General features: G+C 60.7%; 54 protein-coding genes, 1 tRNA gene and 3 pseudogenes (2 of these 58 cut by a window edge). 15 read left to right on the plus strand and 43 right to left on the minus strand.

The window, feature by feature from the left end; translation table 11 throughout:
• Together KPG66_RS09295 and KPG66_RS09300 are read left to right on the plus strand one after the other, a co-directional pair.
• Positions 1–775, plus strand: the 3' portion of a protein-coding gene (locus KPG66_RS09295; RefSeq protein WP_237070736.1) for an oxepin-CoA hydrolase, alternative type. Its footprint begins 5 nt before the window's first position; the window shows 775 of its 780 coding nt (coding positions 6–780); its start codon lies off the left edge, out of view; its stop codon occupies positions 773–775.
• 405 nt (positions 776–1,180) lie between these two features.
• Positions 1,181–1,873 carry a glutathione binding-like protein gene (locus KPG66_RS09300; RefSeq protein WP_041754390.1) on the plus strand — a complete coding sequence of 231 codons (693 nt, stop codon included), beginning with the start codon at positions 1,181–1,183 and terminating at the stop codon, positions 1,871–1,873.
• 198 nt (positions 1,874–2,071) lie between these two features.
• Here KPG66_RS09300 and KPG66_RS09305 read toward each other — a convergent pair whose 3' ends face one another.
• Together KPG66_RS09305 and KPG66_RS09310 are read right to left on the minus strand one after the other, a co-directional pair.
• Positions 2,072–2,527, minus strand: a complete 456-nt coding sequence (locus KPG66_RS09305; protein ID WP_041754391.1) for a DUF1178 family protein — start codon at positions 2,525–2,527, stop codon at positions 2,072–2,074.
• 120 nt (positions 2,528–2,647) lie between these two features.
• Positions 2,648–2,809: a hypothetical protein gene (locus tag KPG66_RS09310; protein WP_237070737.1), complete on the minus strand. Its 162-nt coding sequence runs from the start codon at positions 2,807–2,809 to the stop codon at positions 2,648–2,650.
• Between the two features lie 563 nt (positions 2,810–3,372).
• On the opposite strand from KPG66_RS09310, the gene ribA reads away from it, so the two are divergent.
• Positions 3,373–4,023, plus strand: a complete 651-nt coding sequence (ribA, locus tag KPG66_RS09315; RefSeq protein ID WP_237070775.1) for a GTP cyclohydrolase II — start codon at positions 3,373–3,375, stop codon at positions 4,021–4,023.
• A 102-nt stretch (positions 4,024–4,125) separates the two neighbouring features.
• On the opposite strand, the gene KPG66_RS09320 is transcribed toward ribA, so the two are convergent.
• The 4 genes from KPG66_RS09320 to cofC form a co-directional block, all read right to left on the minus strand.
• Complete coding sequence (locus tag KPG66_RS09320; protein ID WP_237070776.1) at positions 4,126–5,949, minus strand: ABCB family ABC transporter ATP-binding protein/permease; 1,824 nt, start codon at positions 5,947–5,949, stop codon at positions 4,126–4,128.
• A gap of 125 nt (positions 5,950–6,074) precedes the next feature.
• Positions 6,075–7,061: a 2-phospho-L-lactate transferase gene (gene cofD / locus KPG66_RS09325; protein WP_237070738.1), complete on the minus strand. Its 987-nt coding sequence runs from the start codon at positions 7,059–7,061 to the stop codon at positions 6,075–6,077.
• Positions 7,062–7,282: 221 nt separating this feature from the next.
• On the minus strand, positions 7,283–9,775 hold the full coding sequence (gene cofH / locus KPG66_RS09330) for a 5-amino-6-(D-ribitylamino)uracil--L-tyrosine 4-hydroxyphenyl transferase CofH (protein ID WP_237070739.1): 2,493 nt from the start codon (positions 9,773–9,775) through the stop codon (positions 7,283–7,285).
• Positions 9,763–10,413: a 2-phospho-L-lactate guanylyltransferase gene (cofC, locus tag KPG66_RS09335; protein WP_237070740.1), complete on the minus strand. Its 651-nt coding sequence runs from the start codon at positions 10,411–10,413 to the stop codon at positions 9,763–9,765. The genes cofH and cofC overlap by 13 nt, the downstream gene beginning before the upstream one ends.
• A 282-nt stretch (positions 10,414–10,695) precedes the next feature.
• Between cofC and cofE the strand changes: the two genes are divergently transcribed.
• From cofE to KPG66_RS09350, 3 genes and pseudogenes are all read left to right on the plus strand, one after another.
• The gene (gene cofE, locus KPG66_RS09340) at positions 10,696–11,508 is read left to right on the plus strand and encodes a coenzyme F420-0:L-glutamate ligase (protein ID WP_237070741.1); all 813 of its coding nucleotides are present in this window, start codon (positions 10,696–10,698) and stop codon (positions 11,506–11,508) included.
• 26 nt (positions 11,509–11,534) lie between these two features.
• Positions 11,535–11,693, plus strand: a pseudogene (locus tag KPG66_RS09345) (IS3 family transposase); the annotation flags it as partial.
• 32 nt (positions 11,694–11,725) lie between these two features.
• A complete protein-coding gene (locus KPG66_RS09350) occupies positions 11,726–12,853 on the plus strand; it encodes a hypothetical protein (protein WP_237070742.1) in 1,128 nt (375 codons plus the stop codon).
• Between the two features lie 33 nt (positions 12,854–12,886).
• On the opposite strand, the gene KPG66_RS17985 is transcribed toward KPG66_RS09350, so the two are convergent.
• The 4 genes from KPG66_RS17985 to KPG66_RS09365 form a co-directional block, all read right to left on the minus strand.
• On the minus strand, positions 12,887–12,976 hold the full coding sequence (locus KPG66_RS17985) for an AAA family ATPase (protein ID WP_157864413.1): 90 nt from the start codon (positions 12,974–12,976) through the stop codon (positions 12,887–12,889).
• A 7-nt stretch (positions 12,977–12,983) separates the two neighbouring features.
• Entirely contained in the window at positions 12,984–13,340 is a 357-nt protein-coding gene (locus tag KPG66_RS09355) for a hypothetical protein (protein ID WP_013435887.1), read from the minus strand.
• A 25-nt stretch (positions 13,341–13,365) separates the two neighbouring features.
• Positions 13,366–14,325 (minus strand): esterase/lipase family protein, encoded by a 960-nt coding sequence (locus KPG66_RS09360; protein WP_157864414.1) that lies wholly within the window; start codon positions 14,323–14,325, stop codon positions 13,366–13,368.
• A 135-nt stretch (positions 14,326–14,460) separates the two neighbouring features.
• Positions 14,461–14,925 carry a contractile injection system tape measure protein gene (locus KPG66_RS09365; RefSeq protein WP_013435889.1) on the minus strand — a complete coding sequence of 155 codons (465 nt, stop codon included), beginning with the start codon at positions 14,923–14,925 and terminating at the stop codon, positions 14,461–14,463.
• A gap of 122 nt (positions 14,926–15,047) precedes the next feature.
• On the opposite strand from KPG66_RS09365, the pseudogene KPG66_RS17990 reads away from it, so the two are divergent.
• Positions 15,048–15,424: pseudogene (locus KPG66_RS17990) on the plus strand (IS3 family transposase); the annotation flags it as partial.
• Between the two features lie 88 nt (positions 15,425–15,512).
• On the opposite strand, the gene KPG66_RS09375 reads toward KPG66_RS17990, so the two are convergent.
• The 23 genes from KPG66_RS09375 to KPG66_RS09485 form a co-directional block, all read right to left on the minus strand.
• The gene (locus KPG66_RS09375) at positions 15,513–16,103 is read right to left on the minus strand and encodes an NUDIX domain-containing protein (protein WP_013435893.1); all 591 of its coding nucleotides are present in this window, start codon (positions 16,101–16,103) and stop codon (positions 15,513–15,515) included.
• 27 nt (positions 16,104–16,130) lie between these two features.
• Positions 16,131–16,445: a DUF2818 family protein gene (locus KPG66_RS09380; protein ID WP_013435894.1), complete on the minus strand. Its 315-nt coding sequence runs from the start codon at positions 16,443–16,445 to the stop codon at positions 16,131–16,133.
• A 14-nt stretch (positions 16,446–16,459) separates the two neighbouring features.
• Complete coding sequence (nuoN, locus tag KPG66_RS09385; RefSeq protein ID WP_013435895.1) at positions 16,460–17,932, minus strand: NADH-quinone oxidoreductase subunit NuoN; 1,473 nt, start codon at positions 17,930–17,932, stop codon at positions 16,460–16,462.
• Positions 17,933–17,950: 18 nt separating this feature from the next.
• The gene (locus tag KPG66_RS09390; RefSeq protein ID WP_237070744.1) at positions 17,951–19,447 is read right to left on the minus strand and encodes an NADH-quinone oxidoreductase subunit M; all 1,497 of its coding nucleotides are present in this window, start codon (positions 19,445–19,447) and stop codon (positions 17,951–17,953) included.
• Between the two features lie 13 nt (positions 19,448–19,460).
• Positions 19,461–21,494, minus strand: coding sequence for an NADH-quinone oxidoreductase subunit L (gene nuoL, locus KPG66_RS09395; RefSeq protein WP_013435897.1), 2,034 nt, complete (start codon positions 21,492–21,494; stop codon positions 19,461–19,463).
• A gap of 20 nt (positions 21,495–21,514) precedes the next feature.
• Positions 21,515–21,820, minus strand: coding sequence for an NADH-quinone oxidoreductase subunit NuoK (gene nuoK, locus KPG66_RS09400; protein WP_041753724.1), 306 nt, complete (start codon positions 21,818–21,820; stop codon positions 21,515–21,517).
• 22 nt (positions 21,821–21,842) lie between these two features.
• Positions 21,843–22,535, minus strand: coding sequence for an NADH-quinone oxidoreductase subunit J (locus KPG66_RS09405; protein ID WP_237070745.1), 693 nt, complete (start codon positions 22,533–22,535; stop codon positions 21,843–21,845).
• A 67-nt stretch (positions 22,536–22,602) separates the two neighbouring features.
• The gene (gene nuoI, locus KPG66_RS09410) at positions 22,603–23,091 is read right to left on the minus strand and encodes an NADH-quinone oxidoreductase subunit NuoI (protein ID WP_013435900.1); all 489 of its coding nucleotides are present in this window, start codon (positions 23,089–23,091) and stop codon (positions 22,603–22,605) included.
• A gap of 9 nt (positions 23,092–23,100) precedes the next feature.
• Positions 23,101–24,165 carry an NADH-quinone oxidoreductase subunit NuoH gene (nuoH, locus tag KPG66_RS09415; RefSeq protein ID WP_013435901.1) on the minus strand — a complete coding sequence of 355 codons (1,065 nt, stop codon included), beginning with the start codon at positions 24,163–24,165 and terminating at the stop codon, positions 23,101–23,103.
• Positions 24,166–26,496: an NADH-quinone oxidoreductase subunit NuoG gene (gene nuoG / locus KPG66_RS09420; RefSeq protein ID WP_013435902.1), complete on the minus strand. Its 2,331-nt coding sequence runs from the start codon at positions 26,494–26,496 to the stop codon at positions 24,166–24,168.
• Between the two features lie 71 nt (positions 26,497–26,567).
• Positions 26,568–27,893, minus strand: coding sequence for an NADH-quinone oxidoreductase subunit NuoF (nuoF, locus tag KPG66_RS09425; RefSeq protein WP_013435903.1), 1,326 nt, complete (start codon positions 27,891–27,893; stop codon positions 26,568–26,570).
• The gene (nuoE, locus tag KPG66_RS09430) at positions 27,890–28,366 is read right to left on the minus strand and encodes an NADH-quinone oxidoreductase subunit NuoE (RefSeq protein ID WP_041753726.1); all 477 of its coding nucleotides are present in this window, start codon (positions 28,364–28,366) and stop codon (positions 27,890–27,892) included. The genes nuoF and nuoE overlap by 4 nt, the downstream gene beginning before the upstream one ends.
• Before the next feature lie 121 nt (positions 28,367–28,487).
• A complete protein-coding gene (locus KPG66_RS09435; RefSeq protein ID WP_013435906.1) occupies positions 28,488–29,741 on the minus strand; it encodes an NADH-quinone oxidoreductase subunit D in 1,254 nt (417 codons plus the stop codon).
• 83 nt (positions 29,742–29,824) lie between these two features.
• On the minus strand, positions 29,825–30,427 hold the full coding sequence (locus tag KPG66_RS09440) for an NADH-quinone oxidoreductase subunit C (RefSeq protein WP_237070746.1): 603 nt from the start codon (positions 30,425–30,427) through the stop codon (positions 29,825–29,827).
• 15 nt (positions 30,428–30,442) lie between these two features.
• Positions 30,443–30,922 carry a NuoB/complex I 20 kDa subunit family protein gene (locus KPG66_RS09445; RefSeq protein ID WP_006052903.1) on the minus strand — a complete coding sequence of 160 codons (480 nt, stop codon included), beginning with the start codon at positions 30,920–30,922 and terminating at the stop codon, positions 30,443–30,445.
• 59 nt (positions 30,923–30,981) lie between these two features.
• Positions 30,982–31,341: an NADH-quinone oxidoreductase subunit A gene (locus KPG66_RS09450; protein ID WP_013435909.1), complete on the minus strand. Its 360-nt coding sequence runs from the start codon at positions 31,339–31,341 to the stop codon at positions 30,982–30,984.
• A 165-nt stretch (positions 31,342–31,506) separates the two neighbouring features.
• Positions 31,507–31,591, minus strand: a tRNA-Leu gene (locus KPG66_RS09455).
• 164 nt (positions 31,592–31,755) lie between these two features.
• Positions 31,756–32,148 carry a preprotein translocase subunit SecG gene (gene secG, locus KPG66_RS09460; RefSeq protein ID WP_041754396.1) on the minus strand — a complete coding sequence of 131 codons (393 nt, stop codon included), beginning with the start codon at positions 32,146–32,148 and terminating at the stop codon, positions 31,756–31,758.
• Between the two features lie 5 nt (positions 32,149–32,153).
• On the minus strand, positions 32,154–32,945 hold the full coding sequence (tpiA, locus tag KPG66_RS09465) for a triose-phosphate isomerase (protein ID WP_041753727.1): 792 nt from the start codon (positions 32,943–32,945) through the stop codon (positions 32,154–32,156).
• Positions 32,946–33,050: 105 nt separating this feature from the next.
• A complete protein-coding gene (locus KPG66_RS09470) occupies positions 33,051–34,055 on the minus strand; it encodes an NAD(P)H-quinone oxidoreductase (protein WP_237070747.1) in 1,005 nt (334 codons plus the stop codon).
• Between the two features lie 157 nt (positions 34,056–34,212).
• Positions 34,213–36,399, minus strand: a complete 2,187-nt coding sequence (gene pnp / locus KPG66_RS09475) for a polyribonucleotide nucleotidyltransferase (RefSeq protein WP_237070748.1) — start codon at positions 36,397–36,399, stop codon at positions 34,213–34,215.
• Between the two features lie 284 nt (positions 36,400–36,683).
• On the minus strand, positions 36,684–36,953 hold the full coding sequence (gene rpsO / locus KPG66_RS09480; protein ID WP_013435914.1) for a 30S ribosomal protein S15: 270 nt from the start codon (positions 36,951–36,953) through the stop codon (positions 36,684–36,686).
• A 98-nt stretch (positions 36,954–37,051) separates the two neighbouring features.
• Positions 37,052–38,359, minus strand: a complete 1,308-nt coding sequence (locus KPG66_RS09485) for a branched-chain amino acid ABC transporter substrate-binding protein (protein ID WP_237070777.1) — start codon at positions 38,357–38,359, stop codon at positions 37,052–37,054.
• 359 nt (positions 38,360–38,718) lie between these two features.
• Here KPG66_RS09485 and KPG66_RS09490 point away from each other — a divergent pair, with 359 nt between their 5' ends.
• Entirely contained in the window at positions 38,719–39,186 is a 468-nt protein-coding gene (locus KPG66_RS09490; protein WP_237070778.1) for a hypothetical protein, read from the plus strand.
• A 202-nt stretch (positions 39,187–39,388) separates the two neighbouring features.
• Here the strand turns inward: KPG66_RS09490 and KPG66_RS09495 are convergent, their stop codons facing one another.
• The 6 genes and pseudogenes from KPG66_RS09495 to KPG66_RS09520 all read right to left on the minus strand — a co-directional run bounded on the left by KPG66_RS09495 (position 39,389) and on the right by KPG66_RS09520 (position 46,543).
• Positions 39,389–40,933, minus strand: coding sequence for a 2-isopropylmalate synthase (locus KPG66_RS09495; protein ID WP_237070749.1), 1,545 nt, complete (start codon positions 40,931–40,933; stop codon positions 39,389–39,391).
• Between the two features lie 427 nt (positions 40,934–41,360).
• Positions 41,361–42,212 (minus strand): annotated as a pseudogene (gene pssA / locus KPG66_RS09500) (CDP-diacylglycerol--serine O-phosphatidyltransferase); the annotation flags it as partial.
• Positions 42,213–42,231: 19 nt separating this feature from the next.
• Positions 42,232–42,870: a phosphatidylserine decarboxylase gene (locus KPG66_RS09505; protein ID WP_041753730.1), complete on the minus strand. Its 639-nt coding sequence runs from the start codon at positions 42,868–42,870 to the stop codon at positions 42,232–42,234.
• A gap of 183 nt (positions 42,871–43,053) precedes the next feature.
• The gene (gene ilvC, locus KPG66_RS09510) at positions 43,054–44,070 is read right to left on the minus strand and encodes a ketol-acid reductoisomerase (RefSeq protein WP_237070750.1); all 1,017 of its coding nucleotides are present in this window, start codon (positions 44,068–44,070) and stop codon (positions 43,054–43,056) included.
• A gap of 89 nt (positions 44,071–44,159) precedes the next feature.
• Positions 44,160–44,651: an acetolactate synthase small subunit gene (gene ilvN / locus KPG66_RS09515; protein ID WP_013435922.1), complete on the minus strand. Its 492-nt coding sequence runs from the start codon at positions 44,649–44,651 to the stop codon at positions 44,160–44,162.
• Positions 44,652–44,773: 122 nt separating this feature from the next.
• Positions 44,774–46,543, minus strand: a complete 1,770-nt coding sequence (locus tag KPG66_RS09520) for an acetolactate synthase 3 catalytic subunit (RefSeq protein WP_237070751.1) — start codon at positions 46,541–46,543, stop codon at positions 44,774–44,776.
• Positions 46,544–46,867: 324 nt separating this feature from the next.
• Here KPG66_RS09520 and KPG66_RS09525 point away from each other — a divergent pair, with 324 nt between their 5' ends.
• The 6 genes from KPG66_RS09525 to KPG66_RS09550 all read left to right on the plus strand — a co-directional run bounded on the left by KPG66_RS09525 (position 46,868) and on the right by KPG66_RS09550 (position 50,877).
• Positions 46,868–47,431 carry an RNA polymerase sigma factor gene (locus KPG66_RS09525; RefSeq protein ID WP_237070752.1) on the plus strand — a complete coding sequence of 188 codons (564 nt, stop codon included), beginning with the start codon at positions 46,868–46,870 and terminating at the stop codon, positions 47,429–47,431.
• Positions 47,428–47,853: a DUF3619 family protein gene (locus KPG66_RS09530; protein WP_237070753.1), complete on the plus strand. Its 426-nt coding sequence runs from the start codon at positions 47,428–47,430 to the stop codon at positions 47,851–47,853. The genes KPG66_RS09525 and KPG66_RS09530 overlap by 4 nt, the downstream gene beginning before the upstream one ends.
• A 24-nt stretch (positions 47,854–47,877) precedes the next feature.
• On the plus strand, positions 47,878–48,687 hold the full coding sequence (locus KPG66_RS09535) for a DUF3106 domain-containing protein (protein WP_237070754.1): 810 nt from the start codon (positions 47,878–47,880) through the stop codon (positions 48,685–48,687).
• Positions 48,684–49,187 (plus strand): RDD family protein, encoded by a 504-nt coding sequence (locus KPG66_RS09540; protein WP_237070755.1) that lies wholly within the window; start codon positions 48,684–48,686, stop codon positions 49,185–49,187. Before KPG66_RS09535 ends, KPG66_RS09540 begins: the two co-directional genes overlap by 4 nt.
• Before the next feature lie 350 nt (positions 49,188–49,537).
• Positions 49,538–50,293, plus strand: coding sequence for a TetR/AcrR family transcriptional regulator (locus KPG66_RS09545; protein ID WP_237070756.1), 756 nt, complete (start codon positions 49,538–49,540; stop codon positions 50,291–50,293).
• Positions 50,293–50,877: a TIGR00730 family Rossman fold protein gene (locus KPG66_RS09550; RefSeq protein ID WP_237070779.1), complete on the plus strand. Its 585-nt coding sequence runs from the start codon at positions 50,293–50,295 to the stop codon at positions 50,875–50,877. Before KPG66_RS09545 ends, KPG66_RS09550 begins: the two co-directional genes overlap by 1 nt.
• Before the next feature lie 275 nt (positions 50,878–51,152).
• Here the strand turns inward: KPG66_RS09550 and KPG66_RS09555 are convergent, their stop codons facing one another.
• The 4 genes from KPG66_RS09555 to KPG66_RS09570 all read right to left on the minus strand — a co-directional run bounded on the left by KPG66_RS09555 (position 51,153) and on the right by KPG66_RS09570 (position 55,908).
• Positions 51,153–51,788: a DUF4126 domain-containing protein gene (locus KPG66_RS09555; RefSeq protein ID WP_237070757.1), complete on the minus strand. Its 636-nt coding sequence runs from the start codon at positions 51,786–51,788 to the stop codon at positions 51,153–51,155.
• A 123-nt stretch (positions 51,789–51,911) separates the two neighbouring features.
• Complete coding sequence (locus KPG66_RS09560; protein ID WP_237070758.1) at positions 51,912–52,232, minus strand: DMT family transporter; 321 nt, start codon at positions 52,230–52,232, stop codon at positions 51,912–51,914.
• A 164-nt stretch (positions 52,233–52,396) separates the two neighbouring features.
• Complete coding sequence (gene kdpE, locus KPG66_RS09565; RefSeq protein WP_013435933.1) at positions 52,397–53,095, minus strand: two-component system response regulator KdpE; 699 nt, start codon at positions 53,093–53,095, stop codon at positions 52,397–52,399.
• Positions 53,092–55,908, minus strand: coding sequence for a DUF4118 domain-containing protein (locus KPG66_RS09570; RefSeq protein ID WP_013435934.1), 2,817 nt, complete (start codon positions 55,906–55,908; stop codon positions 53,092–53,094). The genes kdpE and KPG66_RS09570 overlap by 4 nt, the downstream gene beginning before the upstream one ends.
• A gap of 428 nt (positions 55,909–56,336) precedes the next feature.
• Between KPG66_RS09570 and KPG66_RS09575 the strand changes: the two genes are divergently transcribed.
• A protein-coding gene (locus KPG66_RS09575) for an F-box protein (protein ID WP_370645084.1) crosses the window boundary here: on the plus strand, positions 56,337–57,141 show its 5' portion. 467 nt of this gene lie beyond the right edge of the window; the window shows 805 of its 1,272 coding nt (coding positions 1–805); its start codon is at positions 56,337–56,339; its stop codon lies off the right edge, out of view.

The following is a 57,141-nucleotide window of genomic DNA, read 5'->3' on the forward strand; positions in this document are numbered from 1 at the left end:
CGCCGAATTGCTCGCCACCCGCCGGGATGCAACGCTCGTGCTCACCCTATCCAATCCAGGCGCACGCAACGCGTTGCACCCGGACATATACGCCGCCGGCATCGAGGCGGTCGATTCGGCCGAGCGCGACCCGGAGATCCGGGCCGTCGTGCTAACCGGCGCCGACGGTTTTTTCTGCGCGGGTGGCAACCTGAACCGGCTGCTGGAGGACCGGGCGAAGGATCCATCAGTGCAGGCCGATAGCATCGACCTACTCGGCGCGTGGATCAGCGCGATCCGCGCCTCGCGCAAGCCGGTGATTGCCGCGGTCGAAGGGGCGGCGGCCGGCGCGGGTTTCTCGCTCGCGCTCGCCTGCGACCTGCTGGTGGCGGCGGACAACGCAAAATTCGTGATGTCGTATGCGCGCGTCGGACTCACGCCCGATGGCGGCGGCTCATGGTTCCTGTCCCGGGCACTGCCGCGCGCACTGGCCACCGAGATCATTCTGGAAGGCAAGCCGGTGCCGGCGCCGCGCCTGGCCGCGCTGGGCGTAGTGAACCGGCTCAGCGCGGCAGGCGCGGCGTTGGAGACCGCGCTCGCATGGGCCGAAGAGCTGGCGCGGCTGTCGCCAAACGCGGTGGCCCGGATCAAGACGCTCGTCGAGGATGCCTCCAGACAACCACTGGCCGAGCATCTGGTCGCCGAACGGGACCATTTCGTCGCGTCGCTGCATCATCGCGATAGTCTCGAAGGGATCAACGCGTTCCTGGAAAAACGCGAAGCCCGCTACAAATGATCTCTGGTGTAATGCGCGGCCCGGCTCGTGCCGCGCATCGGCGCCGCCACCCCAACGGAGCGCGCGCGTGAACCCTCCCGCTTATTGCCCGTCCATCGCAGGATGCACCATGGCGACGTAACGCACTACGATGACTCAGGCCGTGCGACCGATCCGGACGCGCCGAAGCACTGGCCGCAGTCGCGCGTGTCGTATCTGGAAGACGCAGACGGTGCGTCCCACGTGTGAGCCTGAACCGTGACGCTGCAACCTAGCTGGTTCTATGCTTAAATGGCGTGCATCTCGCAGCCGACAGCGCTCGGTGCACTGCCGGCGTCATGCAAACATTCCACTTTTTACAGGACGGGGCGCCGAAAGCGCGCGCGGGCCGGATCCGCGCACGGGGGACGCGCCTCGATAAGCGACATGATCGATGTTTACAGCTGGGCCACGCCGAATGGCCACAAGGTCCACATTATGCTTGAGGAGCTGGCGCTGCCCTACACCGTCCACGCAGTCGATATCGGCGCGGGCGACCAGTTCAAGCCCGAGTTCCTGGCAATCAGCCCGAACAACAAGGTCCCGGCGATCGTCGATCACGAGGGGCCCGGTGGCAAGCCGATCGCGCTGTTCGAATCGGGCGCGATCCTGATCTATCTCGCGGAGAAGACTGGGAAATTCCTACCTGCCGATCCGGCCCAACGTTATGCGACATTGCAGTGGCTGATGTTCCAGATGGGCGGACTCGGCCCGATGCTCGGACAGGCGCACCACTTCCGGATCTATGCACCGGAGCAGATCGAATATGCGGTCAATCGCTACACGAACGAAGCGCGGCGGCTGTATGGCGTGATGGAGAAACAGCTCGGCAAGCATCCCTATCTGGCCGGTGATGACTACACGATCGCGGATATCGCGGCGTTCCCGTGGACGCGCTCTTGGAAGAACCAGGGAATCGATCTCGACAGCTTCCCGAACGTGAGCGCATGGCAGCAACGCATCCATGCGCGGCCCGCGGTGCAGCGGGGCGTCGAAGTGCTGGTATCCGCGCGCAAGGCGCTGACCGACGACAAGGCGCGCGAAGTCCTGTTCGGCGCCACGCAGTACGCGCAGCGCTGAAAAGGCCAGATTGGCAGGCCGCGGTCCGGCGCGTGCCAGCCGCTCAAAACGGCTAGCCGAACGTGACAGCCAGCCTCGTATGGCCCGCTACCCGACTGTGCCACACCACCACATCGATCGCCTGCCCGTGGGCGCCGCGATGATGGCATGCGCTCGTCTCGCCGCGTGCGGGGGCGCGCCGCCGAAGCGCCACCCGGCTCATTGAAGCGGCTCTTTTAACAACGCTGGCAACGGCAGCGGCGTCACGTCGATGCCTTCGTCCAATAGGGCCCGCGCGTCGTCGGGCGTCGTGACCCCGCGGATGCCGCGGGCCGGCGCCTCGTCATAGTGGATTCGCCGCGCTTCCTGCGCAAACTGCTCACCGACGTCTTCCGTGTGTTCGATCACCTGCCGCATCATCCGCAGCCACCGCGCCTGCAACTCGCTCACATTCAGCGGCTGCCCGCCGGCACCCGGCGCACCATCGCGTGGCACCGGCGCGGTCGCGCCCGACAGGTTCAATCGGGGCGCCGATGGCACGCGATGCACCGTCTTCGACCCGCACATCGGACACTCGACAAGGTGCCGCTCCAGTTGCGACTCGAAGTCCTCAGCCGACTGGAACCAGCCTTCGAACCGGTGCGCGTGCTCGCAGGTTAAATCGAGAACTTTCATGCCCATGACAACGTACAATCCAATGTAGCGCAATCCGCGCAATTTATACACGATCGTTCGAAATTAATCGGACCGTGACCGACCATTCTAGCGCGTTTGCGCAAGGTGAGTCTCACCCGTTCACCGCCGGCCACGCCGCGCGTTGCGGCGGATCCACGCGACTGCGCGCGCCGGGCCGGGCCGGTTGCGCAGCGTCAGGTCGACTGCACGGTATTCTCCGGCCACGCCGAACAAGATCTTCTTCAGCCAGAACGCGCCGAGAATCATCTTTGCGTCACTCACCTCACCGCGCCGGATCTACTCGTGCAATATAGCCGGTTCGACGACGATCAGTGATGACCACCGAACGATGACATCATTGGCCGTCCCGTTTACTCCGATGCACCACCCCGGGATCGTCCCCTATAACACCGCTCATTGGGGGACGTTGCAACGACCGGTTGAATCCGCCCACGCGTTATCGCGCCGAACGAAACAACAGAGCAACAATCACGGCAATCTGCCATCAAATAAATACTTTCTGATTCGTAAAGAAACTCGCGCGCGCATCACTTGCCGCCCGTATAGCACACGCTTCCGCAACCGGCCATATCACATGCAACTTCCTATTGCTATTTTCATACAAGTATGCAATCCTGCTCAGCGACATAGCCTAAAAACAACATTGCGCTCTGCTCTGCTAGAGTATCCGACATGACATAGTGATCATTAAGTAAACAAATCCATTTGGCATGTTGGATTTCACTTATTAAGTGGAGCAATGCTGAATAAAGTTTAGGTTTTGACTGATACAGTTAATTTTGTGTATTGCAGCAGTACCAATTCAGCCTCCCGGGGGTGATCCGATGCTACTACAATGCCATGCTGGAAGCAGCGAGTACGTGACACATGTCGGCAAAGCAGCGATGCCAACTCGTTACGGAAATTTTGTTGCCCATGCATTTCGTTCGACAAGCGATAACAATGAGTATCTCGCGCTGGTGATGGGTAACGTTTGCCAACGTGAATCAGTACTGACGCGACTGCACTCCGAGTGCCTCACCGGTGATGTACTAGGATCACTGCGCTGCGATTGTGGCGAACAATTGGACGCCGCATTACGCCATATCGCATCTGAAGGCGTTGGCGCGCTATTGTATTTGCGAGGCCATGAAGGACGCGGCATTGGCTTGTGTAACAAAATTCTTGCATACGGACTCCAAGAACAAGGACTTGACACCGTCGATGCCAATCGCGACCTGGGTTTGCCGGATGACGCGCGCGAGTATGACTGCGCGGCGAGCATCGTGCGCCAACTCGGCATCCTGTCGGTACGGCTGATGAGCAACAATCCGGATAAGTTTGAAGCGCTGCAGCGCCATGGCATTCCAGTATGTGAGCGCGTTGACCTCGCAATTGCATTGCGCGAGGAAAATGAGCGTTATATCTGGACTAAGCGCAATCGTTTCGGGCATTATTTTGACGAGAGTGAGCTTCAGTGCCCGTTGTCATTGTAGTTAGCTCGGCGCTCACTGCAATATACTCATCGCTTTACGTGGTGAGCGCCAATTAAGGACGTGGAATCGCCAATTAAGGCAATCCTTTTTATTTATACGCTTTTATTCAGGCTGCTTGTGTTGCAATGCCCACATTTGCGCATATAGGCCACCTGCATTCAGCAATGTTCTATGGGTGCCACGCTCAACGATACGACCTTGATCCATGACAAGAATCTGTTGCGCATGCGTAATGGTCGACAGACGATGCGCAATGATTAGTGTTGTACGATGACGCGCAAGCTGTTTCAACTCGCGCTGAATCGCACGCTCAGCACGTGAATCGAGTGCTGAAGTCGCTTCATCAAAAATGAGAATAGGCGGCTTTTTTAGCAAGGTACGGGCAATTGCGATGCGCTGTTTTTCACCGCCAGATAATTTCAAACCACGCTCACCCACTATAGTGGAATAGCCAGCGGGCAAGCTTTCAATAAAAGCATGAATATGAGCGGCGCGCGCAGCCGCTATCACTTCTTCTGGCGACGCAGACAACCGTCCGTACGCAATATTGTAATAGATCGTGTCACGGAAAAGCACCGTATCTTGCGGCACAATGCCAATGGCCGCGCGTAGCGAGTCTTGCGTCACAGCCCGAATGTCTTGGCCATCAATCAAAATACGACCAGCGCCATGCTCTACATCATAAAAGCGAAGCAACAGCCGTGCGAGTGTCGACTTACCTGAGCCGCTATGTCCGACAATTGCGGTCGTCGTACCCGCTGCAATCGTAAAGGTTACATCCCGCAAAATTTGCCGTTGCGGTTCATATGAAAAACTGACATGCTCAAAGCGTACTTCAGCGCTTCTTACAGCAAGCGGAGATGAACCTTGAATATCGTCAACTTCACGTCTGAGCCTTAACAAAGAAAACATCTGATCCATATCGGTCAGACTTTGCTTCAAAGTTCGATACATATTCCCCAAAAAACTCAGCGGAATATATATCTGCAACATAAATGTATTGATTAACACAAAGTCGCCCAATGTCAATTGCTTATCCACAACCTGCTGCGTCGCCCTCCATAAAACGGCAATCATGCAGATTGCAATAATCGACTGCTGGCCAAGATTCATGAACGAAAGCGATTTCTGCGATCGAACTGCCGCATCATGATAAAGCATCATGCTTTCATCATAGCGCTGTACTTCGTGTTGCTCGTTACCAAAGTTCTTGACTGTCTCGTAATTAATAAGCGAATCGACCATTAGCGTATTGGAGCGCGAATCAAGCTTATTCATCTCCTGCCTTAAACGCGTACGCCATTCTGTCACCATCACGGTAAACGTGATGTAAGCCGCAAGCACGGATAGCGTGACGATCGTATAATAGATGTCGTAACGAATAGCAAAAAAAATGAGCACCAATATGACTTCAACACATATTGGCAGGATATTATAGAGCGAATATGAAACAAGCGTTTTGACGCCACGCGTGCCTCGCTCAATATCGCGTGATAGGCCACCTGTTTGCCGCTCAAGGTGAAAACACAACGACAACGTGTGCAGATGCCGGAATACTGCGAGTGCCACTTGTCGCGCAGCGTTGTAAGCCACTTTTCCAAAGATAATTTCACGCAGCTCAGCAAAAAGCGAGCTTGATAAACGCACGACCGCATAAGCGACAATAAGAAAACTCACGCCGTGGAACAAGGAAAATGACGACTCCTGCGTTGCCAACCGGTCAATTTCTGATAATTGGTCGACAATCGCTTTCATCACCACCGGAACCCCTAGATTAGCGAGTTTTGCGGCAACCAGACAGGCAAGTGCGAAGGCGACGCGCCCTTTATAAACCATCAAATAGGGAAATAGCGCAGCGATTGTCTGCCAGTCGCCGCGCCAATTCGAAGATGACAAGGGAGAAACAAAAGCCCAAAGGCGGCGCATGCGTAGTGGATAGTGCATTCTTCGTGAGTGGTTCAGCAAGCGTTTGCCGTACCGCATGCCATTGATCATTTTTTATTTCTGTATAGCCATCAACCTAATTAATAAAAAATTATAGTCAATGTGATTTATGCGGTGCTGTGCTGCACAACGTGAGCTGTCTGTCGATTGTTTCGGTGATGTTCAACGCAAGCCAGCACGTGTCGCGCAAGCGCGATACGCTCATCAGGTGTTGTCATGAGCGTCTTGACTTTATTGACTGCCACACGATCCTTACGCAAAATATCATGATCGCATTCATCCAACGGATCAATCACCAGCAGATCAAGGAAATCAGCATAAAGCGAAGCAATCTCGCCAACCGAAACACTCATGCCCAGTTCATGCATCATCTTAGTCAACGGGCCTTTGACTGCTTCACCACCGACAAGCGGCGCAACAGCTAAAACAGGCACATTGCACGCATGCAGCCTGTCACGCACGCCCGGTAATGCCAGAATCGGTCCAATGCTGACAAAAGGATTCGAAGGGCATAAGATTACGCCAGCCAAGTCAGGCGTACTCAACGCTGCTTCAAATGGCGACGATAAACGTGCTAACGAAGCCCCTTCAAAGCGGAACCCCGACACGCGTGGCTCACATCGCCGTTTAACGAAATACGTCTGGAAAGGCAAATCGCCTTCGTCTGTCTCAACGATGGTTCTGACCGGATCATCAGACATTGGGACGATTGAATGCTTGACACCTAACGCTTTCGCAATGGTCTCGGTTACATCACACAAGCTGGCACCACCGTCAAGCAAGCTGCGCCGATAAAGATGCAGCGCAAGGTCCTTGTCACCCAGCTGGAACCAAACCGGTCCGCCCAAACGAGCGAGCGCTTCTTGCGAAGACCAGCTCTCGTTCGCCCGCCCCCATCCTTTTTTTGCATCCGCCACATCGGCCAGCGTATAGACAACCGTGTCCAGGTCTGGGCAGATGAGCAAGCCAAGATGCTCAAAATCGTCGCCCGTGTTCACAACGATCGTCAACTCGTCGGCAGAAAGCACCTGCGCTAGACCATAGGCCAGCTTAGCGCCGCCCACCCCGCCGCACAACGCAACATACTTTGCCATTATCTTCCTGCGTAAAGATCAAGCATTTCTCTGACCCAAACCGATCACCCTTCCGATCGTGTCAGGCCGAATAGCGTCTGTCTAATTTAATAGGGTAATTAAGCACCTTGGTGAATCCATGATGGGAAGCGCTGCGTGAGAGCCATCACAACATCGATTTGAGGCTGCCAACATGCAAGCCACACCATGAATCCACCTATGATCCACCTATGCAGGTCCAATCATTGTTCCGCTTCACTCAAGACCTGATGGCCGTGCCCACGCACCAAGCGTCCGGCCTTAGTGAATCGCACAGGCACCAGCGCAGGAGCAGCATGCGAAGCCTGCTGCCGCTCAGGACTGACGTTACGATAAAGCGGGGTACGCTGCATCGCATTGCGCCCGAGTCTGGCGGCCAGGGCTTCCATGGCGGCAGGCGGCATTTCCTGTCCGTGGGCTGCACCGGCTGCGCGGCTAATCGATTCATTCATTAGGGTACCGCCCAAATCGTTAGCCCCCGCCTGCAAGCAAAGCTGTGCGCCGTGCTCACCCATTTTCACCCAAGACGTTTGAATATTGTCAATCAAGCCATGAAACGCCAGACGCCCGACGGCATGCATCAAAATGGCTTCTCGTAAAGTCGGCCCCTGACGCGCACCTTTCTTTTTAAATAATGGCGCTTCCTCATGGACAAAAGGCAATGGAACAAACTCAGTCAGCCCGCCTGTATCACGTTGCAGCTCGGCAAGCCTGAGGATATGTCGCGCCCAATGCTTATACGATTCGACATGACCGAACATGATCGTGCAAGTGGTCCGCAATCCCAACTCATGTGCCGATCGCACGACGGTCAACCATTCTTGCGTATTCAACTTGTCCGGACAGATTTGTCGCCGCACTTCGTCGTCCAGGATCTCGGCTGCAGTCCCAGGTAACGTACTTAATCCAGCGCTTTTCAAATCAGACAAAAAAGCGCTGATTGACGTCCCCAGGGTCGTGGCACCATGCAGCACCTCAAGGGGCGAAAAGGCGTGAATGTGCATGTCTGGACATTCTGTTTTAGCCGCTTCGCAGATGTCAAGATAAGTACGTCCCGTATAGTCGGGATGAATGCCCCCTTGCAAGCAGACCTCCGTCGCCCCTCGATCCCACGCTTCTTTGACGCGGCGACGGATTTCGTTGAGGTCAACGATATAGGGCTTTTCGCGCAAGTCTTCTTGTATCGGTCCTCGTGAAAAAGCACAAAAATTGCAATGGTATTGGCAGACGTTGGTGTAGTTGATGTTCCGATTGACAACGTAAGTGATCGTGTCGCCCTTTGTCTGCCTGCGCAAACGGTCCGCCGTGTGTGTCACATGCGTAAAATCATGGCCGCGTGCGTTGAACAAATGCACAAGCTCGGCTTCTTCGAGGCGCTCACCCGCCACGCATTTCTCGACGATATCGATCGTCTGCGAACCAACACGATCAACCTGGGAAGCCGTGGGAGTGACTGCCAAGCAAGCGATATCCCCTATCGTCGTGGAGCCGGCTTTCCAGATATCGCTTGTTGCCAATCCACTGCAATCTGAATGGCGCAGCACATCAGCATGCAAGCCTGAGTCGATCCAACGATCACGTTCCTCGATATAGGCAGGATAGACGGTTATCCGCTCGGTCAATGTCTTCCCACCCCTGTCTGTGTCCTCACTTAAGCGGTCAAGGTGTGGCCACGGCGCTTCTGGATTAACATGATCAGGCGTGACCGGCGATACACCGCCCCAATCATTGATTCCCGCGCGAATCAAATCGGTCAGGTCACCGTCGAAAAGATTAGGCGGCACCTGGATGCTCATTGCGGAACCCAGGACCAACCGGGCGACCGCTGTTGTCCAACACAACTCGTCCATTGACGGCTCAGGCGCGTTAACCATTTTGGTGCCGGGTTTCGCACGAAAGTTCTGGATAATGACTTCCTGCACATGACCATAACGATCATGCAAATCCCGCAGCGCAAAGAGCGATTCAAGCCGCTCGCGGCGTGTCTCCCCGATACCAATCAATATGCCTGAGGTGATCGGTATATGCGCTTCGCCGGCAAGGCGAAGCGTTTCAAGCCGCGCTGCCGGGTGCTTATCGGGAGAGCCGTAATGCGGCCCACCACGCTCGGAAAGACGTTCAGAAGCCGTCTCTAGCATCAACCCGAAGGAAGGGGCATGGGGCCGCAGCATCTGGTATTCTGCCGCGCTTAGCACGCCCATATTAAAGTGGGGCAGCAGCCCGGTTTCAGCTCGTACGCGTTGCGCGACCTCAGCGACATAGTCGGCTGTCGTAGCATGACCCAGTTGCTGCAGTGCATCGCGTGCAGCGGCATAACGCGCTTCGGGCCGATCTCCAAGCGTAAACAAAGCCTCACGACAGCCAACTGCAGCACCCGCCCGCGCAATGTCCAGCGCTTGGTCCACGGTAAGAAATGCTTGGCCAATCACCCGTGGCGCTTTGGCAAAGGTGCAGTAGTGGCAGACATCTCGACAAAGATGGGTGAGCGGAATAAAAACCTTGCGCGAATAGGTGATGACGTTGCCCCATCCGATATCGCGCCATGCCGATGCCAGACCCGCCAACTCACGCCAATCTTGCACCGCTTCAAGCTCATACGCCAAAGCCTTGTCATCTAGCCTTGGCTGACTGCCCTTAGCGGAACGTTCGACCTCTTGGATCATTCTGTAAATAGGATTGCTTACTAGATTTGGCATAGCACCCTCCTCTTGGCGTCTTTGATGGAAGACTCGAATTCCTCAAGGTCGGCAGGCAAGTCTACATCCAACGCCCACTCTCTTGAACGGACAATCCAAACATCAATTCCGGCGCACCGAGCGGCGTTTTGATGAGCGGAAAAGCTTGGCCCGCTGAAAAACAACGGAATAGCGCCAGGTCGGCAAATCAGCCCATTCGTGCCATGACCGTCCCGGTTTGGCGCCATGCCAATCGCATCGACCGGTGCACGGCTCAACATGTCGATGGCCGCCCCATCCAACAGGGGCAAATCACCGGGGACAAACATCACACGCTCTCCGCCTGCCGCCGCAATATGGGCCATCGCTCGCGAACAGGCATTCGCCATGCCTTCGTCCGGTGGTCCCCACAAGATCTCGGCACCGGCTGCCCGGGCCATTTCCGCCGTACTTTCCGACGGCGTCACCACCAATAGGGAAGCAATCCGAGGCGATGCGCGTAACGTGCCAATGACATGACTGGCCATGGAAAAAAACAACGCTTGGCGCGCAGCATGGCTTAAAACACCAGCCAACCGGGTTTTGGCACAGTCAGGCGCTTTCAACGGCACGACCGCCCAGATGCCGGTATTGCGCTGGGCGACAGAAACAGGAGACATACCATTGCATCTCATATTGTTTCACTTCCCGGAAAATCAGGACAACTGTGTCGGATTCAAAGCAATCGAAACAATTACCCGGCTTAGGTACCTATTGCACAACGAATTGGTACATCTGCTTCCTTCGCGAGTGCCGCTAGCTTGCGTACAAGCACTGCATTGCCGTAGTCCGACGACATGCTGGCATAGTAGCAAGCCAATTGTCTAGTCACTTGTTATTGACTGTGCCCATTTTTTCTGAGAATCTTTTCACCACTAAAGGGAAGGTGAGGAGCTGAGAGGATGAGCCACACTACACAAACAGCAAGAAGCATGACTGTATCCGCCATCGGTGGCATTCCCTTAATACAAACAGGGGATGATCTTGGCCAGATTATTACGGAGGCGATCCACAAAAACGGTATCGCTCTAGAAAATGGCGACGTGTTAGTGCTTGCGCAAAAGATCGTTTCAAAGTCCGAAGGACGATGGGCTGCACTATCTTCTGTCACGCCCGGCAAACAAGCTATCGATTTGGCGCAGAAAGTGGATAAAGATCCACGGCTCGTTGAACTTATCCTATCGGAGTCGGCAGAAATCGTTGCACATAGGCAGGACGGTGTGCTGATTACCGCTCACCGTCTCGGATGCGTGATGGCGAATGCCGGTATCGATCATTCCAATGTCGGTGATGAAGACAGCGTGCTTCTGCTTCCGAAAGACCCGGATCACAGTGCACGTGAATTAAAGAAACAGTTTCATCGCTTGTGCGGCGTCGATGTCCACATCATCATCAACGATAGTTTTGGCAGAGTGTGGCGCCATGGCACGGCAGGATGCGCAATCGGTGTAGCGGGCTTTTCCCCGCTTAAAAATTATATTGGGAAGCCGGATCTGTTTGGGCAGCTCTTACGGACAACCCAGGTGGCAGTGGCCGATGAACTCGCCGCAGCAGCTTCTTTCTTAATGGGACAAGCCGATGAAGGATCGCCTGTTGTGCTGATCCGCGGCGCGAATTTGCCCCCCGCTGATGGAACAGTCCAGCAGCTTATTCGCCCCAAAGAAGAAGATTTATTTCGTGAAACCTCCTCCACACTGGCAGTGGAAATGGCCTAAGCGTGAAATGAGAGGTGGCCGCGCGAAGCCAGTTCACGGCGAACGCGTTCACCGAGGCCGTGCTGGCCCGAAACATTGGACTGTTGATAAACGGCAAAGGATGCTGGCGGGATAACGTGTTCGTTGAACGCGTGTGGCGCAGCGTCAAGTATGAAGAGGTCTACCTAAAGGCGTACGAGTCGGTCAATAGACGGGGTCAATAAATGCGGGGGGCGGCATGTTGGCAGCCAAATTAGGAAAAGCAGCGGTTAAAGTGGGGGGCGGTCTTGCGGTCGGCGCAATGATCGACCGCCTTTCCAAAACTAATGAAAATTCCAGCGAAGCGCAGAAGGTCCAGGCGCCAGGCCCGTCAAGGGTTCCCAACTCTCTACTAAGAACAGGTAACCAGCGCCTTAATGATATCAGCCAGCGTATTGCACCCTCGGAAAATGCCAATCCTGTCACTGAGGGTATTGTTAATCAATATAATAAACGCGTGAATTTGCTGAAAAAATTTGGAACTGTGATAACGCAACCGGATCAGACAAGGCAAAACGTTCAAACAGCCCTCCACGATTTGGCAGATGATGCTAGAACGTTGCAAGGCGCAGCCAATATTGCACGTGGAAACGCCTCGATTACACCGCAAGAAGCGACTAAAATTACTCATGCAGTCGCCACCGATTCAGTCGAAGGAACGTACAAAACAGTTAAGGCAGCAGCGAGTGCCGCCATCGCCAGCGTCACCACCACGCCAGAAGGTGTCCAGCAAGTCGCGGATGCAATGAGTAGCCGTATTTCGCATGATACGACTGCGGCCGCAGCCGGTTTAGGCGCTGCCAATGCTGCTGCGGCGGCAATCGGCATGATTCCCCATCCAGCCGCCAAAGTTGCATCTGCCGTCCTTAAAATAGGCGGAACGGCCGCAACGGGTGCGCAGCTTTCAGAAAAGATGCGTGAAGCATCGGGTAAGACAAGTGACAGCGCGACCGGAAAAGTGCTTGGGGAAGTGCTGCGCGAGAAAGCGACTAACAAGGCGCACAGCAATGCGGCGCCGGTGCCATCGACTTCGCTGAATACCGCGACTCAACCGACGTCAATGGATTCGCATAGAGCAGCACTGTGTCATGCGATACAGGCACAGTCAACGACGCGACCGAAATTACCAGCAAGCGTGACGCAGTCCGTAGAAAAATGGATGACTGAAAATTGGGCACCCGCTGAAACGCAAACTTCTGATAAAAACCAGTCTTTACAGGTCATACTGGAAGATCCGCTTGCAGAAGCTTCGTCAGATGACGAAGAGACGACAGAAACGTTACAGGCGACGCACCAGCACAGTGTCGCGATGGAGCCAGGCATATGACGTTGCGTGCGCTGTAGGCCAAGCGCGGGCCGCTCAGGATGTCCCGAGCGTGCTAGCCAACACTTTGGCAGCCAGCGTCTTGCCGGTGCCCGAGGCGCCGTAAAAGAGCGCACTGATGCCCATGGCAGTGCTAAGCTTGCGTGCAAAGCCGCGCTAGCACCGCCTCCCGATGGCGAATCGCGGCCCCCACTTCGCGTAGCTGGCGCTGCACGTCGTCGCCTACCATCAGATCGTCCCAGTCTCGGCTGGGCGTAATGCGCTGCGCGAGGAAGCCGAACGCGCGTTGCGCGCGCAGCCCAAACGCCCGACTTAAGTCCGATGCTTCAAGCACCGTATCGGCGCCGCGTTGCTGGCGGTAACTATCGGCCTCCTGCAAGGCGGGTGCCACTGCCTCCGGCGCCAGCCGAAAACGCTGCACGAGTGTCTCGAGTTCAAGTGGGATGGCCGCCGGGCTGCACGAAACCAGTTGATCGTGCAACCATGCCACGTCCTGCGCTGTCCATTGGCCAGCCTTACAACCGTGTCGCTTGGGTTATCGCGGTAAGCAGCCCTAAAACGGCTTTCGAATGGAGTTCGCTATGGGTGGCGTCCGCCACATGAAGCTCGGTATCGGCCAACGAATTTTTTATCTTAGCCTTATTTAACCCCATTTTTTGGAAGAAATTGTCTTTAAATGGCGTGACAAAATCTAGGCCGCCTTTGGGGGCAACGGTATCTTTGCCACCTGAAATATGAATATAATGTTCTACCGTTTCCCTGAGCTTCTCTGTCGGCGGTAAATGATCACCTCGGATGGGTGTGCCTAAGGTGACCAGTTGTTCAATATGACCTTGCGTCAGCTTAATCGCTTCAAAAGCGACATTGCCACCATGGCTATGGGCAATGACATTCGTGATGATACCGGCCCGTGTGTTTTCATCGATTTTCCTTGCAAGGGTTTGCGCCGCCTCAATGCGGGCAAGCCGATGATTTTTGCCACTCCATTGTAAAGCACTTACTTTCCCGCCAAATTTTTCCCGGACAATATCGGCGTATTTTCCATTCGGACTGGTCCACCCTACTTCAGCCGCGGTGGCGTTGAACGTGCCATGAACCAAAATGGTTTCAATGCCATTGTTTGATTGCTCGGACGACCCGATAAAATTGGGTGGGCGATTAAGATAGGGCATTTTGCGCAAGAAATTCAATAAGCCATAAGTCATTTGCTCCTGTGTGGCTTCCGAGACGGCTTCTTTTTTGTCCTTGGGAATACTTTTATCGTGGCCTATCTCAAGATTGGTGGTATGAATCTCTTGCGATCCATTGTACAAGCGTTTCGAAATGGCTTCCGCTCCTTTGAATGGCCTCTCTGGATCGATATCCAGCCAGCTGACCAGTCTGGCAGATGAATCCAGCTCATCTTGGCTGGGTTCAACCTGCGCTCGCCTTGCCTTTCTCTGTTGGCCGGACTGGATCTCATAAGCCTTTCTCATCATCCACCTCGTCAATGCAATGATTTTGCGCTAGATTGACGTAGCAACACATCACATAACAGCTGTATATCATCGGTTCGCCTCTGACACAATACCGATTTGTCGTGCACGAGATCGCTTCAAGTCTCTGCGCATCTAGTAGTGGGGCGTCGGGAGCAAGTGCAGCTGCGTGTCCGCTTCATCGACGATCAGTGCGTAGCCGGCAAGCGTCGCGCTTGATGTCCAGTGCTGTAGGATTGCGCGGATGCAAATATTGTCGTCTGCCGTCACCACGCCCGAGAGCGTCACTCGCAAATGCTGCCAGGGCCACTGCATCAGCAGCCAGTCGCTGGCGTCGCGGGCTAGCTCGAGCTGCCAGGTGCTGCGCTCGCACCGCAATACGCCTGTGCGTTGCAAGAACAGCGTGCGCACGTCCGTGATGCTTAAGTGCTGCCAACCAGGCAAACGAGCGGGTAAGGCCGCCAGCCACGTGGCGACTGTCGCCTGTTGCGGTGACGTGAGTCCGGGCGCTGCTACACGAGGGAGTACCCCGGGCGGCAACGCGCACAGCAGCCACAGCAGCCACGAGTCGAGCACCAGGTCGGCGTCTTCCCCAATCAATGTTTACAAGGCTAACACCGCCTGGTAACCGCTTGCCGGCTCGCGCGAGCGCAACTCGATACCCTGTTGTTCCAGCAGGCTGGGCAGCAACGGCCAAAGTAAAACGATCCCGTCATTGGGAATCGGCCACGGCGCGGCCGAGCGAGCCACTGGTAGAGCTGAAGGCGCTGCATGCCAACACCGGCCAGTTGACCCTGGAAATGATTTTTTAAAAGGCGCGCTCACCAAGGCGGGATGGCTGAGTGCAAAGCGATGATCGAGCGTGCGCATGCACTGCCGGTTTCGCAGCAGACCCGGCTCGTCGGCATTGCGAGATCGAGCGCGTCTTACCGGCCGCGGCCGACGCGCAAGGCCGATCAGTTGCTGATGCGACGGATCGACGAACTGCACATGGCGTTTCCGTTTGCCAGAGCACGCCTGCGCGCGCCGCGAGGGACATGAGATCGGCCGTCAGCGCGTGCGCACGCTGATGGGGTGCATGGGCGTCGAGGCGCTGTACTGGGCATTGGCCATGGCGGATCATTCTAGCGCGATTGCACGTACCTTCCATGGCCAACTCGGCGCGGCTTCGACCAGCCACGCCGGCATCAGACTACCTGCGCGGTATTTGCCGACCAAACACCAGACAAGATTTTCTCAAGCCAGAACGCGCCAATAATCGTCTTGACGTCGCTCACCTCCCCGCGCCGAATCCACTCGTGCAAGATGGCCGGTTCGACGACGATCGTCTCCAGAAACTCACCATCGTCCAGCGCACGCTCACCTTCAGTCAGACCACGCGCCAAATACAGGTCGATAAATTCGGTCGAATACGAAATGACCGGGTGGATACGAGTCAGGTAGACAAACTCGTTCGCACGATAGCCAGTTTCCTCGCGCAACTCGCGTTGAGCGCACGCGAGCGCCCCTTCCTGTGGATCGAGCTTGCCGGCCGGGAACTCAACCATCACACGGCCAACCGGGTAACGATACTGGCGCTCCATCAGCACGCGACCGTCATCGAGCAGCGGCAATACCATCACCGCACCGGGATGCTCGACAAACTCGCGCGTGGCCGTCTTGCCGTCTGGCAGTCGTACGGTGTCACGCTTGAGCGTCAGGAAATGGCCGTCATATAGGGTCTGGCCGTCGAGCCGGGTCTCGACCAGATGGGCGTCGTCGCTTGGAATGCGTGTCATGTCGCGCCTTTTTGAGCGGTCGCCGATTCACGCGGCGCGCCGCTTGACGAGATACTGGTAAACGAAGCCGGGAAACGCAAGCACCACAAACAGGCTAAACGTCACCGCGTAAAACTGCCACCCTTGCTCGAAGCGATTGCCGGCCCGTGCCTCGAGCGCAAAACCGAGCAGCCCCGTGGCAAAGTAAAGCGCGATCAACTCGGCGATCCGCCACCAGGCGCTCTTGCGTGCGCCCGGCGCGGCACCGGGTACCGGCAGTATTGCCAGTAACCGCTGGTTGACGAACGGCAGGTTCGCGCCGAGCAGCGCGACCAGGACGATAAACCAGCCAGCGGGCGACATCGTGACAGCCGTCGTTACAGCGACAGCGTCTGGCGCACCGCCTGCAGGCAGCTCGACATCAGCGGTCCGGGAACGATGCCCAGCAGCAGCACCGCGAGACCGTTAAGCGCGAGCAGTGCGCGATTGCCACCATAGGTAGTGATCGGCGTCGCGTCAACTGGCTCGTCGAAGTACATCAGTTTGACGATGCGCAGATAGTAGAACGCCCCGAACAGCGACGTGACGACCGCGAGCACCGCCAGCCACGTCAGGTTCGCATTCACCGCGGCCTCGAGTACCGCGAATTTCGCATAAAAGCCGACCGTCGGCGGGATGCCCGCCAACGAGAACATCATCAACAACATCACGAACGCGAACACTGGACTGCGCTTGTTCAAGCCCTTGAAGTCATCCAGCGTGTCGGCCTCGAAATCGCGGCGCGCAAGCAGCATCACGATACCGAACGAGCCCAGTGTCGTCAGCAGATACGTGATGCTGTAAAACACCGCGGATCCGTATGCGCTCGCCGCACCACTCGCCTTGCCATCGACAACGCCGGACAGCAGGCCGAGCAGCACGAAGCCCATATTCGAGATCGCCGAGTAAGCGAGCATCCGCTTCACGTTGCGTTGCACGATACCGGTGATATTGCCCACGATCAACGACAGCGCGGCCAGAATCACCAGCATCGTCTGCCAATCGACCGCCAGCGGCAACATCCCCATCACCAAGAAGCGCAGCCCCCACGCGAAGGCCGCGACTTTCGGGCCGCCGCCAGTGAGCAACGTCATCGCGGTCGGCGCGCCATGATAAACGTCAGGTACCCACATGTGGAACGGCACGGCCCCCATCTTAAACGCGATGCCGGCAACGATAAAAATCACACCGAACAGCAACACGGCATAGTTGATGCGACCCGACGCGATCGCGGTGAACACGTCATGCAGCTCGAGCGAGCCGGTCGCGCCGTACATCATCGAGATGCCGTATAGCAGGAAGCCAGACGCCAGCGCCCCGAGCACGTAGTACTTCATCGCCGCTTCGTTGGACTGCGGCACGTCACGACGCAGCGCGATGATCGCGTACAACGATAGGGACATCAGTTCCAATCCCAGATACAGCGTCAGAAAATTGTTGCCTGACACCATCACCAGCTGTCCAAGCAGCGAGAACAGCGCCAGCAGATAGAAGTCGCCGCGGAACAGGTCACGTTCCTCGAGGTACTTGCGCGAATAGATCAGCGACACCGCAAAGCCAAGCGAGATGAACGACTTCATCAGGCTCGCGAACGGGTCGACCACATACATGTTCGAGAAGTAGTAGTGCGAATGCGGATCGTTCGCGATCACCGCATACCAAAGCGCGGCGATCAAGCCGGACGCGACCGCGATCACATAGGTCAGGCCACGGCCCTTCTTGCCGGTGATGATGTCGTTTAGCCATGCGACGACAGTGACGATCATCAGGAATGCGTCGGGCAACAGGGCACTGAGAGGAGCGTTTTGCATAGTGTTGTCAATCCTCCCTTACTGCGGCAACGCCGGCAGCTTCGACTGCGCGACATGGGAGAGCAGGTTAATCACCGATTCGTGCATCACGTTCGTGAACGGCTTCGGGTAGATGCCCATATACAGCACGAGCAACGCCAGCACCATCAACATCCAGAACTCGCGGCGACTCACATCGACGAGCTTCGCGACATGGTCGTTCGCGACCGCGCCAAAATAGACGCGCTTGACCATCCACAACGTGTACGCGGCGCCCAGGATCAGCGTAATCGCCGCGAGCAATCCGATCCAGAAATTGAACTTCACGGCCGCCAGGATCACCATGAATTCGCCGACGAACCCGGATGTGCCCGGCAATCCACAATTGGCCATCGAGAACAGTATCGCGAGCGCCGCAAACTTAGGCATCGTGTTGACGACGCCACCGTAGTCAGCGATCTGGCGCGAGTGCATGCGGTCATACAGCACGCCGATGCACAGGAACATCGCACCCGACACGAAACCGTGCGAGATCATCTGTACGATGGCACCTTCGACGCCGAGCTGGCTGAACAGAAAGAAGCCGAGCGTGACAAAACCCATGTGCGCGATCGACGAATACGCGACCAGCTTTTTCATGTCGGCCTGCACCAGGGCGACGAAGCCGATATAGATCACGGCGACGAGCGACAGCGTGATGACGGCCGGCGCCAGCATGTGGCTCGCATCCGGCGCGATCGGCAGCGAGAAGCGCAGGAAGCCGTACGCGCCCAGCTTCAGCATGATCGCCGCCAACACGACCGAGCCGCCAGTCGGCGCCTCGACGTGCGCGTCGGGCAACCATGTGTGCACCGGCCACATCGGCACCTTCACCGCAAACGCGAGGAAGAACGCGACGAACAACAGCACCTGCGGCGTCATGCCGAGCGGCAGCGCGTGCCAAGCTGACAACTCGAACGATTGCGACTGCGTGTACAAGTAAATCAATGCGACCAGCATCAGCAACGAGCCGGCCAGCGTGTACAGGAAGAACTTGAACGCCGCATACACGCGGTTCGGGCCGCCCCAGACACCGATAATCAGGTACATCGGGATCAGCGTCGCCTCAAAGAACACATAGAACAGCATTCCGTCGGCCGCCGAGAACACGCCCACCATCAAGCCCGACAGGATGAGGAACGCGGCCATGTACTGCGCCACGCGGTCCGTAATCACCTCCCATCCGGCAATCACAACGATGACCGTGATGAATGCGGTCAGCACGACGAACCACATCGACAGCCCGTCGACGCCGAGGTGATACGTGATATTGAAACGTTCGATCCACGGCGCGACTTCAACGAACTGCAGCGCCGAGGTGCTTGCGTCGAAGCCGCTGATCAACGGCAGCGTGACGATGAAGCTAATCACCGCGCCGATCAGCGCAGTCCAGCGCGCGACACCGGGTGTCTTGTCTGAGCCGACTGCAAGAACGGCAATACCGAACGCGATCGGCAACCAGATCGCGAAAGTCAAAACGGGGAAATGAGCGTGCATACCTGTCCTCGCGTTATTTGCTCAGCGTAACGAACAGGGTCAGCAACCCCAACATGCCGATAATCATGGCGAACGCGTAGTGGTAAATGTAACCAGTTTGCAGGAAGCGGATCACGCCGGCAAACTTCGCGACCGCGCGCGCGCTGCCGTTGACCAAACCGTCGATCACGACGACATCGCCCTCCTTCCAAAGTCCTTTGCCGAACGTCACCGCGCCCTTAGCGAACACGACCTCGTTGATCTTGTCCATGTAGTACTTATTGTCTAGCAGCGTATAGATGCCCGAGAAGCGCTGGCGGATCGCCGCCGGGAGGTCTGGCCGCTTCAGGTACAGGAACCAGGCGACGATGACACCGACCAACGCGAGCCAGATCGGCAAACTGGATAGCGAGTGCAGTGCCATCGGCATCCAGCCGTGAAACTCCCCGGCCATCTCCCGCAACGCGTCGTGGTGCTCACTGATGTAGACAACCTTATCGAACACGACGCCGTGCGAGAAGAAGTCGCCGAAAATCATCGGGCCCACCGCGATCGCACCGATCACAACGGACGGGATCGCGAGCAGCACCAGCGGCAGCGTGACCACCCACGGCGTCTCGTGCGGCTCGTGCGCGCCATGCCCATGATGGCCGTGCCCATCGTCGTCATGACGCACGTTGCGGAAGCGCTCCGGACCGTGGAACACCATGAAAACCATCCGGAATGCGTACAGCGCAGTCACGAACACGCTGGCGGTCACCGCGAAGTACGCGAATCCCGAGCCCGGCAAATGCGACAACTTGACCGCCTCGATAATCGAGTCCTTCGAATAAAAGCCAGAGAAGAACGGCGTGCCGATCAGCGCAAGCGAGCCGACCAACGACGTTATCCACGTGATCGGCATGTACTTGCGCAGCCCGCCCATGTTGCGCATATCCTGGTCGTGATGCATGCCGATGATCACTGAACCGGCACCCAGGAACAGCAGTGCCTTAAAGAACGCGTGCGTCATCAGGTGGAATACCGCGACCGAGTATGCGGAGGCGCCGAGCGCTACGGTCATGTAACCGAGCTGGGACAGCGTCGAGTACGCGACGACCCGCTTGATATCGTTCTGCACGATACCGAGGAAGCCCATGAACAGTGCAGTGATCGCGCCAATCACCATCACGAACGACAGCGCGGCGTCGGACAACTCGAACAGCGGCGACATCCGCGTGACCATGAAGATGCCCGCGGTCACCATCGTGGCGGCGTGGATCAGCGCGGAGATCGGCGTCGGGCCTTCCATCGAGTCAGGTAGCCAGACGTGCAGCGGGAACTGCGCGGACTTGCCCATCGCGCCGATGAACAGGCAGATGCAAGTCACCGTAATCAGCTGCCAGTGCGTGCCGGGCAGCATGCCTGCGCTGGTCAGCGCGTCGCGATGCGCGAAGACGTCGCCATAGTTCAACGAGCCGACATACGCGAGCACCAGACCGATGCCGAGCAAAAAGCCAAAGTCACCGACGCGGTTCACGAGGAACGCCTTCAGGTTCGCGTAGATCGCAGTCGGACGCGTGTACCAAAAGCCGATCAGCAAGTAGGACACCAGCCCGACCGCTTCCCACCCGAAGAACAGTTGCAGGAAGTTGTTGCTCATCACGAGCATCAGCATCGAGAACGTGAACAGCGAGATGTACGAGAAGAAGCGCTGATAGCCCGGGTCCTCCTGCATGTAGCCGATCGTGTAGATATGCACCATCAGCGACACGAAGGTGACCACGCACATCATCATCGCAGTCAGCGAGTCGACCAGGAAGCCGATTTCGAGCTTCAAGCTGTCCTGTCCCGGCACGATGCTCGGCAGCGTCGCCCATTCGTAGATCGTGCCGTTGAAACTGGCGCCATCGAGCACATCGAGGAACACCAGCGCGGAGATCACGAATGCGATTGCTACGCCGAGGATCGTCACGCGATGCGCGTTGTGGCGGCCGATGGTCTTGCCGAACAGGCCGGCGATCAGCGAGCCGGCCAGGGGCGCCAGCGGGACTGCCAGCAGTAGGTTGGGATTGAGTATCGTTGCCATAACAGTCAGGGCCTTTTTCCTTAACCCTTGAGCCGGTCGAGATCCTCGACGTTGATCGTGTCGAGGCTGCGGAACAATGTGACCAGGATCGCGAGGCCGATCGCCGCTTCGGCCGCGGCCACGGTCAGCACAAAGAACACGAAGATCTGGCCGTGCGCGTCGCCGAGATAGTGCGAGAACGCGACGAAATTGGTGTTCACCGCGAGCAGCATCAACTCGATCGCCATCAAGATGATGATCACGTTGCGGCGGTTCAGGAAGATCCCAACGATCGAGATCGCAAATAGGATTGCGCCGAGCACGAGGTAATGAGCGAGGCTCAACATGGTTCTTTTCTCCTTGTCTCGATCAGCGAGTGTCGCCAACCGCGCCAGCACCGGTGTTGCCCGGCGTCGCCGGTTGCGTCGAGGCGTCCGGTGCCTGCTTCTCGGCGGCCATTCGTACCAGCCGCACGCGATCCTCGCGCCGCACCCGCACCTGCTCGCTGACGCGCTGGCGCTTCACGTCCTTGCCGTCGCGGATCGTCAGCGCGATCGCCGCGACGATCGCGACCAACAGCACGAGGCCCGCGACCTCGAACGCGAAGATGTAGTCGCTGTAGATGATGCGGCCAATCATACGGGTGTTCGATAGCGCGCCCCCGGCTCCGGCTGCTTGTGTCGCCTGCACGGCATCATGCACCGGCGAAACGGTCGCGCCGTAACCGTGCCACAGAATCAACGCGGTCTCGATCACGATGATCGCGCCGACAATCGTCGCCACCGGCACAAAGCGGCGGAAGTCGCGCCGCAACACATCGAGGTTGATGTCCAGCATCATCACGACGAACAGGAACAGCACCATCACGGCGCCGACGTAGACGAGCACCAACAGGATCGCGAGGAACTCGGCCTCGAGCAGCATCCAGATCGCGGCGGCGTTGAAGAACGCGAGCACTAGAAACAGCGCCGAGCTCACCGGGTTGCGCGCGGTAATCACCTTGAGCCCTGACACGGTCATGAGCAGCGCGAAGATGTAGAAAAGGACGGTCGTGAATTCCATGTTTACCGGATCATCGTTAGGCGTATCGTTATCGTATCGTGCGTCGGGGCGACGAGCCCCGCGACGCTCACCGGTACGGTGCGTCGGCCGCCTTCGCCGCCGCAATCTGGGCTTCGTAGCGATCGCCGACCGCGAGCAGCATGTCCTTCGTGAAATACAGGTCGCCGCGCTTCTCGCCGTGATACTCGAGGATCTGCGTCTCGACGATCGAATCGACCGGGCAGCTCTCTTCGCAAAAGCCACAGAAGATGCACTTGGTTAGGTCGATGTCGTAACGCGTCGTGCGGCGCGTGTTGTCAGCACGGACTTCCGATTCGATCGTGATCGCCAGTGCCGGACAGACCGCCTCGCACAGCTTGCATGCAATGCAGCGCTCCTCGCCATTCTCATAGCGGCGCAGCGCATGCAGTCCGCGAAAGCGCGGCGAAATCGGCGTCTTTTCTTCGGGAAACTGCACAGTAATCTTGCGCTGGAACGCATACCGTCCGGTCAGCGCGAGCCCCTTGAGCAACTCGGTCAGAAAGAATGTCTTGAAAAAATTCTGAATTGCGTTCATGGCAACACCTTATTTCCAGATGTTCAGCGGCGACATGATCCAAAAGCCGACCACGACCAACCACACGACACAAACCGGAATGAAGATCTTCCAGCCCAAGCGCATGATCTGGTCGTAGCGATAACGCGGGAACGTCGCGCGGGCCCAGATGAACACCGACAGCAGGAAGAATACTTTGAGCACCAGCCAGACGATGCCCGGGATGAACGACAGGAACTCGAACGGCGCGCTCCAACCACCGAGGAACAGCGTCGCGGCGAGCGCCGAGATCACGATCATGTTGATGTACTCGGCGAGGAAGAACAGCGCAAACGCCATCCCCGAGTAGTCGATCATGTGCCCGGCGACGATTTCCGACTCGCCTTCGACGACGTCAAATGGGTGCCGGTTAGTTTCGGCAATGCCGGAGATGAAGTAGACGACGAACATCGGCAACAGCGGCAGCCAGTTCCACGACAGGAAGTTCAGGCCGAGCCCGGCGAACAACCCGCGCTGTTGCGAATGCACGATATCAGATAGGTTTAGGCTGCCCGACGTCATCAGCACGACGACCAGCGCGAAGCCCATCGCGATTTCATACGACACCATCTGCGCGGCCGCGCGCATCGCGCCGAGGAACGCGTACTTCGAATTCGACGCCCAGCCAGCGAGGATCACGCCGTACACGCCGAGCGACGAAATCGCCATTGCATACAGCAAGCCGGCGTTGATGTCGCCCAGCACCGCCTCGGCCTGGAACGGAATCACCGCCCAGACGCCAAACGCCGGCACTACGACCATAATCGGCGCGACGAGGTAGATCCACTTGGTGGCTTGCGCCGGCTGGATCACTTCCTTGAGCAGCAGCTTGACCACGTCGGCGATCGGCTGCAACAGCCCCTTCGGCCCGACGCGGTTCGGCCCGAGCCGCACGTGCATCCAACCGATCAGCTTGCGCTCCCACAGAATCAGATAGGCGACGCACAACAGGATCGCGACTGACACGATGAGAATGCGCACCAGCGCCCATACGGTCGGCCACGCAACGCCCAGCAACTGGCTGCCGGTTGCATTGATCGTTTCGAACACGCCCATTTAAGCCTTCTCCACCAGCAGATCACCAAACAGGCTGCCGAGCTGGGCCGCGGCGGACGTCGCCGCCGGCACACGCACGACCGCGTCATGCAGCTTCGCATCGCGCAGCGCCGGCAGCGTCACCGACGCCTCGCCCTGCCGCACGCATACCGCATCCCCTTCCTTGAGTCCGAGCTGGTCAAACAGCGCAGCGGGCAACGACACGTGCAGCGCAGCTTTCGCGGCCGCGGTCAAATGCAGTGACGGTGCACGGCGAACCAGCGGGTCGGCGTCGTAGATCGGCACGTCGGCAATCCGCTCGAATGCGCCGGCCGCGCGCGTCGATGCGCCGCGCGCCAGCGGCGCACGCGTCGCGTTCGACAGACGCGCCTGCACGTCCACGCCTTCCAACGCCGCAGCCGCCACTTCCTCGGCGCTCGTGTATTCAAAGTTCGGCAGTCCAAGCAGGTTGCCCAGCACGCGTAGCACCTTCCAGCCCGGCCGTGTCTCACCGAGCGGGCGCACGACGCCAGTGAACGGCTGCACCGTGCCCTGCGCGTTGATGAACGTGCCAGCAGTCTCGGTGAACGGCGCGATCGGCAGCAGCACGTCCGCGTAGTCGGTGCCGGTCTTGAACGACGACAGCGCAACGACCATGTCGGCCTGCGCCAGCGCCGCACGGGCCTGCCGTGGATTCGCGGCGTCGAACTCCGGTTCGACGTTGAATAGCAGATAGGCGCGCCGCGGCGACGCGAATGCCTGCGCGGCGTCCACGCCACCCTCACCGGGCAACGCGCCGATCATGTGGGCACCAACCGTGTTGGCGGCCTCCGGCAGCAAGCCGAGCGTCGCGCCACTCGTCTGCGCAATCCACTGCGCAATGGCGTGCAGCTTCGCGAATTCAGGGTGGCTCACCGCGCTCGTACCCAGCAAAATCACGCGCTGCTCGCCGTTCGACAGCGAGGCGGCGATGTCCTTCGCCGCCGCGTCCGGCTGCACGCCGCCAAGCTCGACCGGCAACGCCACGCCACGGATCTCGGCCACCGCAGCGGCCACGCCGGCCAGCGCGTCCACCCAAGCCGACGGCGCCGCGACGATCTTGTGCGCGACATTGATCAGCGAATCATCGGCGCTCGCATGCAACAAGCTCACCTTGGCACCGCCGGTGGCGGCCTGGCGCAGCCGTGCCGCCAGCAACGGATGATCGCGGCGCAGGAGCGAGCCAATCACGAACGCGGAATCGACGCTGGACAGCGTCGCGATCGGCATGCCAAGCCACGGCGCGCCCTGCAGCGGCGCGGAAAAATCGCTTTGGCGCAGCCGAAAATCCAGGTTCGCGCTACCCAGCGCACGCGTCAACGTCTTAAGCAGGAACAATTCCTCAAGTGTGCTATGCGGGCTGGCGAGCGTAGCGATGGCGTTCGCGCCATGCTCAGCCTTGATGTGCTTCAAGCCATTCGCGACGTAGGTCAGTGCGGTTTCCCAATCGACCTCGCGCCACTTGCCGTCCTGCTTTAGCATCGGCTGCGTCAGGCGCTCGGCGCTATTCAGCGCCTCGTACGAAAAGCGATCCTTGTCTGAAATCCAGCACTCGTTGATCGCCTCGTTCTCCAGCGGCAGCACACGCATCACGCGGTTGTTCTTCACCTGCACGATCAGGTTCGCGCCGACCGAGTCGTGCGGGCTGACCGAGCGGCGACGCGACAATTCCCACGTCCGCGCGCTGTAGCGAAATGGCTTGCTGGTCAGTGCCCCCACCGGACACAGGTCGATCATGTTGCCCGACAACTCGGAGTCGACCGTGTTGCCGACGAACGTCGTGATCTCCGAGTGCTCGCCGCGACCCAGCATGCCAAGCTCCATGATCCCGGCCACTTCCTGGCCGAAGCGCACACAGCGCGTGCAGTGGATGCAGCGCGTCATCTCCTCCATCGAGATCAGCGGCCCGGCGTTCTTGTGGAACACGACGCGCTTCTCTTCTGAATACCGCGACGCGGACTTGCCGTAGCCCACTGCCAAGTCCTGCAGCTGGCATTCACCGCCCTGGTCGCAGATCGGACAATCCAGCGGGTGGTTGATCAGCAGGAACTCCATCACCGACTGCTGCGCCTTCACCGCCTTGTCCGACGTCGTGCGCACAACCATGCCGGCGGACACCGGCGTCGCGCATGCCGGCACGGCCTTCGGCATCTTTTCGACCTCGACCAGGCACATCCGGCAGTTCGCCGCGATCGACAGCTTCTTGTGATAGCAGAAGTGAGGAATGTACGTATCGACCTTGTGCGCAGCTTGGATCACCATGCTGCCTTCCGGCACCTCGACCTTCTTGCCGTCTATTTCAAGTTCAACCATGATGGTGAAGGGTCCCTAACCTAATTCTGTGCGCCCGCTCACGGCGGGCTGTGGCGACGTGCGGCGCCCGCTCACGCGGTCGCGGCGAGCGCTGTATCGCGTGCCATGCCGCCTTGCGTCGGAACGAGGCAATGCTTGTGCTCGACGTGATACTCGAATTCGTTCCAAAAGTGCTTCAACATGCCGCGCACCGGCATCGCCGCTGCGTCGCCCAGCGCGCAGATCGTGCGGCCCATGATGTTCTGCGCGACCGAGTTCAGCAGGTCCAGGTCTTCTTGGCGCCCCTGGCCATGCTCGATCCGATGCACGACCCGATACAGCCAACCGGTGCCCTCGCGGCACGGCGTGCACTGCCCGCAAGACTCCTCGTAGTAGAAGTACGACAAGCGCAGCAGCGAGCGCACCATGCAACGCGTATCGTTCATCACGATCACCGCGCCAGAGCCGAGCATCGAGCCGGCCTTCGCGATCGAGTCGTAGTCCAGGTCGGTCTGCATCATCTGCTCGCCCGGCACCACCGGCGCCGATGAGCCGCCCGGGATCACCGCCTTGATCTGGCCACGTACGCCGCCGGCCAGCTCCATCAGCTTCGCGAACGGCGTGCCGAGCGGCACTTCGTAATTGCCCGGCAGGTTCACGTCGCCAGACACCGAAAAGATCTTCGTGCCACCGTTGTTCGGCTTGCCCAACTCCAGGTACTGCTGCGGACCGATCGCCAGCAGGAACGGCACCGCCGCGAACGTCTCGGTGTTGTTAATCGTCGTCGGCTTGCCGAACGCGCCATAGCTAGCCGGGAACGGCGGCTTGAAGCGCGGCTGCCCCTTCTTGCCCTCGAGCGACTCGAGCAGCGCGGTTTCCTCGCCGCAAATATAGGCGCCATAGCCGTGATGCGCGTGCAACTCGAACGAGAACCCGCTGCCCAGGATGTTATGACCGAGATAGCCGGCAGCACGCGCCTCGTCCAGCGCCTGCTCGAAGCGCTCATAGACTTCCCAGATCTCGCCGTGGATGTAGTTGTAGCCAACGGTAATCCCCATCGCGTACGCGCCGATCGCCATGCCTTCGATCAATGCGTGCGGATTCCAGCGCAGGATGTCGCGGTCCTTGAACGTGCCGGGCTCGCCTTCGTCGGAGTTGCACACCAGATACTTCTGCCCGGGAAACTGACGTGGCATGAAGCTCCACTTGAGCCCCGTCGGGAACCCCGCGCCGCCACGGCCGCGCAAACCAGACGCCTTCACGTCCGCGATCACCTGCTCCGGCGGAATCTTCTGCTCAAGAATGCGGCGCAGTTGCTGGTAGCCACCGCGGGCGACGTAATCCTGCAAATGCCAGTTCTCGCCGTTCAGGCCCGCGAGAATCAGCGGATTGATATGCCGATCGTGCAAAGACGTCATTTGGACAGCTCCTCGAGCAACTGGTCGATCTTCTCGCGGCTCATGAAGCTGCACATCCGATGGTTGTTCAGCAACACCACCGGCGCATCGCCACAGGCGCCGAAGCACTCGCCTTCTTTCAGCGTGAATTTGCCGTCGGGCGTCGTCTCGCCAAAATCGATTCCCAGCTTCTGCTTCAGATATTCCGCGGTCTGCTGCGCACCGCTCAGTTGGCACGGCAAGTTCGTGCACAGCGTAATCTTGTGCTGACCGACTGGCGCGGTCTCGTACATTGTGTAAAACGTCGCGACTTCCTGCACCGCGATGGCCGGCATCTTCAGATAGTCGGCGACGAATTGCATCAGCTCCGGCGACAGCCAGCCCTGCTCTCGCTGCGCAATCGCAAGCGCCGCCATCACGGCGGACTGCTGGTGACCGGCGGGGTACTTCGCCACCGCGCGATCGATTTCCTTGAGGCCTTCAGCTGAGATCATTTTCAGACACGACTCATTCAATGCTTACCGAACGAAAACCTGCCGGCGAACCGCTACCGGCAGACCTGACGCTCCTTGATACGACAGCATCGCGCCACGCGCGATGCCCCAAGCTGTGATGCTACCGGTCAACCTCGCCGAACACGATGTCCTGTGTCCCGATGATCGTGACCGCGTCGGCGATCATGTGACCGCGCGCCATCTCGTCGAGCGCGGATAGATGCGCATAGCCGGGCGCGCGGATCTTCAGCCGGTACGGCTTGTTCGCGCCGTCCGACACCAAATAGATACCGAACTCGCCCTTCGGGTGCTCGACGGCGACGTACGCTTCGCCCTCGGGGACGTGCATACCTTCTGTGAAGAGCTTGAAATGGTGGATCAGCTCTTCCATGTTCGACTTCATGTTCAGCCGCGACGGCGGCGCGACCTTGTAATTGTCGACCATCACCGGGCCCGGATTCTTACGCAGCCATGCAATACACTGTTTGATGATTCGGTTCGACTGGCGCATCTCCTCGATGCGCACGAGATATCGGTCATAGCAGTCGCCGCCCGCGCCGACCGGAATGTCGAAATCGAGCTGGTCATATACTTCGTACGGCTGCTTTTTGCGCAAGTCCCATTCAACACCCGAACCACGCAGCATCGGTCCGGTCATGCCCAGTTGCAGCGCACGCTCCGGCGTGACGACGCCGATGCCGACCAGCCGCTGCTTCCAGATCCGATTGTCGGTCAGGAGCGTCTCATATTCATCGACGCAGCCAGGGAAGCGATTCGTGAAGTCTTCGATGAAATCGAGCAGCGAACCTTGGCGGTTCTCGTTGAGCCGGGCGAGCGCCTTTTCGTTGCGGATCTTCGAGGCCTTGTATTGCGGCATCACGTCCGGCAAATCGCGGTAGACGCCACCCGGCCGATAGTACGCCGCGTGCATGCGCGCGCCGGACACCGCCTCGTAGACGTCCATCAAGTCCTCGCGCTCGCGAAACGCGTACAGGAACACTGCCATCGCGCCGACGTCCAGCGCGTGGGCGCCAATCCACATCAAGTGATTCAGGATCCGCGTGATCTCGTCGAACATCACGCGGATGTACTGGGCCCGGAGCGGCACGTCGATACCGACGAGCTTCTCGATCGCCATCACGTACGCGTGCTCGTTGGCCATCATCGACACGTAGTCGAGGCGGTCCATATACGGCACCGACTGGAGGAACGTCTTGTGTTCGGCGAGCTTTTCGGTTGCGCGATGCAGCAAACCGATGTGCGGATCGGCACGCTGAATCACCTCGCCGTCCAACTCAAGCACGAGGCGCAGCACGCCGTGCGCTGCCGGATGCTGGGGACCGAAGTTCAGCGTGTAGTTCTTGATGTCAGCCATGTTCGCGGGCTTACTAGAAATTCAATGACTCGGACGGACCGCTTGCGCGAGCGCATGCGGTCCGCAGCCGGCCGGGCAGGCGCTCAGTGCTTGAGGCCGCCATAGCGTTCTTCGCGAATCACGCGCGGTGTGATCTCGCGCGGCTCGATCGTGACAGGTTGGTAGACAACGCGCTTTTCTGCCGCGTCGTAGCGCATCTCGACATAGCCGGACAGCGGAAAATCCTTGCGGAACGGGTGGCCGATGAAACCGTAGTCAGTCAGGATCCGACGCAGATCGGGATGGCCTTCGAACACGATCCCATACAGATCGAACGCCTCGCGCTCGTACCAGTTCACCGAATTCCACACATCGATCAGTGACGGCAGGATCGGCACGTCATCATCCGGCGCGAAAACCCGCACGCGCAGCCGCCAGTTGTTACGGATCGACAGCAGGTGCGACACCGCGGCAAAGCGCGGACCGTCGTATGCGCCATCGCCGTACGTCGAATAATCGACGCCGCACAGGTCGGTCAATTGCTCGAAGCCGAGCGTCGGGTCATCACGCAACCGCGTCGCGACGTCAATCAGATCGCTGGCGGCGACGACAATCGTCAATTGCCCGAGCGACTCCGTGGCGCTTTTCAGCTTGTTGCCGAGCACCTTGTCGAGGTTCGCCTTCAGGGTCTCGAGTTTGCTTGCCATGTGGGGAGCTCCGCGTTACTGCCGGGCGATAGTGTTAGTGCGGCGGATCTTCGCCTGCAACTGGATCACGCCGTAGACCAGCGCCTCGGCGGTCGGCGGGCAGCCGGGCACGTACACGTCAACCGGCACGATCCGGTCACATCCGCGCACGACCGAGTACGAGTAGTGATAGTAGCCGCCGCCATTCGCGCACGAGCCCATCGAGATCACCCAGCGCGGCTCGGCCATCTGGTCATAGACCTTGCGCAGCGCAGGCGCCATCTTGTTGCACAGCGTACCGGCCACGATCATCACGTCGGACTGACGCGGACTCGGCCGGAACACGACACCGAAACGGTCCAGGTCATAGCGTGCGGCACCGGCATGCATCATCTCAACCGCGCAGCAGGCGAGCCCGAACGTCATCGGCCATAGCGAACCGGTCCGCGTCCAGTTGATCAGCTTGTCAGCCGTCGTGGTGACAAAGCCTTCCTTCAAGACCCCTTCGATACTCATTGCTTTCGACTCCAGACGGGCAGCAAGCGTTGCGCCCGACATTCAAGCGTGATTTGCGTTCATTCCCAGTTCAGGCCACCCCGTTTCCAGATATAGGCGAAGCCCAGCAGGAACTCGAGCAGGAAAATCATCATCGCGATGAAGCCCGGCCAGCCGATGTCGCGCAGCGCAACGCCCCAAGGGAACAGGAAGGCCGTTTCCAGATCAAAAATGATGAAGAGAATGGCAACCAGGTAGTAGCGCACGTCGAACTTCATGCGCGCGTCTTCGAACGCCTCGAAACCACACTCGTACGGGGAATTCTTGTCGCTGTCCGGCTTGTTCGGACCCAGGAGCTTGCCGATACTGACCAAAGCAATCCCCAAACCGAGGCCCACGAGAAGAAACAGCAGGACGGGGAAATAGGCAGCGAGGTTCAAGACTATCCTCTATCGGTTGGTTCAAGGTGTCGGCCGGTCCGACCGCCCCGACCAGGATACTGCGCGGATGCGCCACTTCGACGTCGCCACACCGCAACGCAAGCAGCGCTCAAAAAATAAATGCCAGCCGAAGCGTAAATGCAAGCGGCTGGCATTGGATAACGTTGGTGCCGACGATGAGACTCGAACTCATACGGCTTGCGCCACTACCCCCTCAAGATAGCGTGTCTACCAATTTCACCACGTCGGCACTGTCTGCAATCCGGGCGGCCACTCGGAGCATGAACCCTTCGTTACCACTGTTACCGCGAATCGCTTCAAGACTGAGATTGTAACTGGGTTAGGTCGTTTGTTCAACGCACAAAATACGTTTTTCTATCCGCCGCGGGAAACATAGTTTTGCCAACTTCCGCGTTATTTCGGCACATCCTGTCCCGGCGTGGACACGCCCGCGGACGGTGCCGCGCTGCTCGGCACCGCGACACCGGAGGCCACTCCCGAACCCGCTGCCGGCGCGCTCGCCGCCAGTGACGCCGCACCGCCTAACAAGCCACCGCCGGCCTTCGGGCGGTAGCTCCCCAGCGCCGTCAGCGCGAGCGTGCTGACGAAGAACACGGTGGCGAGGACCGCCGTGGTGCGCGACAGGAAGTTGGCCGAGCCGCTAGCACCGAACAGACTACCCGATGCCCCGCTACCGAATGCCGCACCCATGTCGGCACCCTTGCCGTGCTGCAGCAAAACGAGCCCAATCACGCCGAGCGCCGACAGCACCTGCACCACGATCATCAACGTCTTCAAAAACAACATTTGCATCACCTAGAATGAGCCGGATCCCCGGCGAGTGCCGCGGCCGCCGCCGCGCCGATCGCAAGGAAATCGGTCGCGGATAACGATGCGCCACCAATCAGGCCGCCGTCGATATCCGCCTGCGAAAACAATTCCTGTGCATTACCCGGCTTCACGCTACCGCCGTACAGCAGCGGCACCTGCGCCCCTGCCTTGGCCGTGAGCTGCGCCCGCAACGCGGCGTGGACCTGCTGTGCTTGCTGCGCCGTCGCACTCTGACCAGTACCGATGGCCCAGACCGGCTCGTATGCCACCACCAGCCGTGCCACGTCGGTCTCGTCCAGCGCGTCGAGCACCGCTGCAAGCTGCGCACGCACGACGCTGTCGGTCTGCCCGGCCTGCCGCTCATCCAGCGTTTCGCCGACGCAGACGATCGGCGTCATACCGGCCTCGAGTGCACGCCGCGCCTTGGCCGCCACCAACTCCGACGATTCCGCATGCAACGCGCGGCGCTCCGAGTGGCCTACGATCGCCAGCGTCGCACCAAACTCGGCAACCATCGGGGCGGCGACCTCACCGGTATACGCGCCCTGCGTATGCGCGGACACATCCTGCGCGCCATATGCGATGGGCGTACCGGCAAGGCGCGCCTGGGCCTGGGCGAGATACGGATGCGGCACACACACGCCGAGCCGCACCTGCGGCCCGAGTGTCGCCACGCGTTGCACGAGCGCGTGCAGCAGCGCATCGTTGTCAGCGACGCGGCCGTGCATCTTCCAGTTTCCGACTACCAGCTTCGATCGTTGTTGCTTCGACATGGGTCTCGTGGATCTGTGACGTGCACGCGTCAATCAATAAGCAAAAGCCGTGCACAAACGCGCAATTCTACTGCGCGGCGCGAGTCGCGGTCAAACCGGCGTGACTCACCAAGTCAGCACGATTTTTCCGATGTGCTCCCCCCTCTCCATCATCGCGTGCGCCGCGGCCGCCTGCTCGGCTGGAAACACCTGGTGGATCACCGGCTTGATCGCGCCCTGCTCGATCAGCGGCCACACCCGCTCGTGCAATTGCGCAGCGATGGCGGCCTTGAACGCCACCGAACGCGGCCGTAGCGTCGAGCCAGTCAATGTCAAGCGCCGGCGCAAGACCTCACCCAAGTTGATCTGCGCGTTGGCGCCGCCGAGCAACGCAATCAGCACGATGCGGCCGCCGTCGGCCAGCGCACTCAACTCACGGCCCACATAGGCGCCGCCCACCATGTCCAGGATTACGTCGACACCGCGATCATGGGTCAGCGATTTGACGACGGCGACAAAATCTTCGGTCTTGTAGTTGATCGCGCGCTCGACGCCCAACGCCTCGCACGCGGCGCACTTCTGTGCGTTGCCGGCCGTGGCGAACACCCGATGACCGAGCGCATGCGCGATTTGGATCGCGCTTACCCCGATACCACTGGAGCCGCCCTGCACCAGCAGCGCCTCCTGGGGGCCGCCCTCGCCCGCGCCCAACCGGCCGCGATCGAACACATTGCTCCAGACGGTGAAGAACGTCTCAGGCAACGACGCGGCCTGCACGTCTGACAAGCCCGCTGGCACGGGCAGGCACTGGACCAGCGGCGCACTCGCATACTGCGCGTATCCGCCGCCTTGCACCAGCGCGCACACGCGCTGCCCGCGCGTTAGGCCAAACGGATTATTTGCGCCGTCGAGATCACCCTCGACGATTTCGCCGGCGATTTCCAGGCCGGGGATGTCCGACGCACCCGGCGGCACGGGGTAATTGCCCGTGCGCTGGAAAACGTCCGGGCGGTTCACCCCGGCTGCCGCCACCTTGATCAGCACTTCGCCGGGCTTAAGCGCCGGCATGGGACGCTCACCAGGCTTCAACACCTCGGGCGCACCGTATTCGGTAATCTCGATCGCTTTCATGCGGAACTCCGCGTCGCCAGGTTGCCAACGATGATAAGGAGAAACGGCCGGCAGCGCGCGAAGCACTCCGGCCGTGCGAACCGAATGCGGCACGGCGGCGCCACGCGCGCGATCTTGCCAGACCCGCGCGTGGTGACTGACCGCCACCCCGCCCGCGTTACTCCTGCTCCGCCGACGGCGTCGCGGGCCTCGACGCGGGCGGTGTCGCGGGCGGTGTCGCGGGCGGCGTAACCGGCACCTCGTTGAGCAGCGCCTTCACGGACAACCGTACCCGGCCCTTCTCGTCGGTCTGGATCACCTTGACCTTCACCTGCTGGCCTTCCTTCAGGTAGTCGTTGATGTCCTTGATCCGCTCGTTCGCGATCTCGGAAATATGCAGCAGGCCGTCGCGCCCCGGCAGGATATTCACGATCGCGCCGAAATCCAGTAGCTTCAGGATTGCGCCCTCGTAGATTTGGCCAACCTCCACTTCCGCCGTGATGTTCTCGATACGCTTCTTCGCCTCGGCCATGCCCTCGGGGCTTGTGCTCGCGATGGTCACAACACCGTCGTCGGAAATGTCGATCGTCGTGTTAGTTTCCTCCGTCAGCGCCCGGATCACCGAGCCGCCCTTGCCGATTACGTCGCGAATCTTTTCCGGATTGATCTTCATCGTGATCATCCGCGGCGCGAACTGCGACAGCTGCATGTTCGTTGACGGCACAGCCGAAGTCATCTTATCCAGGATGTGCAAGCGGCCTTCCTTCGCTTGCGCGAGGGCGACCTGCATGATTTCCTTCGTGATGCCCTGAATCTTGATGTCCATCTGCAACGCGGTCACGCCCTGCGCGGTACCTGCCACCTTGAAGTCCATGTCGCCCAGGTGGTCTTCGTCGCCCAGGATGTCGGTCAGCACCGCGAACTTGTTGCCCTCCAGGATCAGCCCCATCGCGATACCCGCCACGTGCGCCTTCATCGGCACACCCGCGTCCATCAACGCCAAGCAGCCACCGCACACGGACGCCATCGACGATGAGCCGTTCGACTCGGTAATCTCCGACACGACACGGATCGTGTAGCCGAACTCGTCATCGCCCGGCAGGCACGGGACGAGCGAGCGCTTGGCAAGCCGGCCGTGACCGATCTCGCGGCGCTTCGGTGAGCCGACACGGCCTGTTTCGCCGGTCGCAAACGGCGGCATGTTGTAGTGCAGCATAAACCGCTCGCGATATTCGCCTTCGATCGCGTCGATGATTTGCTCATCGCCCTTCGTGCCGAGCGTGGCCACCACCAGCGCCTGCGTTTCGCCTCGGGTGAACAGCGCTGAGCCGTGCGCGCGCGGCAGCACGCCGGTGCGGATTTCAATCGGACGCACGGTGCGCGTGTCGCGCCCATCGATACGCGGCTCGCCGTTCAGGATCTGACTGCGCACGATCCTCGCCTCGAGATCGAACAGGATGTTGCCGACCGTCGCGGCATCGACGACGGCCGTGCCGGCTGCCACGGATTGTTCGGCCAGCTTGGCCGTGACCGCCGCATACACTTCTTTCAGCTTGGCCGAGCGCTGCTGTTTCTGCCGGATCTGGTATGCCGCTTGCAACTCGGCGAGCGCCAACTCCGTCACGCGCGCAATCAGCGCTTCGTCCTTCGGCGCCGGCTGCCAATCCCATTCAGGCTTGCCACCTTCCTTGACGAGGTCGTGAATCGCGTCGATCGCCACCTGCATCTGTTCATGACCGAACACGACCGCGCCAAGCATTACCTCCTCCGGCAACTGATCCGCTTCGGACTCGACCATCAGCACCGCACGCTCGGTGCCGGCGACCACCAAGTCCAGCTTCGATGCCTTGGACTGCGAGCGGGTCGGATTGAGCACAAACTGATTGTCAATATAGGCAACACGCGCCGCGCCGATCGGCCCATTGAACGGAATACCGGAGATTGCCAACGCCGCCGATGCACCGATCATCGCCGGGATGTCCGCCGGAATGTCCGGGTTGATCGACAGCACATGGATCACGACCTGCACTTCGTTGTAGAAGCCTTCCGGGAACAGCGGACGCAGTGGGCGGTCGATCAGCCGCGAGATCAGCGTCTCGCCCTCGGAAGGACGGCCTTCGCGGCGGAAGAAGCCACCCGGGATCTTGCCGGCCGCATACGTCTTCTCGATGTAGTCGACGGTCAGCGGGAAAAAGTCCTGGCCCGGCTTGGCCGACTTGGCCGCCACCACCGTCGCGAGCACGACGGTGTCCTCAACATCGACAATCACCGCACCGCTTGCCTGACGGGCGATCTCGCCCGTTTCGAGCCGCACGTTGTGCTGGCCCCATTTGAATTCTTTGACGATCTTATTAAACATTTTCACTCCTTCGAGACGCCGCGCATGCGCGCGGCCGGTCCATCGACCGTTCCCCAACCCTTGCCGGCCGCTCGAAAACAGGGAAGTGTTATGCCATTCCAGCGCGACAGCGGCACTGCTGCCGCGCTGGAATGACACAAAACCCCGCCTCGCTTGCCGGACGGTCGCACGCGCATAGGCGCGTGCGGAACACCCATCACACCGGAAACGCTAAAAACAAAATGCCTGCATCAGCATGCTGACGCAGGCATCTTTTGCAAGTTGCAGGCAAAAGTCTGCAATCGAGCTGCTTACTTACGCAGACCCAACTTCTCGATCAGCGCACGATAGCGGTCGGCATCCTTTGCCTTCAGGTAGTCGAGCAACTTGCGACGGCGGCTCACCATGCGCAGCAGGCCACGACGGCTGTGGTGATCCTTCATATGGGCCTTGAAGTGCACCGTCAACTCGTTGATACGGCTCGTGAGCAGCGCGACCTGCACTTCCGGGGAACCGGTGTCATTTGTGCCGCGCGCGAATTGCGCGACGACTTCCGATTTGTTGATATTCGCTACAGGCATGATTTTCCTTTATCAATCAACAGGCGGTCACGGAAGAAAGGCCGTGCCGTGAGTTTGCAGCAAGACACTTATTGTAGCACAGCCGGGGCACGCTAGGATCAGCGCACACGGCGCATCTGGCACGTGTTAGCCGGCACCGTCTGCTCGGGCGTGAGTGTCAGCAGCGTGCGAAAACCATAGCCGGAACCTTCATTATCAAAGCGCACGTGTGCGGTACCCGCCTTCTCCATCTGCATGACGTAAAGGGGCTGGATCAGTTGATGATCGTCAGCACGCATCCACGATGGATGGAAACCACTGTCGTAGCCGGCGCGCGAGCTTTCCAGCGCGGTCGCCACCGCCCGTGCGTCGTCCGAGCCGGCGCGCGTGAGCGCGCGAGCCAGCATGTCGATCATCACGCTGATGCGCAACAACGGATAATCGTCCGATGGCGCCGGATACCGCGCCCGAAATGCCGTGTAGAACGCATCAGACGCCGCCCCGCCCACGTTCGGATGCCAGTCTGCCACCGCGATCACGCGGCCCACGCCGGCATCGCCCAGTGCCGCCGGCGCACCGAGGCTGTTACCGTAGAAGGTGTAGAACCGCAGCTTCAGGTTCTGCTCGCGCGCCGCGCGCACCAGCAGCGTCAGATCGTTGCCCCAATTGCCGGTCAGCACCGCGTCGGCGCCGCTCGCCCGAATCTTCGCCAGATACGGCGCAAAGTCCTTGACCCGCCCCACCGGCACGAACTCGTCGCCCACGATCGCCACGTCGGGCCGCTGCGCGGCGAGCGCCGAGCGGGCCAGCGAACTCACCTGGCGGCCGAAGCTGTAGTCCTGGTTAAGTAGATAGACCTTCTTGAGCGACGGGTCGCGGCGCATTACCTCGGTCAACGCGTTGATCCGCATGCCTGCGTGGGCGTCAAAGCGAAAATGCCAGAAGCTGCAGTCGGCTTCGGTCAGCGCCGGATCATCGGCCGAGTAGTTCAGCAACAGCATGCGGCGACTCGGTTCGCGCGCATTGTGCTTGTTGATCGCGGCGACCAGCGCCGCGGCCACCGCGGAGCTGTTGCCCTGCAGCACGAAAGCAATCCGCGCGTCAGCAGCGGCGCGCAGCTGCACCAGCGCCTCGTCCGTGGCCCCCCGGCTGTCCAGCACCACCAACTGCAACGGATGCGCGCCGTCTCGCAGCATCACCCCGCCGCGGGCGTTGACCCGCTCGATCGCAAAGCGCAAGTTACGCTCGACTGCCGCGCCCGCATTCGCAAAGGCGCCGGACATCCCTTCGATTAGCGCGAGCCGCACCGGCGCGCCGGTCGGCCCGCCGGCGGGCAGCGCACGCTGCCCCGGAACCGGGTCGGGCGCGGCCGCCACGCCCGCGGCGTTTGCTTGCGCGTGCGCCGCGCAGGCAAGCGTCATCGACATCGGCAACACGACGGCTGCGGCGCGCAAGCGCCGCCACCCGGCACGCACGGACTGCGCGAGGCGCCCATGCGCACGGCGCGCCACGGCCAGAGGCCCGCCCGCCGGCAAGTCACCTACATGTTCGTTCATCCGATCCTGTCCGCACCCCTGGCTGCTCATCCGGTCCTCGCCGTTCACATCAAAGCGCGGATCATAGGCCAGCGCGCCCTCGCACGGCAAGGCCGGTGCGATCTTTTGCGTCAATGCATGTCAAAATTGCTGCAACGGAAAAAGGAGTTCGGACCATGTCATTATTGGATTCGCTCGCGTGGCCGGCCTGGGCCGCGCCCGCTCGAGTACGAATCGCCGCCGGTCTTGCCATGCTGGCGCTGTGCGGTTGCGTACAGCCGTGGCAGCGTTTCAAGCCCGGTGACGATGCGCCGATGCTGATCGCACGGCTCGGCGCCCCCCGCGAAGTGTATGACCTGCCCAATGGAGGTAAGCGGCTGATGTGGCCGACCCAGCCGATGGGCGAGACGACAACGGCGGCCGACGTTGACGGCACGGGCAAGGTCGTCAACGTGCGACAGGTGCTGCAGAACAGCGAATTCTACCAAGCGGAAATCGGCAAGTGGACGAAGAACGATGTACTGATCCGCTTCGGCAAGCCGGAGGAAACCGCCTATTTCCCGCGGATGAGGCGGGAAGTGTGGAGTTATCGCTATATGGATGACGGTGTCTGGTACCAGTTGTACCACTTTTACTTCGACGATGCCGGTGTGTTGCGGCTCACGCAGAAGACGCCTGACCCGTTGCACGATCCAGAGCGCCGGCACGCCCCGTTTTAGCGGCGCCACACCAGCGCGGGCGGCGACCACGCCGATGTTGGCGGCGCACGACGGTGCCTGTCCAGGCGCCCGCGCCCTGACAAGCAGTGCCGCACGACACGGCCAGCGCCACGCGCCGCGTGCCACAGATGGCGACGTGTGACGCATGGTACAGATGACGGCGTGTGACGCGCGGCACGGATGGCGGCGTGCGGCCACACCGCTACGAGTGCTGCGGATTGAGCTTTTCGGCGTTCGGATCAAGCTTGTTCAACGCCGCAATATAGGCCTTTGCCGATGCAGCGACGATGTCTAGGTCGGTGCCAACGCCATTGACGATACGCCCCGCCTTCGACAGCCGCACGGTCACCTCGCCTTGCGCCTGCGTGCCGGTTGTGATCGCGTTGACCGAATACAGTATCAATTCCGCACCACTATTGACCCGTGACTCGATCGCATGCAACGTCGCATCGACCGGACCGTTGCCGTGCGCCTCGCCGGTCGTCTCACTACCGTCAATGCAGAACACCACCATCGCGTGCGGCTGCTCGCCGGTTTCCGAACGCTGCGACAACGACACGAACCGATAGGTCTCGTGACCATGCGCGGCATTGGCCTCCTCGCTAACGATCGACAAGATATCCTCGTCGAAGATCTCCGTCTTGCGATCAGCCAGTTCCTTGAAGCGCGCGAACGCGGCGTTCAGTTCCGCCTCGCTGTCCAGCGCCACGCCCAATTCCTGCAGCCGCTGCTTGAACGCGTTGCGGCCCGACAGTTTGCCGAGCACGATCTTGTTTGCGCTCCAGCCCACGTCTTCCGCGCGCATAATCTCGTACGTGTCTCGTGCCTTGAGCACCCCGTCCTGATGAATCCCCGACGCGTGTGCAAACGCGTTGGCACCCACCACCGCCTTGTTCGGCTGCACCACAAAGCCCGTCGTCTGCGACACCAGCTTCGAGGCCGGCACGATCTGCGTCGTGTCGATGCCCACCTCCAGCCCAAAGTAGTCACGGCGCGTCTTCACCGCCATCACCACTTCCTCCAGCGACGTGTTCCCGGCCCGCTCGCCAAGCCCGTTCACCGTGCACTCAATCTGCCGCGCGCCGCCTAGCTTCACCGCCGCCAGCGAGTTCGCCACCGCCATGCCCAAATCATTGTGGCAGTGCACCGAGAATACCGCCTTGTCTGAGTTTGGTACCCGTTCGCGAATCTGCCGGATCAGTGCCGCATATCCGTCCGGCACCGCATAGCCAACGGTATCCGGAATGTTGATTGTGGTGGCACCCTCCGCGATTACCGCCTCCAGCACCCGGCACAGGAAATCCATGTCCGAGCGGCTGCCGTCCTCCGGCGAAAACTCGATGTCGTCCGTGAATTGCCGGGCAAAACGCACTGCCAGCCGCGCCTGCTCGTACACTTGCTCCGGCGTCATGCGCAGTTTTTTTTCCATATGCAGCGCCGAGGTCGCGATGAATGTATGGATCCTGAACCGCCCCGCCGGCTTGAGCGCGTCGGCCGCACGCGCGATATCCTGGTCGTTGGCGCGCGCCAGCGAGCAGATCACGCTGTCCTTGACTTGCGAGGCGATCGCCTGAATTGCGTCGAAATCCCCGTTTGAACTGGCCGCGAAGCCCGCCTCAATCACATCCACCTTCATGCGCTCAAGCTGTCGCGCAATGCGGATCTTCTCCTCCTTCGTCATCGACGCGCCCGGCGATTGCTCGCCATCACGCAACGTCGTATCGAATATGATCAACTTGTCTGCCATGTCAGTCTCCGGGCTCGAATCAGTGGGGGCAAGCGGCAACATCATCGGCGCCACCGCAGGTGACGCCGGCGCGAACAGGCGAAACAGAGCGGAGGCGGGATCGATTCAGCGCGATAGACGCGCCAACGCCGGCGCGCGGGATAGCACGCCAGCTGGTAGGGATGGTAGAAGCCATGCAGCCATATACATTCGGCCAACTATAGCGTCAATCAGGCCAACATGCAATGCGACCTGACCGTGTCATCGCGCCAATAGCCGGCGACTATGGCCGCTTGTCCGCGCGGTGCTCGTTGTCTTTGTTCGCGCAGTGTTCGTTGTCGCTCCCCTTGTCCGCGATGCGCTCGCTCGTGGCGGATCTTTCCGCCGCGCGCGCCCTATCCGGCTCCTTGTCCGTGACGTGCTCGTGGGCAGCCGGCTTGGCAGTACCCGACGCGACCGGATTAGGCTTGCGCGACATCGCACGCCACATCCACAACACATAGCCGGACAAACCGTACACCACGAACAGGCCAAACAGCATCAGCGGCGGATCGGACGACACGAGCACAAATGCGACCACGACCAGCAGGATCGCCGCAAACGGCACCCGATGCCGGACGTCGAGCGCCTTGCCGCTGTAGAACGGCGCATTGGAGACCATCGTGACGCCCGCGTAGATCGTCAGGCCGAATGCAACCCACGGCAGCCAGCCGAGCTTGAGCGGCACCCGGTTATCGGTGGCCAGCCACACGAAGCCGGCCACCAACGCGGCAGCGGCCGGACTCGGCAGGCCCTGAAAATAGCGCTTGTCGACCACGCCGATGTTCGTATTGAAGCGTGCCAGGCGCAGCGCGGCGCCAGCGCAATAGACGAATGCGGCAAGCCACCCCCAGCGGCCTAGATCTTTTAGCACCCACTCGTACATCACCAGCGCCGGCGCGACACCAAACGACACCATGTCCGACAAGCTATCGAACTGTTCGCCGAACGCACTTTGCGTATGCGTCATGCGCGCCACGCGGCCGTCCATGCCATCCAGCACCATTGCGACGAAGATCGCGATCGCGGCGATCTCGAAGCGCACGTTCATCGCCTGCACCACGGCGAAGAAACCACAGAACAATGCAGCGGTTGTGAACGCATTGGGCAGCAGGTAGACGCTGCGCTTGCGCAGCAATTGTTGGCGCTCGGCCCGCAAGCTGCGCCGCGCGATCTGCTCCTGCACCGTGCGGTTGCGCTGGAACGGCCGCGCCAGACGCGGCCCGCCCGCACGCGGGCGTCGCGGTTTAAAACCAGCCATCAAGCCCTCCTTGCGTCGCTCAAAGCTCGGCCAGGATCGTCGCCGACGCCTGCACCTTCTCGCCGATCGACACCCGCGGCTTGCTGCCCAACGGCAGATAGACGTCCACGCGCGAGCCAAAGCGGATGAAGCCATAGCGCTGGCCGCGGGCAAGCGGCTCGCCAGTGCGCACGTAGCACAGGATGCGCCGAGCGATCAATCCGGCCACCTGCACCGAGGTGACGAGGTGATTGTCCGCGGTCTGCAGCACGATTGCGTTGCGCTCGTTCTCCAGCGACGCCTTGTCGATTGCGGCGTTCAGGTAGGCGCCGGGGAAATACTCGACCTGGGTCACCGCACCGTCAACCGGCGAGCGTTGCGAATGAACGTTGAACACGTTCATGAACACACTGATCTTCAACGCGTCGCGGTTCACGTACGGATCGTGCGCCGTCTCAACCGCGACGATCCGTCCGTCGGCCGGGCACAACACGGCATTGGGCTGTTGCGGCACCGGCCGCTGCGGATCGCGAAAGAACTGCACGACGAACAGTGTCAGCAGCCAAAAAGGCCACGCCCAGCCGAAGCCCACGAATGCATGGATCAGTAGCGTCACGACGAACGCGACAGCGATGAAGGGCCAGCCTTCGCGGGCAATGATCGGGTGAGGATAAGTCATATAGGCAACGCTAGTTCCAAGAAAATAGAAGGATAACAAACCCCGGCCGCCTGTCGCGGCGCGCGGCCTGCGCGCTAATAAAGAAAAGCCGCCCGGGCATAACGCCTCGGGCGGCTCAAACGCGCGATGGCACGCGCGTGGTACAAGCGCGCGATGGCACGCGCGTGGTACAAGCGCGCGAGATCAATTCTTCGACTGGTCGACCAGCTTGTTCTTCGCGATCCACGGCATCATCGCACGCAGCTTCGCGCCCACTGTCTCGATCGGGTGCTCGGCCGTCAGGCGCCGCCGCGATTGCAACGTCGGCGCGCCGGCGCGGTTCTCGAGGATGAAGCTTTTCGCGTACTCGCCGGTCTGGATATCACGCAACACATCCTTCATCACCTTCTTCGTCTCGTCGGTGATCACGCGCGGGCCGGTCACATATTCACCGTACTCGGCGTTGTTCGAGATCGAGTAGTTCATGTTCGCAATGCCGCCTTCATAGATCAGGTCGACGATCAGCTTCAACTCGTGCAGACATTCGAAGTACGCCATCTCGGGCGCGTAGCCTGCCTCGACCAGCGTCTCGAAGCCGGCCTTGATCAGCTCGACCGTGCCGCCGCACAGCACGGCCTGCTCGCCGAACAAGTCGGTCTCGGTTTCCTCACGGAAATTCGTCTCGATGATGCCCGCACGGCCACCACCGTTGGCCACCGCGTACGACAGCGCGATGTCGCGCGCCGCGCCCGACGTGTTCTGCGCGACCGCGACTAGATGCGGCACGCCGCCACCCTGCGTGTAGGTCCCGCGCACCGTATGGCCCGGCGCCTTCGGTGCGATCATGATCACGTCGAGGTCGGCACGCGGTACCACTTGGCCATAGTGCACGTTGAAGCCATGCGCGAACGCGAGCGCCGCGCCTTGCTTGATGTGTTCATGCACGTCGCGCTTGTAGACGTCGGCGATTTGCTCGTCCGGCAGCAGAATCATCACGATGTCGGCACCCTTCACCGCTTCGGCCACTTCCTTCACGGTCAAGCCAGCGGTCTCAGCCTTCGCCCACGACGCGCCGCCGCGACGCAGTCCCACCGTCACATCTACACCGCTGTCGCGCAAGTTCAGCGCGTGCGCGTGGCCTTGCGAGCCGTAGCCGATGATCGTGACTTGCTTGTTCTTGATCAACGAGAGATCGGCGTCCTTATCGTAATAAACTTTCATGTGATTTCCTTCGCGTATTGTCGCTTCAATTCAGAGTCCATTGTCCCCGGTGCCACGCCGCTTGCCGCGGCACCAGACAGGTCAGCAGGTCAGACCTTCAGGATCCGCTCGCCGCGGCCGATGCCCGAACCGCCGGTGCGTACCGTCTCCAGGACCGCCGTGGCATCGATCCCGTCGATGAACGCGTCGAGCTTGTCACTCGCCCCGGTCAACTCGATCGTGTAGGTCTTCTCGGTGACGTCGATGATGCGGCCGCGGAAGATATCCGACATTCGCTTCATCTCCTCCCTTTCCTTGCCGACCGCCCGCACCTTAATCAACATCAACTCGCGCTCGATGTGGGCGCCCTCGGTCAGGTCGACCACCTTCACCACCTCGATCAGGCGGTTCAAATGCTTCGTGATCTGTTCGATCACGTCGTTCGAGCCAATCGTCACGATCGTCATGCGCGACAGCGAGCGGTCCTCGGTCGGCGCAACGGTCAAGGTTTCAATGTTGTAGCCACGCGCCGAGAACAGGCCGACCACGCGCGATAACGCACCGGGTTCATTCTCCAGCAGCACGGAAATAATGTGTCGCATCTCGTTTCTCTTTCCAGTTTCGATGTCCCTGCGCCCGGCACCGCCCGCGGCACGCTGCGCGTCGCTCGTCGCGTGTGGCAACGCGTGCAGCACCGCCTGCGCGCGCACCGACGCGCGCTTCGTCAGAGGTCCTCTGCGCCAAGCAACATCTCGGTGATGCCCTTGCCGGCCTGAACCATCGGCCAGACATTCTCGGTCGGGTCGGTCTGGAAATCGAGAAACACGGTACGATCCTTAAGCCGCAATGCCTCTTTCAACGCCGGTTCAACGTCCGCCCTGCGCTCGATGCGCAGGCCGACATGGCCATACGCTTGGGCAAGCTTCACGAAGTCCGGTAGCGCGTCCATGTACGAATGCGAATAGCGCTTGTTGTACTCGAGTTGCTGCCACTGCCGGACCATGCCCAGGTAGCGGTTGTTCAGCGACACGATCTTGATCGGCGTTTCATACTGCTTGCACGTGGACAGCTCTTGAATGCACATCTGGATCGAGCCCTCGCCAGTGATGCACACCACGTCAGCGTCCGGATGCGCCATCTTCACGCCCATCGCGGCCGGCAGACCGAAGCCCATCGTCCCGAGCCCCCCGGAATTGATCCAGCGGCGCGGCTTGTCGAAGCGGTAAAACTGCGCCGCCCACATCTGGTGTTGACCGACGTCCGAGCACACGAACGCGTTACCGCCGGTCAGCTCGTGAAGCTTCTCGACGACGTACTGCGGCTTGATGATCTCGCTGTCGCGGTCGTACTGCAAGCAATCGCGGGCGCGCCACTGCTCGATCTGCTGCCACCACGCGTCCAACGCAGCGCCGTCCGGGCCGTGCGGTGCGGCTTGCAACTGCTCGATCAATTCCTTGAGCACTTCCTTTACGTCGCCCACGATCGGGATGTCAACCTTCACTCGCTTGGAGATCGACGAGGGGTCGATATCGATATGGATGATCTTGCGCGGCGTACTCGCGAAATGCGCGGGGTCGCCGATAACGCGGTCGTCGAAACGGGCACCGATCGCGATCAGCACGTCGCAGTGCTGCATCGCCATGTTGGCCTCGTACGTGCCGTGCATGCCGAGCATACCGAGGAACTTGCGATCCGTCGCGCGATAGCCACCCAGGCCCATCAGCGTGTTGGTGACCGGGTAGCCGAGCAGGTCCGCGAACTGGTTCAACTCGCGCGAGGCCTCGGCCAGGATGATCCCCCCGCCGGTATAGATGTACGGGCGCTTTGCGGACAGCAGCAATGCGACCGCCTTGCGGATCTGGCCCGAATGACCCTTCGTGACCGGGTTGTACGAGCGCAGCGCGATGTGCTTGATCGGCTCGTAGTGGCACGGCGCCTTCGACACATCCTTCGGGATGTCGATCAGCACTGGCCCGGGACGGCCGCTCTGGGCAATGTAGAATGCCTTTTTGATCGTCGCGGCGAGTTCGTGCACGTCCTTCACGAGGAAGTTGTGCTTCACACACGGCCGCGTAATCCCGACCGTGTCACATTCCTGAAACGCGTCCTGACCGATTGCCGCCGTCGGCACCTGGCCGCTGATAATCACCAGCGGAATCGAGTCCATGTACGCGGTGGCGATGCCGGTCACCGCGTTCGTTACACCCGGCCCGGAGGTGACCAGGCACACGCCGACATTGCCGGTAGAGCGCGCATAGGCGTCCGCGGCGTGTACCGCGGCTTGCTCGTGGCGCACCAGCACGTGCTGGATCTTGTCCTGCTTATACAGTTCGTCGTAGATGTAGAGTACCGAGCCGCCCGGATATCCCCAAATAAATTCGACATTTTCATCAGCGAGCGCGCGCATTAGCACGGTCGCGCCGATCGAACCGGTTTCGGTTCCAGCAACAGGGGAGATATCCGACGTGGGGCATTCCGCGCTTGGCATATTCATCGTTCACCTTTCGAATTTTCGGCAAAAAATTGATCGGGGGCTCTCTGCCGGGCTTGTGGCACGGGTTCAAGCGGCGCGTCTTAAAGAGAAAGCGAGCTTCGTGAGCATCGCCTCAATGAGACAATCACAGCGTATTGCGAATCTATAACCATATCGGGTCGCATAATAAGGGTCAAGCAAAAGATGCTAGCTTCCCACAGGGCCCTGTTTTTTTGCTAGCATCCGCGGGTTTTGACGTTTTTGTTGTGTTGGTGCGCCCCGAGGGCGCGGGCTAGCCGGCAATTCACTTCCCGCGCGTCGTCTATCGCGCCGAATTCCACACGGATGGCATCAGACAAGGAACTCGCCGATTTCCTGGCGGGCGTCGAAAGGCGCGCATTCAAGCATGTCGCGTATGCGGTGCGCGATGACGATGCCGCGCTGGACGTCGTCCAGGACGCCATGATCAAGCTCGCCGAGAAATACGGCGAGCGGCCTGCGGCCGAACTGCCGCTGCTGTTCCAGCGCATCCTGCAAAACGCGACCAACGATTTCTTTCGCCGCCAGAAGGTGCGTAACACGTGGGTCAGCCTGTTTTCGTCACTGGGCAACGGCGATGACGACGAGTTCGACGTGCTGGAAACTTACGAGGCCTCGGACAATACGACCGCGGCCGAGAACAGCGCCGACCGGCTCGAGCGGGAGCAAGTGCTCGCGCTGATTGACGAGGAAATCCAAAAACTACCCGCGCGTCAACGCGAAGCGTTTCTGATGCGTTATTGGGAAGATATGGATGTCGCCGAAACCGCCGCCGCGATGGGCTGCTCGGAGGGCAGCGTCAAGACCCATTGCTCGCGGGCCACGCACGCGCTGGCTGCCGCGTTGAAGGCGAAAGGAATCACACTATGAGCTTCGCACCGGAAACAAAAGAAATCGAATTCGCACTGAAAGTGCGCCGAGCGCTCGACGAGCGCGCGGCGCGTCTGCCGCGCGCGACAACTGACCGGCTGGCGGCCGCGCGACAGGTCGCGCTGGCGAGAAAGAAACCCGATACCCGCACGCGGCCGGTATACGCGCCGGCGCTAGCCGGCGCCGGCAACGTGCCGACGACGAGCGCCGGCGGCGCGCACAAGCGCGCCCGCTGGAGCCGCCTGGCCCTGGTCTGGCCGCTACTGGCGCTGGTGTGCGGGCTCGCCGCGATCCGCTACTGGGAAAACCAGCAGCACCTGGCCGACATCGCCGCCATCGACGCAGCCATGCTCAGCGACGAGTTGCCGCTGTCCGCCTACGTGGACCACGGCTTTCACGCGTACCTGTCGCGCGGGCACTGACACGCCAACCAGGAGCAATGTCGGGTGAACAACAAGCACGGTTTGGCTGTGGTTTATGCGGGTGTGATTGCTGCGCTTGTCGCGTTCGGGGCAACCTATCCGCGCTTTCACCCAGCATCGTCGTCCCGCGCGTCGCCGTCTGACGCCGCGCCAGCGCCAGTCGGCAGCGGCGTGGCAGCAGTGACAGGCCACGCCGCTGCCGACATGACAGCCCATGCGCTCAACCCACTGTCCTGGGCCCGCCTTACCGCAGCGCAGCGCAACGCGCTGGCGCCGCTGGCCCCCCAATGGGATCATTTCAGCGACGAGCGCAAGCGCAAATGGCTGAAAATCGTAGCCAGATATCCGAAAATGCGCCCAGAAGAGCAGCAGCGACTGCATCAACGCATGGCCGAGTGGATCCGCATGACGCCGGAGCAGCGGCGCGTCGCGCGTGAAAATTACCAGTTGTCCAAGGAACTCTCTGTACAAGCGCGCGAGAAGGCGTGGAGCGCCTATCAGCAATTGCCCGACGAATTGAAGCGCAAGCTGGCGGCCGCCGAGCAAACACGGCGCCCGACCGTAGTCAGCGCGCCACCGAGCGGTAAGCGTGAAATCAAGGACTTGGGCAAGCTTGAGCGCGCGCGCGAACGCGCCGATGCCGCCGCGGCCGCGCCACGTGCCGGCGCCTCGGCAAGTGCGGCAACGGGCGGCCCAGGCACACCACCTGGCGCCAATCCAGCACCGTCGGCATCGGCCGCTGCGTTGACATCGCCCTCGGCCGCCGGCTCACAGACCGAGCCGGAAAAGCCGGCGCAGTCGGTGCCGTGGTTCTTCAACGATCACGCGCAGTGAATCTGCTGCGCGAACACCTGCGTCATAGCTGCGCCCCATCGCTGTGGCGCCGCTTGCTGTGCGCGGTCTACGAAGGCGTGATCCTGTTTGGCGTCGTCTTCATTGCCGGCTGCCTATTCAGCACGCTGACCCAGCAACGCAATGGCTTGACGTATCACAACCTGTTGGCCGGCTGGATCGCCCTCATCGTCGGCGCGTATTTCATCTGGTTCTGGACCCATGGCGGCCAGACATTGCCAATGAAAACTTGGCGACTGCGGCTCGTTGACCATGCGCTCGCACCGCTCGGGATGGGGCGCGCGATGCTGCGCTACGTGCTTGCCTGGCTATGGTTCCTACCGCCGCTGGCGCTCCATTCGATGCTCGGTGAGTCGGTGCCGCACACGCTGTTCGCGCTGTTCGCGTGGATGGCGCTATGGGCCAGCACGCAATGGCTGGATCCGGATCGGCAATGGTTGCATGACCGGCTGGCCGGCACCCGCATTGTGGCTGCCCCGTAATAAGAACGTCTTGTGATTGTCGCGTCGAACGCGCCGCCTGTTGTCGACGCCGAGGACGGCTCCGGCACACATCGATACCGCTTCCTGTTGCGCGATATTGAACGCTCCCGGCCTGGCGAGCCGCTGCCGGGCGCCGCTGAAACGGACCGAGCATGGCGCGCCGACCCGCCGCTCTCAGCGCTCGCACTTCTGCAGGGTTCCACTGAATCTATTACATAGGTCTGCTAAACCTATCAATCTGTCCGATATAATAAAGCCCACGCCTCAGTGCGAGAACGGCAGTTTATAATCCGGCGATCTCGCCCGTGCGAGCCCACCAGCCGGAGTTTCCGGCGCACAGAGCCGACGCCATGGAATCGAAACCGCCCCGTCGCACCCGCGACCGAATCCTCGAACTGTCGTTGCGACTCTTCAATGAGATCGGCGAGCCGAACGTCACGACGACGACGATCGCCGAGGAAATGGAAATCAGCCCGGGAAACCTGTACTACCATTTCCGCAACAAAGACGACATCATCAACAGCATCTTTGCTCAGTTCGAGCAAGAGATCGGCAAGCGACTGCGCTTTCCCGATGACCATCGTCCGACCATCGACGAGATGTGGGCCTATCTGGCATACATGGCGGATTTTCTGTGGACGTACCGGTTCCTCTATCGGGACCTGAATGATTTGCTGGCGCGCAACCGCACATTGGAGACGCACTTCAAGCAGATCATCACGCACAAAGTCAATTTCGCGCGCCAGTTGTGCGAGCAATTGATCGCCGACGGCGAGATGGAAGCAACGCCCCAGGAGATCAGCGTAATCTCGACCAACATTGGCGTGATCTCGACCTATTGGCTGTCGTACCAATTCGTGATGAACCCGCGCAAGTACAACGACCAGGAGGCGATCCAGGCCGAATTGCACCAGGCGAGCCTGCACATCGTATCGCTGATGGCCCCTTATCTGCGCGGACGTTCACGCCAATTGTTCGATGACCTGGTATCCGGCCGGTTGCCGATGCGCGAATTCACCGCCTACCTGCCGCCGCGCGATGGCAGGGGCGAGGCACAGTCCGACGCGGGCAAGGCCGAGACGCAACGCCCGAAGGGGGCGCGATGATGAGTTCGGTGTGCGTATATTGTGGCTCCGCTATCGGCCGTCGGGACGAATACCGGCAGGCGGCGCAGGCGTTCGGTCGCGCGCTCGCGCAAGCGGGCCTCACACTGATCTATGGCGGAGGCCACGTCGGCTTGATGGGCGAGATCGCGGATGCCGTGCTGCAAGCGCAAGGCCATGCGATCGGCGTGATCCCGCAGCTGTTGATCGACAAGGAAGTCGGTCATCGCGGCTTGTCCGAGTTGCACGTTGTCGCGAACATGCACGAGCGCAAGAAAATGATGGCTGACCTGAGCGATGCGTTCGTCGCGCTACCTGGCGGCGCCGGCACGTTCGAGGAGTTGTTCGAGGTCTACACGTGGGCGCAACTTGGCTATCACCAAAAGCCGATCGGTCTGCTCAACGTCGCCGGCTATTACGATCCACTGCTGGCAATGCTGCGTCACACCGCCAATGAGGGCTTCATGCGGCACGACTACATTGGGCTGCTCCAGGTGGAATCAGACGCCGACGCGTTGCTCGACAAGCTGCAACGCTACGTCCCGCCGGTCGGCGACAAGTGGTCGGAGAAGCGCGAAGCGGTCTAGTCGCATGGGGCGGGTCGCGGCGGACGCGGCGTGCCCGGCGGGCGGATGATCCGCACCCTGCCACGCAACGGACACCCGGACGACACTGCCTTGAGCGCCGCCAGCCGGGAAACCGGCGTGTCGACGTGGCGTGCTGCGCTGGCAGAAGTAGCCACCGCGCGGCTGACCCCATACTGAGGAAGATCGTAGTACGGGCCGTGGCGAGGCCGAGCGAGCGGGCGACGCGAATAGCAGCTCAACAGGATAGTCTGCCCGCACGACGAAATCGGCGCCAATCATTTACCGCGCGTCGCGCGTGCCACCAACGGCGCGAACTGACGGCGCACCGGCACCATGTCCGTCGCCATGCCGCGAAAGCCAAGCTGCACACCGTGCCACAACGGCGGCAACGCATACGCGGCAAGCGCCAGGAACACCAGCATGCACAGCAGGAACAGCCCCGGCATGAACAACGCGAGCAACAGCCCGGCGACGGCGATCGTGTCCTCCACAAACGACACGACCCAGGTCGATGGCGGCTGCTGTGCGAGATTAATTAACGCGCGGGCGCCGGCCTTGACCAGATGCGCGGTGCCGGCGATCGCCGCGCCGGCCAACGCCGCCGCCGCCAAGACGCGCGGATCGGCATAGCCGGCCGCGCCATAAGCGAGCATCGCGCCAGCCGGGATGCGAATCAGCGTGTGCAGTGCGTCCCATAGCGAGTCGACCGCGGGCACCTTGTCGGCCAGGAATTCGGCGATCGCAAACAGCACTGCGGCGCCGATGATCCATGGCGAACCCAGTAGCGACAACGCATCGGGAAGACGCACGACGTCGAACGACGCGAGCAGGCCGGTCAACAGAACCGTCAGGTACAAGCGCAGTCCGCTTGCCCACGCAAGCCCGGTTGCCAGAGAAAGGGCGTAGAGCATTCCCGCCTCCTTGCGCGCCCCCGCGCACACCGGCAAGGGCCAGTGCAGCGCGCGCCGCAAGCGTCAGTGTTGAATAAACCTAAAACCATTATAGCGACAGTTGCCGCGCGTGCGCCGGCTGGCTCAATGGCCAGATGTGAGCTTCAAGCCAATCAGCCCGGCCAGGATCAGTACTGCACTGCCCGCCCGGGCCGGCGTCAGCGCCTCACCCATCATCACGATACCGAACACAAACGCGCCCAGCGCGCCGATGCCGGTCCACACCGCATACGCGGTGCCCAATGGCAACTGTTTCATCGCCAGCGCCAGCAAACCGAAGCTGGCCAGCGCCGTCACCACTGTGAAGATCGACCAGCCAGGCCGAGAAAAGCCATCCGAGCTCTTCAGGCCGGCGGCCCATGCGACTTCGAGCAGGCCCGCAATCACAAGAAAGATCCACGCCATCGGCTACCACCTTAACGAAATGGGGTCGTCCCCGATACGAACCGTAGCGCGCGGGCCGTCCCGCACAACAGGTTGCGTCGATTCTATCAAAGTGCCGTGCGCGCTGCCGAGCGTGGCCGTGCTGCAACACAGCGCCGCATCAGGCGAGGCTGCTACTGAGGCCGCTACTGCACGCCGGCGAGCCGGTATCCAACACCCGTTTCGGTCACGATGTGCTCGGGCTGCGCAGGATCGCGCTCCAGCTTCTGTCGCAGATGCCCCATGTAAATGCGCAAGTAATGATGGCTCTCCACATGTGACGGCCCCCAGACGTCGCGCAGCAGCTGGCGGTGCGTCAGCACGCGGCCGGCATGGCGCACCAGCGTGACCAGCAGCCGGTATTCGATCGGCGTCAAATGCACCACCTCGCCATTCCGGGTCACGCGGCGTGCGCTCAAGTCCACGACGATGCCGCCGAACTGGACTTGCGGCATGTCGTCCTGGCCGCCGCGATTGCGCCGGCGCAACTGCGCGCGGATCCGCGCCAGCAGCTCTGACACGCCGAACGGCTTGGTCAGGTAGTCGTCCGCCCCTGCATCCAACGCGGCCACTTTCTGCTCTTCCTGGCTGCGTGCGGATAACACAATGATCGGCAGATCGGTCCATCCGCGCAATTCGCGGATCACGTCCAGGCCGTCGGTATCGGGCAAGCCTAGGTCCACGATTACCAGGTCCGCCCGGCGCGTGGCGGCCTCGACCAGCCCCTGTCGACCCGTGTCCGCGTCGAATACTGTCATGCCCTGCGCTTGCAGCGAGGTACCCACGAAACGACGGATTTGCTTTTCATCCTCGATCAGGACAATCGTCACGTTCGGCTCACTCATGATTTCGGCGTGATTTCGCTAACCACATGCCCACTGCGCGCCGCATCGGCATCCTGTTCCTGCGCCTCATCCAGCACTTCGCCGCTGCCTGGCGGTACCTCATCGGCCGGCAACATGAACCAGAAGCGCGCCCCCAGCACGCGGCCTTGCACATCGACGCGGTTTTCCGCGCCGATTCGACCGCCGTGAGCATCGACGATGGCCCGACAGATCGCCAACCCGAGGCCAATGCCGGGTTTAGCCGATTCCTTTTCGCCGCGCGTAAACTTGTCGAACACGCGCGCTTGCATGCCCGGCGGCAGGCCGGGGCCGCTATCCTCGATCGCCACTTTGACATAGCGGCGCGCGCCGTCCTCGACCACACCCGCATCAATCGACAGTGGCGCGCCGGTCGGCGTGTACTTCGCCGCATTCTCGAACAAGTTGGCGAACAAATGCTCCATCAGCACCGGATCGAGCCGCAGCAGCGGCAGCTCGGCCGGCACGCGCGTGTGCACCGGATGGGCGGCCAGGCTCCGGCGGCATGCGGCGAGTGCGGCGCCCACCATTTCCTCGAGCATCAACCACTGGCGATTGAGCCGGACCGCGCCGGCCTGCAGCCGGGCCATATCCAACAAGTTGGTCACCAAGCGCGTCATGCGCAGCGCTTCCTCGTGGATCGCCTCAATCAGGTCGCGCTCGGCCTGCGGCCGAGGCGGCGCACCACCGCTTTGCTGCTCGGCGAGCATCGACGCAAAGCCGACGATGGCCGTCAGCGGCGTGCGCAAGTCGTGCGAAATGGCCGATAACAGCGAGTTGCGCAGCCGCTCGGACTCCATGCTGACCAACGCGTCCTGCGCGATCTCGACGTAGTGCACGCGCTCCAGCGCGAGTGCGATCTGTGCAGCAAACGTATCGATCATGCGACGCTGCTCGGGCACGGCCAGGTCCTCAAAGCGCGACACCACCAGTGCCAGCACACCGCGCGTGCGCATTGGCGCCTTCAGCGGCAGATAGAGCGCGTCGGCGGCCGGCAACGTATCGGTGCTCTGCCCGGCGGGCTTTTGCTGGTCATAGACCCATTGCGCGATATCGGTATCGAGTGCCGGCGGCTGCAGCATGATTGCCGGATCCGGCTCCTCGACCTTCTGCCTGACTTTGTCGTGGCTGTCCGGCAACAAGATCGCCACGCGCGCCTGGAACACTTCTGCGACATGCCGCATGCCGATCTCGATGATCTGGTCGGTGGCAAGCGCGGCACCCAGCTCACGCGTCATCGCGTACATCGCGCTGGTGCGCCGCTCGCGCAGCGTCGCGATACGCGCCTGCCGGCGCAGGCTCGACGTCAGATGGCTGATCGTCAGCGACGTGAGCAGCATCACGGCGAACGTCAATAGGTATTGCGTGTCGGACACCGACAGCGATATACGCGGCGGCACGAAGAAAAAGTCGAACGACGCGACGCTGAGAAACGATATCAGTACGCCCGGACCACGCCCCAGCCTCGCGGCAGCAAAGATCACACCGAGCAGGTATAGCATGGCCAGGTTCGCCAGATCGATCCGGTGCAGCAACTCGGTCGCCACCACCGTGATGCCGGCACTGATCGCCGCCGCATACGCGTAGTAACGCAGCTTCGAGCGGCGCTCGTCACCCAGCAACGACGCGAAGCTGCGCACGTCGCCGCGTGCGCCACGCCGCTGGTGCGCGCGGCCGGCGCCCACCAGCGTCACGTCGATGTCGGACGCCGATTGCAGCAACCGCTCGCCGACCGACGGGGCAAGCCAGCGTCGCGTGCGCGGCACACCGGCGACGAGCCTAGATACGTTGCGCATCCTCGCATAAGCCAGCAGCGTACGGGCCGCGTCGGGCCCATCTAGCGTCACTGTCTCGGCGCCTAGCTCGGCGGCCAACTTCAACGCATCGAGAGTGCGCTTTCGGACGGTGTCCGGCAGCCGTTGCAGCGTCGGCGTCTCGACATAGACCGCCAGCCAATCCGCCTTCAAGCTCGCCGCGAGCCGCGCGGCTGCGCGCACCAGCGTCGCACTCTCCGAGCCCGGGCCGACGCACGCGATGATCCGCTCGCGCGCGTGCCAGACGCGCTCGATCGACTGATCCGCGCGATACTCGCGCATCTGCGCATCCACCCGATCCGCGGTGCGTCGCAACGCCAGCTCCCGCAACGCGATCAGGTTGCCCTTGCGAAAGAAATGGCGGACCGCGTGCTCTGCCTGCTGTGGCAGATAGACCTTGCCGTCGCGCAAGCGCGCGAGCAGCTCGTCCGCAGGCAGATCCACCAGCGTGACCTCGTCGGCCAGATCGAATATTCGGTCCGGGATCGTTTCCCATACGCGAATGCCAGTGATCTGGCCAATCACATCGTTTAGGCTTTCAAGATGCTGAACGTTGAGCGTCGTGTAGACGTCGATCCCGGCATCCAGCAGTTCCTGCACATCCTGCCAACGCTTCAAGTGGCGTGCGCCGGGCACGTTCGAATGCGCAAGCTCATCGACCAGGATCAACTGCGGCCTGCGTGCTAGCGCCGCGTTCAGATCGAATTCCGGCAGCACCTTGCCGCGATACGGATAACGGGCAGCGGGAATCGACGGCAATCCATCGAGCAGCGCCAAGGTTTCCCTGCGTCCATGGGTTTCCGCCACGCCGACCACGACGTCAACGCCTTCGTCGCGGCATCGCCGTGCCGCCTGCAGCATCGCGAACGTCTTACCCACGCCCGCCGACGCGCCAAAAAAAATTTTCAGCTTGCCGCGCTGTTTTTTTTCCTCCTCGCGTTGCAACTTGTCGAGCAATTCGTCAGGATCGGGGCGTTCCATTCACGTATTGAAAGTCCAAGGCAGGCCGCGCCTGCGTGCGGGCTCCAGTATGCCCGAGCCTGAGCACCGTAAACGATCTTTCGCGCGAAGCCGACCCAGCACAAGCGTGGCTGCATGGCGCGCGCGTGCTCAAAACGCATCCAATGTGAAACAGGCGGCGCCAAATCATGTCAGTGTACGCTCACAATATGGCTAGTATGCTCGCTTCATCCGTCAAGTCCCGTCTGCTTATCGACGGCGACAGACACGCGCGGCGGCCGTTGCGGTTGAATCAAGGCTCACCGTTATAGATGGCCCCCGCGGCCCCCCGCGAGCCCATCGCGACTGGCCAATACTAGGAGAGATAAATGGACACCGATGCAAACGTTCCGGTCGCGGCCCTCGAAGCCGCTTTATCCGTGACACGAGAGGAACGACAGCATCAACCGATGCCCGAGCCCAGGCCAGCGTTGCTGGCTCATCGATACCTGCAGCCCCGCGCCGGTGCGGCAGGCACGCGAGCAGCCGGCTATTGCGACTTGCCCGACGAGTTGATCGTCCAAATCGGCCGCTATCTGGACACCCGCGATCTTTGCCACCTGTCGATGGTCGAGCGACACACCCATGCCGTACTACGCGAGCAGCTTCTCTCCAAGCGCTATGCCCATCACGCCAAAACTGTAGTCGACGCCGCCGGCGTACGTGCGCTACTGGCACAGATCGAGCATGACATCGTCGAGCAGCCTGGGCTGCGCATCTTCCCGATCTTGACCCTGTTGACGCAACTGCTGCGCAACAACTTTCCCGAACGCGATCAAGCAGCAGCCTTCGAATCGGTATTCACCGCTGCTGCGCAATTGCCTGCCGGAGGTTATGCGATCAGTAGGACAGTGATTAACACGTTGAAATACCTGAACCCAAGTGTTCGCGCCAACGCGTACGAATTTTGTTACGCGCAGGTGTGGCAGCGCCATTCGATATCGTCGCGCTATGGAGTCGCCCTCGCATCGCAATTGCACGTGCTGCCGCGCGAACGGTTCATCCAGCGATACGATGAACTCGTCGCATGGATCCCGCAGCTTGACACGACCGAGCGGGCGGCGCTGATCAGTACGCTCGCGATCCAGTTGCCGGCATTCGTGTACGGATTCAATGTACGCGACGCAGCGACGCTGCATCAAGCCACGCAATGGTACCGTACGCTGCGGCACGCGCTGTTGAGCCTTCCACCGTCCGACCAGGGCAAGGCAACGG

The organism is Mycetohabitans sp. B2 (assembly GCF_021733735.1).
GTDB classification, from domain to species: domain Bacteria; phylum Pseudomonadota; class Gammaproteobacteria; order Burkholderiales; family Burkholderiaceae; genus Mycetohabitans; species Mycetohabitans rhizoxinica.

Excerpts from the sequence above, each read along its gene's own strand:
- kdpE (WP_013435933.1), bottom strand. The coding sequence starts at position 53,095 with ATGAGTGAGCCGAACGTGACGATTGTCCTGATCGAGGATGAAAAGCAA.
- KPG66_RS09520 (WP_237070751.1), bottom strand. The coding sequence starts at position 46,543 with ATGAATATGCCAAGCGCGGAATGCCCCACGTCGGATATCTCCCCTGTT.
- tpiA (WP_041753727.1), bottom strand. The coding sequence starts at position 32,945 with ATGTCGAAGCAACAACGATCGAAGCTGGTAGTCGGAAACTGGAAGATG.
- KPG66_RS09445 (WP_006052903.1), bottom strand. The coding sequence starts at position 30,922 with ATGAGTATCGAAGGGGTCTTGAAGGAAGGCTTTGTCACCACGACGGCT.
- nuoN (WP_013435895.1), bottom strand. The coding sequence starts at position 17,932 with ATGCAAAACGCTCCTCTCAGTGCCCTGTTGCCCGACGCATTCCTGATG.
- nuoE (WP_041753726.1), bottom strand. The coding sequence starts at position 28,366 with ATGATCTCAGCTGAAGGCCTCAAGGAAATCGATCGCGCGGTGGCGAAG.
- KPG66_RS09350 (WP_237070742.1), top strand. The coding sequence starts at position 11,726 with ATGTTGGCAGCCAAATTAGGAAAAGCAGCGGTTAAAGTGGGGGGCGGT.
- cofC (WP_237070740.1), bottom strand. The coding sequence starts at position 10,413 with ATGTCTCCTGTTTCTGTCGCCCAGCGCAATACCGGCATCTGGGCGGTC.
- KPG66_RS09570 (WP_013435934.1), bottom strand. The coding sequence starts at position 55,908 with ATGGAACGCCCCGATCCTGACGAATTGCTCGACAAGTTGCAACGCGAG.
- nuoL (WP_013435897.1), bottom strand. The coding sequence starts at position 21,494 with ATGGCAACGATACTCAATCCCAACCTACTGCTGGCAGTCCCGCTGGCG.
- nuoG (WP_013435902.1), bottom strand. The coding sequence starts at position 26,496 with ATGGTTGAACTTGAAATAGACGGCAAGAAGGTCGAGGTGCCGGAAGGC.
- KPG66_RS09495 (WP_237070749.1), bottom strand. The coding sequence starts at position 40,933 with ATGGCAGACAAGTTGATCATATTCGATACGACGTTGCGTGATGGCGAG.
- KPG66_RS09390 (WP_237070744.1), bottom strand. The coding sequence starts at position 19,447 with ATGCACGCTCATTTCCCCGTTTTGACTTTCGCGATCTGGTTGCCGATC.
- ilvC (WP_237070750.1), bottom strand. The coding sequence starts at position 44,070 with ATGAAAGTTTATTACGATAAGGACGCCGATCTCTCGTTGATCAAGAAC.
- KPG66_RS09435 (WP_013435906.1), bottom strand. The coding sequence starts at position 29,741 with ATGGCTGACATCAAGAACTACACGCTGAACTTCGGTCCCCAGCATCCG.
- KPG66_RS09375 (WP_013435893.1), bottom strand. The coding sequence starts at position 16,103 with ATGACACGCATTCCAAGCGACGACGCCCATCTGGTCGAGACCCGGCTC.
- KPG66_RS09360 (WP_157864414.1), bottom strand. The coding sequence starts at position 14,325 with ATGAGAAAGGCTTATGAGATCCAGTCCGGCCAACAGAGAAAGGCAAGG.
- KPG66_RS09545 (WP_237070756.1), top strand. The coding sequence starts at position 49,538 with ATGGAATCGAAACCGCCCCGTCGCACCCGCGACCGAATCCTCGAACTG.
- KPG66_RS09405 (WP_237070745.1), bottom strand. The coding sequence starts at position 22,535 with ATGGAATTCACGACCGTCCTTTTCTACATCTTCGCGCTGCTCATGACC.
- secG (WP_041754396.1), bottom strand. The coding sequence starts at position 32,148 with ATGTTGTTTTTGAAGACGTTGATGATCGTGGTGCAGGTGCTGTCGGCG.
- KPG66_RS09560 (WP_237070758.1), bottom strand. The coding sequence starts at position 52,232 with ATGGCGTGGATCTTTCTTGTGATTGCGGGCCTGCTCGAAGTCGCATGG.
- cofH (WP_237070739.1), bottom strand. The coding sequence starts at position 9,775 with ATGCCAAATCTAGTAAGCAATCCTATTTACAGAATGATCCAAGAGGTC.
- ilvN (WP_013435922.1), bottom strand. The coding sequence starts at position 44,651 with ATGCGACACATTATTTCCGTGCTGCTGGAGAATGAACCCGGTGCGTTA.
- KPG66_RS09530 (WP_237070753.1), top strand. The coding sequence starts at position 47,428 with ATGAGCTTCGCACCGGAAACAAAAGAAATCGAATTCGCACTGAAAGTG.
- KPG66_RS09305 (WP_041754391.1), bottom strand. The coding sequence starts at position 2,527 with ATGAAAGTTCTCGATTTAACCTGCGAGCACGCGCACCGGTTCGAAGGC.
- cofD (WP_237070738.1), bottom strand. The coding sequence starts at position 7,061 with ATGGCAAAGTATGTTGCGTTGTGCGGCGGGGTGGGCGGCGCTAAGCTG.
- KPG66_RS09490 (WP_237070778.1), top strand. The coding sequence starts at position 38,719 with ATGCTGGCGCTGTGCGGTTGCGTACAGCCGTGGCAGCGTTTCAAGCCC.
- KPG66_RS09525 (WP_237070752.1), top strand. The coding sequence starts at position 46,868 with ATGGCATCAGACAAGGAACTCGCCGATTTCCTGGCGGGCGTCGAAAGG.
- KPG66_RS09380 (WP_013435894.1), bottom strand. The coding sequence starts at position 16,445 with ATGTCGCCCGCTGGCTGGTTTATCGTCCTGGTCGCGCTGCTCGGCGCG.
- KPG66_RS09320 (WP_237070776.1), bottom strand. The coding sequence starts at position 5,949 with ATGCGCCGCCTTTGGGCTTTTGTTTCTCCCTTGTCATCTTCGAATTGG.
- KPG66_RS09505 (WP_041753730.1), bottom strand. The coding sequence starts at position 42,870 with ATGACTTATCCTCACCCGATCATTGCCCGCGAAGGCTGGCCCTTCATC.
- nuoF (WP_013435903.1), bottom strand. The coding sequence starts at position 27,893 with ATGACGTCTTTGCACGATCGGCATATCAATCCGCTGATTCTCGCGGGC.
- KPG66_RS09470 (WP_237070747.1), bottom strand. The coding sequence starts at position 34,055 with ATGAAAGCGATCGAGATTACCGAATACGGTGCGCCCGAGGTGTTGAAG.
- cofE (WP_237070741.1), top strand. The coding sequence starts at position 10,696 with ATGAGCCACACTACACAAACAGCAAGAAGCATGACTGTATCCGCCATC.
- KPG66_RS09555 (WP_237070757.1), bottom strand. The coding sequence starts at position 51,788 with ATGCTCTACGCCCTTTCTCTGGCAACCGGGCTTGCGTGGGCAAGCGGA.
- nuoI (WP_013435900.1), bottom strand. The coding sequence starts at position 23,091 with ATGAACGCAATTCAGAATTTTTTCAAGACATTCTTTCTGACCGAGTTG.
- KPG66_RS09550 (WP_237070779.1), top strand. The coding sequence starts at position 50,293 with ATGAGTTCGGTGTGCGTATATTGTGGCTCCGCTATCGGCCGTCGGGAC.
- KPG66_RS09440 (WP_237070746.1), bottom strand. The coding sequence starts at position 30,427 with ATGGCAAGCAAACTCGAGACCCTGAAGGCGAACCTCGACAAGGTGCTC.
- nuoH (WP_013435901.1), bottom strand. The coding sequence starts at position 24,165 with ATGGGCGTGTTCGAAACGATCAATGCAACCGGCAGCCAGTTGCTGGGC.
- KPG66_RS09485 (WP_237070777.1), bottom strand. The coding sequence starts at position 38,359 with ATGTCGATGACGCTTGCCTGCGCGGCGCACGCGCAAGCAAACGCCGCG.
- KPG66_RS09300 (WP_041754390.1), top strand. The coding sequence starts at position 1,181 with ATGATCGATGTTTACAGCTGGGCCACGCCGAATGGCCACAAGGTCCAC.
- KPG66_RS17985 (WP_157864413.1), bottom strand. The coding sequence starts at position 12,976 with ATGGGCATCAGTGCGCTCTTTTACGGCGCCTCGGGCACCGGCAAGACG.
- rpsO (WP_013435914.1), bottom strand. The coding sequence starts at position 36,953 with ATGCCTGTAGCGAATATCAACAAATCGGAAGTCGTCGCGCAATTCGCG.
- nuoK (WP_041753724.1), bottom strand. The coding sequence starts at position 21,820 with ATGTTGAGCCTCGCTCATTACCTCGTGCTCGGCGCAATCCTATTTGCG.
- ribA (WP_237070775.1), top strand. The coding sequence starts at position 3,373 with ATGCTACTACAATGCCATGCTGGAAGCAGCGAGTACGTGACACATGTC.